We start from the raw sequence: 56988 nt of genomic DNA, 5'->3' as shown, positions 1-56988 counted from the left end.
GCCGCGGAGCGGCCGGCAGGGCATTGTCAAAGGCAATTCTGAATACTTCGTCTGGCGATGGGGTCGCGCTAAGCCGGCTTGGAAAACGTCCATAAATTCAGGGTCTGCGAGAACCGGTCCGAGCCTTCAACTCGAGTATTCGAGTTTCCTTTGACAGTGCCCCTCCCTGTCCTCACTACATTCCTCTGACAATGCCGTCTCAGCGCTTCGGAACACCGCCGAAGTCGCGCATCTGTCCGTGATCACCGGCCCCGTGGCCTCTCCGCCGCGGAAGGATGTCGACTGATGGGGATCGCGCGCTCCACCTACTACGATGGTCTCGCGCGAGCGGGCGACGACACCGCTTTGGTCGAGACGATGCACGGTATCAAGGATGAGTTCCATAAACGGGCCGCGGTGCGAGCCCGAGTGTGGCGCCGTCAGGGTTCCAGCGAAATCGTCGTCGTTTCATCTGGCGCTTCCCCGCGCCAGGAGATGATGGTCGCGTTGCGCTCACCGATATAGGCGAAGGCACCATCCTCTTCGATCAGCGGACGGTCGTGGCCCGGAACGATGATCGTGCCGGGCCGGGCGAGGGCCATCTCCCGGATCTTGCGGATCGTGGCGCGGCTGTCTTCCACCGACAGCGACATGTCCGCCTCGCCGGACAGGAACTCTGCCCGGTTTTTGGCGGCGTCGCTGGTGAAGATGACGTGCCAGTCGTTGTCTTCCAGCACGAAGATCAGATGTCCGGGCGTGTGGCCCGGGGCATGATGCGTGATCACGCCCGGCAGCACTTCGTCTCCCGGGCTGAGGCGCCGGGTGCGCTCGTGGCGATTGAGCGCCTCCACATGGAGCTCCGGCACCGGGGTGCGGCCCCAGGGTTCTCCGACCGCCCACTCGAGCTCGCCGCCGCCGATGAAGAAGCTCGCGCACGGGAACATCGTCCAGTTCACGATGTGGTCGAAATGGGCGTGGGTGAGGATGACGTCGGTCACGTCCTCCGGCGCGAGCCCGAAATCGGCGAGGCGTTGCAGAAGCACACCGCGCACGCCGTAGCCGCCGGTGTCGATGAGCGCGACACGGTCGTGACCGCGCAGAAGCGCGATCGTGCTCCAGCCGAGAGCCCCGTGGCAGACGGACTTGCCGGGGAAACCGGTGACGAGAATGTCGATGCGCCAGGACCCCGAGGTCACCAGCGGGTCGGCGGTCGGCTTGGCTTGCATCACATTTGCCTTGGCAGGAACGTCGCGAGGCCGGGGATCAGCGTGACGACGATGAGGGCGATGAGGAGGAGCAGGAAGAACGGGAAGGTTGCCCGCGAGACCACGCCGATATCGCGTCGGGTGATCGACTGTAGAACGTAGAGATTGAGCCCCACCGGCGGCGTGATCTGCGCCATCTCGCAGACGATGACGATATAGACGCCGAACCAGATGACGTCGAAACCCGCGGCCTGGATCATCGGCATCACGATCGGCGTCGTGAGCACGACGATGGAAATCCCGTCGAGGAAGCAGCCGAGCACGACGAAGAGCAGCGTGAGCCCGGCAAGGAGGAGGGCCGGGCTGAGATCGAGGCCGGCGACACCGGCGGCGAGACGCTGCGGGATGCCGGTAAAGCCCATCGCATTGGAAAGAAACGCGGCGCAGACCAGGATGAATGTCAGCATGCAGGACGTGCGCATCCCGCCGACGATGCTCTGAAGGAACGACGCGCGCGTCAGCCCGCCGGACGCGGCCGAGAGCACGAAAGCACCGAAGACGCCCACCGCGGCCGCCTCGGTCGCCGTCGCGATGCCGGCATAGATCGATCCGATGACGCCGCCGATGAGGAGCACGATGGGGATCAGCATCGTCGACCGGCGGAGCTTTTCGACGAAGGTGGTCTCCGCCTCCACCGTGACGTCGCGCGCGAGGTCCGGGTTCATCAGCGAGCGCACCACGACATAGCCCATGAAGAGCACCACGAGCAGGATGCCGGGCAGGATGCCCGCGATGAAGAGGCGTGCGATCGAGACCTCGGCGGCGATGCCGTAGACGATCATCATGATCGACGGCGGGATCATCAGGCCGAGCGTGCCCGACCCCGCGAGGGTGCCGATCGCCATCCCCTCATTGTAGCCGCGCGCCTTGAGGGCCGGCATCGAGATCCGCCCCACCGTCGCGCTCGTCGCGGCCGACGAGCCGCAGACCGCCGCGAAGATTGCGCAGCCCAGGATGTTGACGTGAAGGAGCCGGCCCGGAAGGCGGGTGGTCCACACGCTGAGGCCGGAGAAGAGGTCCTCCGACAGGCGCGAGCGGAAGAGGATCTCGCCCATCCAGATGAAGAGCGGCAGGGCGGTGAGGCTCCAGTTGGTCGACGCACTCCAGATCGTCGTCGCCATGACCTGACCGGCAGGGGCGCTGGTGAAAAGGCTCATGGCGATGAGCGCGGTGACGAGGAGCGTGGGCGCGATCCAGAACCCGGCCGCAAGGAACAGCAGCAGTGCTGCGAAGATAAGCGTGATGACGCCGCCGTCCATGAGACCGTCCGAGCGTTTGGAGTTTCTAGAGTGCAGAATCGGTGGCGGCGGCGCCGGTGAAGCGCGTGCCACCGCCGGAGAGGAGAAGCACCAGCTCTTCGAGGAGAACGATCGTCGCCATGCCGGAGCCGAGGACCAGCATGAGCTGCGGCATCCACAATGGCACGGGGACGAGGCCGATCGAGACGTCGTCGAACTGATAGGAGACCCAGGCCATGTCGCCCGTCATCACGGTCACGAAGCCGAAAAGGGCCGTGGCCGCTGCAACGTTCAGAACCTCGATCGCGCGCTGCGGCCGCTCCGGCAGCGCCTTCAGCGCCAAGAGCACGCGGATGTGCCCGCCGGCACGGAAAGTGCCGGCGAGCCCGAGGAAAGTGACGCCGGCCATCGCGAACGCCGCAAAGTCCACAGCCGACGGCACCATCGCGCCGAAGAGCCGCCCCACGATCTGGGCCAGGATGAACGCCGCGATGGCGAACAGGCCGATGCACGCGAGGACTTCCGAAATCCGGCAGCCGAAATCGATCGCAGCGCGCACCGCCCGCACGAGGGTCACTGCCCGGTCCATCCCATCGTCTCAGCGATGGTCTTGCCATCCTCGCCGGCCTGCTCGACCCAGGAGGAGATCATCTCGTTGCCGATCTTCTCCATCGCGGCAGCCACTTCGGGCGGCAGAGCATCGTGCGTCGTGATGCCGTTCGCCTGGAGCGTTTCCTTGGCTTCCACTTCCAGCGCCTTGGCCCGCTTCCAGCCGCGCTCCTCGGCCTGCTTGGCGACCTCGAGGATCGCGGTGCGCTGCTCTTCGCTGAGGCCGTCCCACGCCCGCTTGTTCACCGCCACGATGTTGCGCGGGGAGATGAAGGCGATGTCGTAGAAGTGGTTCAGATAGTCCCACGACTGAGTGTCGACGCCGGTCGTGCCGGAGGTGAACATCGCTTCGATGACGCCGGTCTGGAAGGCCTGTGGCACCTCGACGAACTGAACGTCGACGGGGCTCGCCCCCATCAGCTCGGCGAGGCGGGCGAGGATCGCGGTCTGTCCACGCATGCGCATGCCGCTGAAGTCGTCCATCGATTCCACGGCGTTCTTCGTATAGAGCCCGTTGCCCGGCCAGGGCACGGAGTAGAGCCCGACGAGGCCTTCCTTCTCGAGCCGCGCGTCGATCATGGGCTTTTGGGCCGCGTAGAGCTTCTTGGCCTCATCCTGACCGTTGGCGAAGAACGGCACGCTGTCGCCCTCGTAGATCGGATCCTCGTTGCCGTAGGCGGAGAGGAAGAACTCGGCGATCGGGATCTGGCCGGTCCTGAGGGCGCGCTTGATCTGCGCCATCGGGTACATCGATGCGCCGGAGTGAACGTCGATGGTGACGGCGCCGTCGGTCGCCTTTTCCACTTCGTCCGCGAACCAGTGCACGTTCTCGGTGTGGAAGTTTCCTTCCGGGTAGGGGGTTGCCATGGTCCAGGTCTCGGCCTGGGCGAGAGCCGGGGCAAGCGCCAGTGCACCGGCGCAGGCTGCCATCCTGAAGAGCTTCATTGTGTTCCTCCTTTTGTTTTTTCTGAAGGCTAAGAGCAGCCTCGTGAGATGGTCAACAATCCTGTCGTCAGGTTTCGTCACTCGATCGGTCGGCCGGATCGAAAGTAGAACGAGAAGCCCCGCTGCCGGCCATATTGGGGCATGACCCTGTCGAGTTTGCCGGATGTGCCGAGCCGCCTCCTTCCCTCGCTCATGCGGGTGGCCGACGGTTGGGCTCGTCGATCGACTGCACGCCAAGTTCCTCGGCCCATGTGACGAGCCCGGCGAGAACCTCGGCGCTGACCGGGACGCCCTTAGAGAGCGCAGCGCGCCGGTGGCCGGCGGCACTGTCGCCGGGCACCCGGACTTGGGTCACGCCGGGGCCGGGCGGCGTCGCGCGGCACGCCTCCGCCATGAAGGTCGACTGGCGCAGGAAGTTGTCGCGCCCGCCGAACGCCTCCGGATCGATGACCTGGACGAAGATGGACTGAGCCGTTCCGGTCGGCCGGTCGGCGCGGCCGAAACCGGAGAGCCCCTGGGTCAGCATCTCCACGATGATGGCGAGGCCATACCCCTTGTGCCCTTTGAGGTTTCCGCCCAGCGGGAGGAGCGAACCGCCCCGATGCACCACCTCTTGCGGGTCGTCGGTCGGATGGCCATCGGCCGTGAGCGCCCATGCTTCGGGGAAGCGCTCGCCGCGCCGCGCGAGGGTCTGAGTCATGGTGGTCGTGGTGATCGAGGCGGAGATGTCGATGATGACCGGGTCGCCATGTGTGGGAAAACCCGCGGCGAGCGGGTTGGGCGTGAAGAGTGGTACCGTGCCGCCGAAAGGCGCCATCCGTGACCCGGCCGGATTGGACGACTGAACGATGCCGACGAGCCCGTGCTCGGTGACACGACGCAGATACGCGGCCAGCGCGCCGGTGTGCTGACTGTTGAAGATCGCAACGGTCGCAACACCGTGCTCGGCCACGAACGCACACGCCTCCTCGAGCGCCCTGCGGATCAGCCAGTGGCCCGGCAGGCGCTTGCCGTCCCAGGTCGCGCAGGCACCGTGCCGGTGGATGATTTCAATATCGCCCCGCCCGGTCATTCGTCCGTCCCGCAGGTCCGAAAGATAGGTCGGAACCATGCTGACGCCGTGCGTGTGGTGGCCGATCAGGTCGCCTTCGACGATAACCTCGGCGACGATGTCCGCCTTCTCCGCCTCCATACCGGCGGCCTGCAACAGCGCCGAGGTGAAGGTCGTCAGTGCGTCCACCTCGATGAGGGCGGGCCCGTTTCGGGGGGCGGCTGCGGGATTGGTCATTGGCGGGTTTGCTCGGCCTCGGTCATGACGGGTGGACGCGAGCGTCGCTTCCGAACGAGGCGAATCAGCGGAAAGACGAGGACGAGGACGGTGAGGAGCACGATGACGAGCGAGATCGGCCGCTCGACAATGAACATGTAGTCGTTCTTGTGGATCAGCAGGCCGCGCCGCAGGTTCACCTCCGCCATCGGCCCCAGGATCACCGCGAGCACGGCCGGCGCGACGGGTATGTCCAGCTTCTCCATCGCGTAGCCGATGATGCCGAAAGCGAGACACATCCAGATGTCGAACACACTGTTCTGGATGGCGTAGGCACCGATGAACGTCATTGGGACAAGCATGGTCGTCAGCAGTACCGGCGGCACGCGCAGGACCTGGATGAAGAGCCGGGCGCCGAACCGGCCGAGGACGAACATGATCCCGGCCGTGAGCAGCATCTGAAGCATGAAGCCGTAGATCACGTCCGGATTTTCACGGAAGAGGCCCGGGCCCGGTTGCATGCCGTGGACGAGGAGACCGCCGAGGATAACGGCCGAGACGGCGTTGCCGGGCACGCCGAGGGTGAGCGCAGGAATCAGCGCGGTCGAGGAGTCGCCATTGTTGGCGCACTCGGCGGCGGCGAGACCGCGCGGCTCTCCCTTACCAAAGTCCTGCGGGTTGCGCGACGAGCGCTTCTCCTCGTTCCAGGCGAGGAAGGCAGCGATGTTGCCACCGGCGCCGGGAATGATGCCAACGATGCAGCCGATGATCGAGGCGCGCGTCCAGGTCTTCCAGAACATCAGCCAGTCTCGCAGCCGGATCCGGCTCCGGTTGAGGACGAGGAGGTCGCCGCTCGCACCGTGCTTCACCGCCTGCTCCGCCATGATGAGCGCGGGCGGGATTGCGTAGAGCCCTGTCAGCAGGACCACCATGTCGAATCCGCTCAGAAGGTGCATGCTGTCGAAAGTGTAGCGTTCGTGGCCGGACGTCGGGTCAATGCCGACGACGCCGATAAAGAGGCCGAAACAGGCGCTGAGCATCCCCTTGACGGGGTCGTCACCGAGGAGGACCGAGATGCTGGCAAGGCCGAAGACGGCAAGCATGAAGTATTCGGCCGGCCCGAAACTCAGCGCGAAGCGGGCCAGCGGCGGTGCGAGCGTCATGAGAACGAGCGCGCTGACGACGCCGCCGATCGACGAAGAGACCAGCGCAACGCGCAGCGCGTAGGCCGCCTCGCCGCGCTGCGCCATCGGGTATCCGTCGAACGTCGTCGCGATGGCGGCGGGCGTGCCGGGGATTCGCAGGAGCACGGCCGGAATCGCCCCGCCGTACATCGCGCCCTGGTAGATGCCGGCGATCATGCCGAGGCCCATCAGCGGTTCCAGCGAAAACGTCACCGGGATGAGCACGGCGATGCCCAGCGTCGCCGTCAGCCCCGGCAGGGCGCCGATGCAGATGCCGCCGGCGACCCCGATGACCATGGCAAAGATCACCGGAAAGGTAAGGACGTGCCCAAGCGCGGAGATGATCACATCGAACATGGCGTATGGGGCCCCTCGGCGATCGCTCGCGCCTAGTGGATCTGAAAGAATTCGGGCGGTAGAGGGCGTTCGAAGATCACGACGAACACCAGGTAGATGAAGAGGACGAACCCCGCGGCGGTGGCGATGACGACGAGCGGCCGCCGGTAGCCGAGGAGGAGGCTGGTGGCGATCACGAAGAGCCCCGACGCGGAGAAGTAGCCGATGAGATCGATGAGGGCCGCATAGGCGACCGCGCAGGCAAAGAAGATCGCGATGTTGGCTGGGTTCGCGATCAGCTTACGCGGCGCTTCCACCACCCCCCGCCGTGCGCGCGACACCCGTTTCACCTGCGCCGAGACACCCCAGATCACGGAGAGCACGGCCGCGAGGATGAGGATCATACGTGGAAACAGGGCGGCCCCGGCCGGCATCTCGTCGAGAAACGTCCACGCCCAGATCGAGAAGGCAAAGACTATCAGCGAACCAATGCTGTCCTTGTCGAGACGCGTCACGGCAGAACCCTGTTCATGGCGGTGAAGGGGAGGAGGCCGGAAGCGGTACGTGCCGCCACCGGCCGGCGAGGCGGACCTACTCTTTCCAGGGATCCTCGGCCCAGAGGTCCTTCATGTCTGCATCCATCCTCTGAAGGAGAACCAGGTATTCGTCGTGCGGCATGTAGCGGAGCGGAAGCTTCTGCTGCTTCGCTGCCGCCTGGAACTCCGGGTCGGCCATCGTCTTCTCGATCGACGTTCGCAGCTTCCCGAGAATGTCTTCGGGGACACCTTTTGGAGCCGCCATGCCACGATGGGCGGCGATCGCCACGTCGAAGCCCTGCTCCGCGAAGGTCGCGATGTCCGGCGCCTCTTCCCAGCGCTCGTCGCTCATGATCCCGAGCGTGCGTAGCTGGCCCTCGTTGACGAAGTCGACGGCCTCGCTGACGTTGAACGAGCCGATGTCGATGTGACCGCCGAGGACGGCGGCGCGGACCGGTCCGCCACTGTTATAGGGGACGTGCGTGAACTCGATCCCGGCCGCCTTCTCGAACATCAGCATCGCGAGGTGATCGTCACCGCCGACACCCGAGGTGCCCACAGTCAGCGTACCCGGGTTTTCCTTAGCGTAGGTGATGAGGTCGTCGAGTGTCTCGAACTCGCTATCCGCGCTAACGTTGAATGCGGCCGCGTCAGTGACGAGGTTTGCCAGCGGCTCGAAGCTCTCCAGCATGTGGAAGGCTGCCTTCCGCTCGATCGGTATGGCGATCATGTGCGGCAGGTTGATCATGCCGATCGTGTAGCCGTCGGGCTTGGCCTCCGCGAGAGTCGTCGCGCCAATCTCGGTACCGGCGCCGGGCTTGTTGATCACCGTGATCGATGCGCCGTCGCCCAGATACTTCTCCATGAACGGAACGATCGTGCGCGCCATGACGTCCGTCCCGCCGCCCGGCGACGCGGCGACGATCATGCTGATCGGCCGCTCCGGATACTCCGCGAGCGCGGCGCCTGCTGAGCCGAGCGTGACCGCGAGGGCCGCGCCCGCGCCCAGCAGGCCGCGGCGGTTTATGGTCTTGGTTATCATGATCTCCTCCCGACTTTTGTTGTTGTCGCAGCGTGCCTTGCCGATGGTCCGGCCACAGGCATACTTTTCAGCTAGGCCTCCTGCCAGGAAATGACCGCGAGGCGAGCGACGACGTCTTCGATGAAGTTGAAGCCGAGGCCCGGTTCTTCGGTCAGTAGAATGCGGCCGTCGCGAACTCTGACGTCCACGTCGATGAGCTGCTGGAGATTGACGATGCGCTGGTCTGGGAAATACTCGACGAAAAGGCCGTTGGGCGCGGACGCGATAAGCGGCATGTGGAACTCGTGCCAGGCATGGGTGCAGACCGGCAGGCCGAACGCCGAGGCGAGAGCCGCGATGCGCCGCCATTCGGTAATCCCGCCACAGGCGAATACGTCGGGCTGCAAAAATGCCGCCGCCTCGTTCTGGATGAGTTCACGGAACCTCCATCGCCCCGCCTCCACCTCACCGGTCGCTACCGGAACAGGGCTCACTCGTGCCAGCCGCGCATGGTTCTCTATATCGTCCGGACTGAAAGGCTCTTCGATCCAGTAAGGGTGGAGGTCGCCGACGCGGCTCAGAAACTGCATCGCCTCCGCCACGTCGGACCAAGAGTTGTTGGCGTCCATCATCAGGTGCCGGTCCGGCCCGATCGCCTCGCGCGCGGCAGCGACTCGGCGTTCGTCGATCGCCGGGCTCGCGCGGCCTACTTTCATCTTCATCGCCGAGAAGCCGGACTCGCAGTAGGCTTGCATCTCCTCGGCAAGCTGAACCTCATCGTCGGTCTCGCGGTAGTAGCCGCCGCTCGCGTACGCCGGCACAGAGCCTTCATGGTAGGCGCCTAGATATTTCCAGAGCGGTTGCTTCGCGGCTCTGGCGTTCCGGTCCCACAGGGCGATGTCGAGCGCCCCGAGCGCGCGCATCACCGAGCCGGTGCGGCCCTGAAGCAGCGCCTCCTTGTACATCGCCGTCCAGAGCGCCTCGGTCGCGTGGGGGTCGCGGCCGTTCAGGACCGGGGCAAGGAGCTGCTGCACGGCGATATGGCAGAGCTCGCCGCCGCGGTCGCCACAGTAGGTCGCGCCGATACCCTCCACCCCGTCGCTGCAACGGACGCGCACCAGCAAGTATTGACGCGACGCGACACGGCGCGTGGAAAACACCGCGGGGGAGTCGAGCGGACAGTCGACGAGTGCGCTGCGGATCGATTCAATTCTTGGCACCAGCGACCTTCTTCCTCTCGGTCCCGCGGCTACGAGCATGGCGTAACCGTCTGAAATGATTCGGCTCCAAAGCTCGCCGACGCACTCTTTTTCGCCACCTACTGTGATGCTAGTATACAAGCTTGTCAACGACCGAAGGGATCGGAGATGGATGGCGAATTTCGGTCAGGACATCGTTGTTGCAGAGGGAAGACAATTCCGGCGATGCTCACAGCATGAATGAGCGATCGACACCGACCGCCGACCCGCTGGGCTATGAGCCCGCGGAGCGCGTGCCTGAAGTCCGACCGAAGGACGGTGCAATCGAGCGCGGCCAGCCGACGCGAAGCCAGATCTACGACCGCATCCTCGACGATGTGGTGTCGCTGCGCCTGAAGCCCGGCCAGCCGGTCTCGGTGAAGGATATTGCGGCTGAGTTCGGCGTCAGCCGCTCACCGGTGCGCGAAGCGGTGATCCGCCTGACCGACGCGGGCTTCGTTGAGGTCTATCCGCAGTCGGGCACTCGGGTCGCGCCGATCCGGATGGACATTGTCCGCCGGGTCTATTTCGTGCGCACGGCGATCGAAATGGCGCTGGTCGAGGCGCTCGCCCGGGAGCACAAGCCTAGGCATATCGTGGCGCTGCGCAAGATCATCGGGCGGCAGGCCAAGAGCGCCGTGAACGAAAACGTCGAGCAGTTCTACAGGCTCGACGAACAATTCCATGAGGCGATTGCGGAATTTGTCGGTCATACTGGCCTCTGGTCTTCCGTCGAAAGTCAACGGCAGCATATCGACAGGCTTCGTCGGCTGATCCTTCCGCAGCCCGCGCGACTGCGCGAGATCATCGCCGAGCATGGCGCCATCGTCGACTGCATCGAGGCGTCCGACAGCGAGGGAGCGCGCCACGCCATGACAAATCACCTCTCCCAGGTTCTGAAGATCCAGAACGCGCTGAAGGAGAAGTATCGGGAGTATTTCTCGCCGTAATTCGCCTCCGGTTATCAGTTATCGGATAGTTCGGGGCTGCTGATCGGTCGGCTGGCGGCGACACTTCTGGGAGCTGATGCCTGGAAGGAGGGAAGCCATGAGCCGATGCGCCGCATTGGACCTGTCAATGGAGACGGCCCCGATCTGCGGCGGTGCCGATCGCATCGATGCCGTGATCGATGATGGCGGCCAGCACGTGGAAGCACCCACTTCTTCTGTCGTCCAGCCGAGGACGTTTCCGCCGAAAACGATCGGTGCGATGGGGAGGCCGGTCGCGCCAAGCCTGCCCCTGTGCATCGAAAATTTCCGGTCAGATCAGGGCGCCGCCGCCGTCGACATAGACTGTTGCGCCGGTCATGTAGGGGTTGGCCATGAAGGCGAGGGCATGCGCGGCGATATTCTCCGGCGTGCCGACCCGTCCGACGGGAAGCCGCTGGGCGGCGTTCTCGAACATCGCCTTGCGGCCGTCTCCCTCGAGGGTGTCGAGCATCTCGGTCTGGACGAGGCCGGGGGAGACGCAGTTGACGCGCACCGGCGCGAACTCGAGAGCGAGCCCGCGGGTGAGGCCCTCGAGCGCGGCGAATTCAACCAACAACCCGGCGAGCGCAGCGCTCCAAAGGGAAGACGCTACCGTCACAATCCCAAACCGCATCAGAAGTGAGTCAGGCCCTCTTTTGGACGCCTATCCGGGGTTTCCGTTAAATGCCGTTTGACAGAACGGCGTCCAGCACCAGCAGCGATCCAAATAGAGAAGGTTCGACTCCAGACCCGTCCCTTCCGCAACTCCCGCGCCAGAAATCTGCGGATGGTCCTGGGCATCGCGCCCGCCGAGGCTGATCGCAACACTCTTCGACGTTCCGCCGTATGCGGAGCGCGCGGATGAGAGCGCCCCGCGGGATCTTGCCGATCGTCGTCCGGCCGACCCCGCGGGGCCCGCACAGGATTAAGCCGGCCCGTCCGCGGCAAGGAAGAAGCGGATCATTGCGGCCGAAGCGTCGGGGCCGTCCGGGTCGGTGTAGGAACCGGCCTGCGATCCCCCCGCCCACGCGTGACCCATCCCCTCGACAATCCGCATCTCTGCGACGACGACGCCGTCCCGTTCGAGCCGATGCACGGTCTCCGATCGCCCGTTCGGCGGGCCGGCGATCCGCTCGACGCTGCGCCGGCCCACGGGCGACAGGTCTTCCATCGCGTCGAAGATCGACGCGGCGTTGCTGGGGACCACGGTCTTGTCGGCCGTGCCGTGGACGATGATCAGCCGCGGCTGCGCGTCCGTCGCCGGCCCGGCTCGGAGCGGGCCGCCGCTGCCATTCATTGCCGAGAACGCCGACATCACGTCGGATGCGGCACCGTAGCCGAGCCCGGAGTGGATCCCGACCGCAGCGTAGATCTCCGGATAGGTCGCCGCCACCACCGCCGCCATCGCACCGCCGGCTGACAGCCCGGCGACGAAGACCCGGCCGGAGGCGATGCCGAACTCGTCCCGCAGCGCCGTCGTAAGATCCGCAAGAATGGCGGGCTCGCCACTGCCGCGACGTTGATGGTTCGGGTCGAACCAGTTCCAGCACCCGGACATATTGGCCCGCCGCGACTGGCCCGGATACGCGACGAGGAGACCGTGCGCCGCCGCAAGGCGGTTCATGTCCGTTCCGGCGGCAAAGTCGTCCGGATCCTGGTTGCAGCCGTGCAGCATCACGATGAGGCCGTCCGGCATGCCCGACTTCGTTGCCGGGAGGTAGAGGCGGTAGTCACGGCTCCCCGAACGCCCTTGGAACGTGCGCGAGATGAACCGCGCGTCGGCGGGGGGTGTCCGTGGCGCAGCGGGGCCGTGGGGGGCAGAGCTTCGGGCACGTTGCGCCTTCAGCATCTTGACGACCTTGCCGAGCGGGTGGGTCGGCCGCCCGGTCGACTGCGGCTCGCCGCTCGGGACCCGCGCCGTCGCAAGCCGTGGCACGCCCGAGGGGTCACGCGGTGCGACGTGGCCGGGGGGCACTGGCGCGGCTTCTGCGTCGGGAGTGAACGCACTCGTGCCGCCGAGGTTGAGGGCGGACCGGATGATCGCCGTCGCCTGTTGAGGCTGTCCGTCGCGCACGGCCGCAGTCGCCTGACGCATGGCCGAGGCCAGATGTTTGTTCATGGAGATCCTTCGCCGGCGATGGCCGGCAGTACGAGTGTCCCGTCAGGCAATGCGGTCGGCGATTGCCGCCTTTACGTCCCGGCTCGCCTGGAGCGTACCGAGAACGGTGATCGAAGCGATCGTGGCCGCGGCGAGATCCGGCGTGACGTCGGCTGCGATCCGCATCAGCCCGACGACCTTGATGTGGAGCCGCTCGCCTGCCGCCCGCGCCGCTTCCAGCTCTTGCCTCGTGACGTCGCGCAGGCCGAGATCGAGCATGTGGCGATCGATCGCCCGCGAGACCTCACCAGCGTGCCCCGTGATCTGGTTGCGGATCGCCGTGCGAATGAAATCGGTGCGGTTCTGGTAGAACCCTTCCTGGACGAGCAGATCGATCCGGCCAAGGTCGACCGGACCAAGGTTGATCGTGATCTTTTCCGTCTCCATCCGCGCTCGACCAAAGGTCGCCTCTACCATCCGTGTGGATGGTATATGGATGGTTCTTGGAGGGTTGGCAAGTGCGGTGCGAGGCGCGTGCAAAGCTGGGACGGCCAAGCCGTACTGGGAGATCGACGCGGCTCGTCGCGAGGGGCTTCTGATCCTTACCGAGGCGGCGTCGAATGCGAGAGCCCTTGGCTTCCTGCGCACCTTTGTGGTGGCCCATGCCGACACCCTCGGCCGCATATCGGCAATCTCGGCAATCGCCTTCCGCACCCACACCCCGAACAAGGCCAGCTGCGCCGACGACCGACGCTGAAACGCTATCGATTGTTAGCGCGGGACGGATCAGAGAACGTTCGACCCCAGCGCCTCTCCGTCCGCCAAGCGGTTAGTCTAACCTCTTTATTGCTTGAATATTTTAGTCCCAAAGCGAGCGCGGTCCCACTACGGGTCCCACTTTGCCCGCTTGATCACTTCACTCGCAGATCGCTTCCGTCGATCACGAACGCGTGAGCGATGTGTCTCTCGACGCTCCGTTTCCGCGGATTTCACCATCTGGCAGGGCGATTCTCTCAGCTTTGGCTGACCATTTGATTTCTGACCGTAATGCAGAGAGGCCCTCAGGCCGGTGTGAGACAACCGTGTTCACAGCGAAACGCGGAGGCTCACATGGCCCCACTGGCATACTCTGTTTCGGACGCGGTTAAGGTGAGCGGCATTGGGCGCACGACGCTCTTCGCTGAGATCCGAGCCGGTCGCTTGCCGGCGAAGAAGCTCGGGGCGCGAACAATCGTGATCGCGGACGACCTTGCCGCCTATCTCGCGGCACTGCCCAGCGCCTGTCGGTCTCAAGGAACACAGCCGGGAACGGACTGGGGTTATCAGCGCCGACCGACGACATCAGTCGGCTAGATCCGGTGAGCGCGCCCGTCGAGCCAATGTTCCTGCTGCCGCGGGACCCCAACGAGCTGCCCACGGGGCCCGTCTGGGAGGAGTGGGTCAGGGACCCGCACTGGCTGGTCTGGGAGGCCCTCTGGGTTCCCCCTGCCGGCCCGGCTCAGCAAGGCAAGTGGACGAAGCCGCCCGTCGACCCGAGTGGCCGCAAGACCGACAGGGCCAGCGCCGCGAAGATGACGTTCGGGGAGGCGCTCGAATGCGCGAGCGACCTCAACCGCGGCGGACGGCGCTTCGGCATCGGATCGTGGCCTACCCCTGATGGTCCCGTGCGCTTCGGCGACATCAACCACGTCGACGACTGCCCGCTCCGGTTTGGCGTTCTGCAGCACATCCTGCGCGGTGACATGACGTATGTGGAGCGGTCGCCCTCGGGCAGCGGCGTGCGCGTCGTCTTCGCCGTCGACCCCTTCGAGCGCGACGATGACACGCCCCTCAGGGGCCGCGGCATCGAGTATTCGGGCAGCGGCGGCAACTTCTACAGTTTCACCGGTGCCCTCCTCAGCAAGCGCCGAACGATCGAGGTGGCGACCCGCGGCTACGACGTGATGATGGGCCTCATCGAGGCCGACCGTACCCAAAAACCGCCGAAGCAGCGCAAGCCCACGAAGGCGTTGGACCACGCATGGTTCGAGCGCCTCCACCTGGATGACAGGCTGGCGTGCGCGCGCGAGGCGGCCATCGCGATCTTCAAAGCGCGAGGGCCCCAGGCTGGCAGGAACCCCGGCGACCTCGACCCGTATGACGGGTGGATCGAGGTGGGCATGGCGCTGCACTGGTGCTTTGCCTACGAGGCCTCGGAGAGGGGGCTCGCGATCTGGCAAGAGGCCAGCAAGCCGGGGGCGAACTACGGCTGCGAGGCCGATTGCTACATGACGTCCGACGAGCGCTGCGCCGCTCTGCAGAAGTCGGGCACCTGCCGCTACTACTCGTGTTGCCGCCGTTGGAAAACTGACCCGGTCGCCGACTGAAAGCTGACCCACCCGATAGGCTTGGGCCCGACGCGATGCGGAGGGCCTGGATGATCGGAGTGGAGCTGTCGATGGAGATCCGGGTGTTGGCCAAGTATGGCAAAGGGGTGCGAGAGATCGCGCGGGAGGTGGGCGTGTCGCGCAACACCGTGCGGCGCTATCTGCGAGACGAAGAGGCGTCGCGCTACAAGGAGCGGCCGGCACGTCCGGCGAAGATCGATCCGTTCGAGGGCTATAACAGCGAGCGTCTGGCGTCCGCGGCGCCGGACCTGATCCCGGCGAAGGTGCTGTTCGACGAGATCCGCGATCGCGGCTATGGCGGCGGCTACACGATGGTGAAGGTGTTCGTGGCGACGCTCAAACCGGCGCCGAAGCCCGAGCCGGTCGTGCGCTTCGAGACGACGCCGGGTCAGCAAATGCAGGTCGACTGGGCGACGATCCGGAGGGGACGGAACCGACTGTCGGTCTTCGTCGCGACGCTCGGCTGGAGCCGGGCGGCCTACGTGGAGTTCGTCACCGACGAGCGCGTCGAGACGCTGATCGCCTGCCACGAGCGGGCCTTCCTGGCGCTCGGCGGCGTGCCGCGCGACGTGCTCTATGACAACGTGAAGACCGTCGTGATCGACCGGGATGCCTATGGACCGGGCCGGCACCGCTTCCACGCCGGCTTCCTCGACTTCGCCGGGCACTGAGGCTTCCGCCCACGCCTGTGCCGTCCCTATCGCGCGCAGACGAAGGGCAAGGTGGAGCGCTTCATCCGCTACGTGCGGGCGAGCTTCTATGTGCCGTTCGCGAGCCGCCTGGCGCAGGACGGAATCACCGTGGACGCCGCGGCAGCGAACGCCGCCGTGCGGCGCTGGCTGCGTGAGGTGGCCGATGCCAGGGTCCATGCCACCACCAAGGCCGTGCCGGCCGAGCGTCTGGCCGTCGAACGCGCGATGCTGCAGTCGATCCCGGCGCCCTATGGCGGGGAGATCGTTCGGTCTGATCCACGTCCGACACCGGTCCCGATCGTTGGCCTCCAGCACCCGCTGTCGATCTACGACGAGCTGATGCTGCCAGGAGCGGCGCGATGAACGCTCTGCAGCACGAGCGCATCGCCGACCTTTGTGCCGAGCTTCGGCTGAAGACGGTCGACACCGCCTGGACCGCGGCGGCGCAGGTTCAGGCCACGAAGGAGGGATCGGTCGGGGACTTCCTTGAGGACGTCCTGCGGGCCGAGGCCGAGGCTCGACGCGTGCGGGCTCGGGAGATGGCGGCACGCGTCGCCGGCTTCCCGGCGATCAAGACGCTGGAGAGCTACGACTTCGCGTTCGCCACCGGTGCACCGCGCAAGCAGCGCCTCGAACTCGCCAGCCTCGCCTTCGTCGAGCGGGCCGAAAACGTCGTGCTCCTGGGACCGTCCGGGGTCGGCAAGATGCACCTTGCGATCGCGCTCGGTCATCTGGCGACACAGAGGGCGATGAAGGTGCGCTTCACCACGGCGGCCGACCGCGTCCTGATGCTCGAGGCCGCCCAGCGCCAAGGCAGGCTGAAGGAGGCGATGCACCGCGCGGTCAACGTCTTACCTGCCGCTCGGCCGCGAGCAGGCCAACTTGTTCTTCCAGGTCGTCGCCAAACGCTACGAGCGCGGCTCGATGATCCTGACTTCGAACCCTACCTTCGGCTCCTGGGACCAGGCCTTCGCCGGCGAGACGGTGCTCACCGCGGCAATGCTCGACCGCATCCTGCACCACGCCGCGGTCGTCTCGATCCAGGGTGAGAGCTATCGCTTGAAGGATAAACGCAAGGCCGGCCTTATCGCCGCCACGGCTCCAAAGTGGGAGGCCGCCTGAACACGAGGGTGGGTCAGATTACGATCGGCGCGACCGCCGAAAGTGGGTCAGTTTTGGATCGGCGTTGACACTGGGAAGAGCTCACTAGATATCGTCGTCATCAATCAAATGATGGGGCTTCGCGAATCGCTCAAGCTCGTCTTGATCGTGAATGGTGATCAGCGTCCCATCAATTTCGATACCGCATTTTTGGAGGCTTTTGAACGCACGGCTCAAATTCTCGGCGGTCATGCCGAGCAGGGAAGCGAGGCGTTTCTTATCGCAAGGCAATTGAAACGCTGCACCAGCGCCGCTCTTCTGCTGCTCCCGAATCAGAAAATTGGCCACACGTTCAAGAGAATTTCGAAGCTTTAATTCCTTTGTGCTTTTGATGAGCGAGCGATATTGCTGCGCCAATTCGTCGACAACGGCGAATGCAAAATCACCATCAATACTGAAGGCAGCCCGAACGTCCTGGCTGGGTATCAGGGCGATCCGGCTTTTCGCGATTGTTCGGGCCGACATGAGATAAGGCGCATCTCGGATCGTTGCGGCCAGGATAAAGGTCGACACGGGCCTGACAATCGCCATGCTTGTCTCACGGTCATTCCAGCCCGAGAACAATTCCACCGACCCCGATAGCACGATGTGCAGGAAATCGCTCGGCTCGCCCTCTCCGATCAGATCGATCGACGGCGGAAAGTTCTGCACGTAGGCCCCACGCATAAGCAGCGCGAATTGCGCGTCATCCATCCCGCGGAACAGGTCGAGTTGGCGGACCTCTATCGGCTTGGGTTCGGTCATGGCGCGGCTGACGGCTCAATCATGACAAGATCGCCAGTTGTCACTGTTGGGCTTGATTAATGTCAAGATCTCACTTGATTCATATGAAATCGTCAATCTAGATTTTGCAGAAAGAAAGATGATAATTTTGAAGCCAGCAATTTTTTTAGTAATTTTCCGAAATATAATGACCTAGATCAAGTAATGTTCGCCGAAGGTGGCGCAACGGTGAGGGGCCCGGTTCGGGCGTCACTCAACGTTGCTCTCCGGAGGCACCGCCATCATGCTGACGCACGCCTTGCCCTCGCGCGCCGATCAGAAGCGCGCACTTGGGCTCAGCACCGTCTCTTTCACCGCATGCTTCGCCGTCTGGACGATTTTCTCGATCATCGGCGTCGCAATCAAGGACGAGCTCGGACTGACCGAGTCCCAGTTCGGCTTGCTCGTGGCGACGCCGATCCTCACCGGCTCCATCACCCGCCTCTTTCTCGGCGTCTGGACGGAGCGGTATGGGGGCCGGATCGTCTTCGCCACGCAGATGATCCTGACCGCACTGGCCACCTGGGCGCTGACGCTGGCGCACAGCTACACGATGTACCTGGTCGCGGCGCTGGGGATCGGTCTGGCCGGCGGCTCGTTCATCATCGGCGTCGCCTATGTCTCGCGCTGGTACGAGGCGGGCCGCCAGGGCACCGCGCTCGGCATCTTCGGCGCCGGCAATGTCGGCGCGGCGGTGACCAAGTTCGTCGCGCCGTTCGTCATGGTGGCGTTCGGCTGGCACGGTGTCGCCTACGTTTGGGCAGCCGGTCTCGCCCTGATGGGCATCGTTTTCTACCTGTTCGCCAAGGACGACCCGCAGATCGTCGAGCGGCGGGCGAAGGGCACAAGAGCTCCCTCCTTCGCAGAGCAGTTCGCTCCGCTGAAAAACCTCCAGGTGTGGCGCTTCTCGCTCTACTATTTCTTCGTCTTCGGTGCCTTCGTCGCGCTGGCGCTGTGGATGCCGCACTACCTGATCGACGTCTACGGGCTCGATGTCACGACGGCCGGCATGAGCGCCGCTGCCTTCTCGCTCTCGGCTTCGCTGTTCCGAGCCTATGGTGGCCATCTCAGCGACAAGTTCGGCGCGCGGTCTGTCATGTACTGGACCTTCGGCTTCAGCCTGGTGCTCCTGTTCATGTTGTCCTATCCGCCGACGGATTACGTGATCCACGGCGCCGAAGGCCCGATCGCCTTCTCCACCAGCATGGATCGCTGGCCCTTCGTCTTCATCCTGTTCGTGCTCGGCTTCTTCATGAGCCTGGGCAAGGCCGCGGTCTTCAAGCACATCCCGGTCTATTATCCCCAGCACGTCGGCGCGGTCGGTGGCCTCGTCGGAATGATCGGCGGGCTTGGCGGTTTCGTCCTGCCGATCGTGTTCGGCGCCGCGCTCGACCTCACCGGCATCTACACCTCGTGTTTCGCCATCCTCTTCGTTCTGGTCGCGGTCGCCCTCGCGTGGATGCATCTGTCGATCCGCGCAATGGAGCGCAGCGCGCACGGCGAGGCGCTCGACCGGCTCCCGGCCCTGCCGGAAATGCAGGAGATCCACGATCCCACGCGCACTGCCATGGCGCGCGTGCTGGATGACTGGCGCCCCGAAGACGCGACCTTCTGGCAGGAAAAGGGACGGCGGATCGCACGGCGCAATCTGTGGATCTCCATCCCGGCGCTGCTGCTGGCCTTCGCGGTCTGGATGGTCTGGTCGGTGGTGGTGGCGCGCCTGCCGGCGATCGGCTTCGAATTCTCGACCGCCCAGCTCTTCTGGCTCGCGGCGTTGCCGGGGCTGTCGGGCGCGACACTGCGCATCTTCTACAGCTTCATGGTGCCGATCTTCGGCGGCCGGTTGTGGACGACGCTGTCGACGGCATCGCTGCTCCTGCCCGCGATGGGCATCGGATACGCCGTCCAGAACCCTGACACGCCCTATCTGATCTTCCTGACGCTGGCGCTGCTGTGCGGCTTCGGGGGCGGCAACTTCGCCTCCTCGATGGCCAATATCGCCTTCTTCTTCCCCAAGGCGGAGAAGGGCAACGCGCTGGCCCTCAATGCCGGGCTCGGGAATCTCGGCGTCTCGGTCATGCAGTTCCTCGTCCCCATCGTCATCACCGCGGGCGTCTTCGGTGCCATGGGCGGCGCGCCGCAGACGTTGAGCGACGGGGGGCGGTTGTGGATGCAGAATGCGGGCTTCGTGTGGGTCCCGTTCATCATCCTCGCCACCGCCGCGGCGTGGGTCGGCATGAACGACATCGCCGATGCGCGGGCGAGCTTCCGCGAGCAGGCGATCATCTTCAGCCGCAAGCACAACTGGCTGATGTGCGTCCTCTACACCGGCACCTTCGGAAGCTTCATCGGCTACTCGGCCGGCTTCCCGCTGCTCACAAAGCTGGCCTTCCCGGAGGTGAACGCGTTGTCTTTCGTGTTCCTGGGGCCGCTCGTCGGTGCGCTCAGCCGCGCCGGGACCGGCTGGATCAGCGACCGCTTCGGCGGCGGGCGGGTCACGTTCTGGACCTTCGGTGGCATGATCCTGTCCGTCCTCGGCGTGATCGCCGCGCTGGGGGCAGGCAGCTTCGCCGGCTTCTTCGCCGGTTTCATGGCCCTCTTCTTCCTGACCGGCGTCGGCAACGCGTCGACCTTCCAGATGATCCCCGCGATCATGGGCAGGGAGGTGCCCCGTCTCATGCCGGAGCTCGGCGCCGCCGACGTCCGTCGCCAGACGGAGCGGGAAAGCGCCGCCATCATCGCATTCACGTCGGCGATCGCGGCCTACGGCGCCTTCTTCATCCCCAAGGCCTATGGCACGTCGATTTCGATGACCGGCGGGCCGGTGGCGGCGCTGTGGGGCTTCCTGGCGTTCTACGTCGCGTGCCTCGCCATCACCTGGGTCTTTTACACCCGGCCCGGCGGCCTCCTCCATGACATCGAGCGCGGCAGCGCCAAGCCGGTGCTCGCGAGCCAGCCCGCCCAGTGACATCCCGTCCGGGTGACGCCTGCCGCCGCCCGGAGACCGAACTCAAAAAGGAAAGTGCGATGAGCCATCTGCTCGACCGGCTGAACTTCCTGCAGGCCAACGGACGGGAGACGTTCGCGAATGGATATGGCGAGGTCACGCGCGAGAATCGCGACTGGGAGGAGACCTACAGAAACCGCTGGCGCCACGACAAGATCGTGCGTTCCACGCACGGGGTGAACTGCACCGGTTCCTGCTCGTGGAAGATCTACGTCAAGTCTGGGATCGTCACCTGGGAGACCCAGCAGACCGACTATCCACGGACCCGCCCCGACTTGCCGAACCACGAACCGCGCGGTTGTTCGCGCGGTGCTTCCTACAGCTGGTACCTCTACTCGGCCAATCGCGTGAAGCATCCGCTGGTGCGCGGTCGGCTGATGAAGGTCTGGCGGGAGTTGCGCGAGACGCAGGGGCCGATCGAGGCGTGGAGCGCCATCCAGAACGATCCCGCCCTTCGCGCGTCTTATGTGCAGACTCGCGGGAAGGGCGGCTTCGTGCGGGCGACCTGGGAAGAGGCGACCGAGATCGTCGCCGCCGCCAATGCCTACACCGCCAGGACCTACGGACCCGACCGCGTCTTCGGCTTCTCGCCCATCCCGGCGATGTCGATGATCTCCTACGCAGCAGGCTCACGCTATCTCAGCCTTATCGGCGGCGTCTGCATGAGCTTCTACGACTGGTATTGCGACCTGCCGCCGGCGTCGCCGATGACGTGGGGCGAGCAGACCGACGTGCCCGAAAGCGCCGACTGGTACAACGCCGGCTACCTGCTCCTCTGGGGCTCGAACGTTCCGCAGACCCGGACACCGGACGCCCACTTCTACACCGAGGTGCGCTACAAGGGCACGAAGTCCGCCGTGATCTGCCCGGACTACTCCGAGGCGGCCAAGTTCGGCGACGTCTGGCTCAACGTGAAGCAGGGCACAGACGCCGCGCTGGCGATGGCGTTCGGCCACGTCATCCTGCGCGAGTTCCACCTCGACCGGCAGGTCGACTATTTCGAGGACTATTGCCGCCGGTATTCCGACTTCCCCATGCTGGTGAAGCTGGAGGAAAAGGACGGCCGCCTCGCCCCGGGCCGCTTCCTGCGCGCCGGCGACCTCGGCGGAAAGCCGGGTGAGACCAACAATTCCGAGTGGAAGACGGTCGCGATCGACGAGACCACCGGCGATCTCGTCGTGCCCAACGGATCCATCGGCCACCGCTGGGGCGAACAGGGCGCATGGAACCTGGAAGAGCGGGCCGGCGGCGCCGAAACGCGGCTCAGGATGTCGCTCATTCTCGACACCGATCATGACGACGTCGTCGGCGTCGACTTTCCCTATTTCGGCGCGGACGCCACCGAGGCCTTCTCGACCGGTGACAAGCGGCCGAACGTTCTGACGCGGAACGTGCCGGTGAAGGTCGTCGAGATCGACGGCAGGCGCGAATGCGTCGCGACCGTGTTCGACCTCTTCTGCGCCAACTACGGTCTCGACCGCGGGCTCGGCGGCGACTGGGTCGCTACGTCCTACGAGGAGGACATGCCCGGCACGCCGGCCTGGGCCCAGAAGATCACCGGCGTGGCGGCCGACAAGATCATCCATGTCGCGCGGGAATTCGCGCAGAACGCTGAAAAGACCCGTGGCCGGTCCATGATCATCATCGGCGCGGCGATGAACCACTGGTACCACATGGACATGAACTATCGCGGCGTCATCAACATGCTGGTGATGTGCGGCTGCGTCGGCCAGTCCGGCGGTGGCTGGGCCCACTATGTCGGCCAGGAGAAGCTGCGTCCGCAGACCGGCTGGCAGCCGCTGGCCTTCGCGCTCGACTGGGCGCGCCCGCCACGGCACATGAACTCGACCTCGGCATGGTACGCCCACACCGACCAGTGGCGCTATGAGACGCTGACCGCCGGCGAGATCCTGTCGCCCACCGCTCCCGAGGGCGACTGGGACGCCAGCCTCATCGACTACAACATCCGCGCCGAGCGGATGGGCTGGCTGCCGTCGGCCCCGCAACTCAAGACGAACCCGCTGGAGGTGGCGAGGGCGGCGAAGGCGGCCGGCCAGGACGCTGCGTCCTACGTCGCCGCGCAGCTGAAGTCCGGCGCGCTGGAGATGGCCTGCGAGGACCCGGACGATCCGGCGAACTGGCCGCGCAATCTCTTCGTCTGGCGCTCGAACCTGCTCGGCTCCTCCGGCAAGGGGCACGAATACTTCCTCAAGCACCTCCTGGGCACCGACAACGGCGTCATGGGCAAGGACCTCGGCGAGGAAGGCCGACAACTGCCCAGGGAAGCGAAGTGGCATCCGGACGGTCCGCGCGGCAAGCTCGACCTCCTCGTGACCATCGACTTCCGCATGTCGACGACCTGCGTGTACTCCGACGTCGTCCTGCCGACGGCGAGCTGGTACGAGAAGGACGACCTCAACACCTCCGACATGCACCCCTTCATCCACCCGCTGCAGGCGGCCGTGGATCCGGCCTACGAATCAAAGTCCGACTGGGAGATTTTCAAGGCCATCGCCAAAACGTTCCAGGCGGTCGTGCCGGGCTATCTCGGACAGGAAACCGACATCGTCGCCCTGCCCATCCTGCACGACACCCCGGCCGAGATCGCCCAGGATCAGGTGAAGGACTGGAAGAAGGGCGAATGCGAGCTGATCCCCGGCAGGACGGCGCCGAACTACATCGCTGTCGAACGGGACTACGGCGCGATCTACGACCGGTTCACCGCGCTCGGGCCCCTGATGGACAAGCTCGGAAACGGCGGCAAGGGCATCACCTGGAACACCGAGGACGAGGTCGCCGCGCTCAAGGCGCTCAACGGCGAGCGGCACGACGGCGCGGCGAGGGGCCGGCCTGTCATCGACACAGCCATCGACGCGGCCGAGGTGATCCTGATGCTGGCGCCCGAGACGAACGGGGAAGTCGCCGTCAAGGCATGGGAAGCGCTCGGCAAGACGACGGGACGTGCTCATGCTCACCTCGCCGAAGGTGAACACCACAACAAGATCCGCTTTCGCGACATCGCCGCGCAGCCACGCAAGATCATCTCCTCGCCCACCTGGTCGGGCATCGAGAGCGAGAAGGTCAGCTACAATGCCGGCTACACCAACGTCCACGAGCTGATCCCCTGGCGCACACTGACCGGTCGCCAGCAGCTCTATCAGGACCATCTGTGGATGCGCGCGTTCGGCGAGGGCTTCGTGTCCTACCGCCCGCCGGTGGACCTCAAGACGATCACCGATGCCGTCCACACCGACAGGGACAAGCCGCATGTGGTGCTGAACTTCATCACGCCGCACCAGAAATGGGGCATCCACTCGACCTACACCGACAACCTCCTGATGCTGACGCTGAATCGCGGCGGTCCGGTGATCTGGATCTCCGAGCACGACGCGGCCAAGGCCGGCATCGTCGATAATGACTGGGTCGAGCTCTACAACACCAACGGCGCCCTGACGGCGCGGGCGGTCGTTTCGCAGCGCATGAAGGACGGAACGACCTTCATGTACCACGCGCAGGAAAAGATCGTGAACACGCCGGGCTCCGAGAAGACCGGCAAGCGCGGCGGCATCCACAATTCGGTCACCCGCGCCGTGCTGAAGCCGACGCACATGATCGGCGGCTACGCCCACCAGTCCTACGGCTTCAACTACTACGGCACCGTGGGGTCCAATCGCGACGAGTTCGTCGTTGTCCGGAAGATGCAGAGGGTCGACTGGCTCGACCGCGAAGCCGCGCACAAGGAGGCAGCGGAATGAAGGTTCGCGCGCAAATCGGCATGGTGCTCAACCTCGACAAGTGCATCGGCTGTCACACCTGCTCGGTCACCTGCAAGAACGTTTGGACGAGCCGCGACGGCGTCGAATACGCCTGGTTCAACAACGTCGAGACCAAGCCGGGCACCGGCTATCCGACGGACTGGGAGAACCAGGAGCGCTGGAACGGCGGCTGGGTCCGGACCCGCTCGGGCAAGCTTCAGCCCAAGCAGGGTTCGAAGTGGCGCATCCTGGCAAACATCTTCGCCAACCCGTCACTGCCGGAGATCGACGACTACTACGAGCCGTTCGATTTCGACTACGACCACCTGAAGTCGGCACCCGAAATGGAGGCCGTCCCGACGGCGCGCCCCCGTTCGAAGGTCACCGGCGAGCGAATGGAGAAGATCGAGAAGGGGCCGAACTGGGAGGAAATTCTCGGCGGTGAATTCTCCAAGCGTTCGCAGGACTACAACTTCGAGGGTATCCAGAAGCAGATCTACGGGGAATACGAGAACACCTTCATGATGTATCTCCCCCGGCTGTGCGAGCACTGTCTCAATCCGGCCTGCGCGGCGTCGTGCCCCTCCGGCGCGATCTACAAGCGGGAGGAGGACGGCATCGTCCTCATCGACCAGGAGAAATGCCGCGGCTGGCGCATGTGCGTGTCCGGCTGTCCGTACAAGAAAGTCTATTATAACTGGTCGACCGGCAAGTCGGAGAAGTGCACGCTCTGCTATCCGCGGATCGAGAGCGGTAACCCAACGGTCTGCTCGGAAACCTGCGTCGGGCGCATCCGCTATATCGGCGTGATCCTCTATGACGCCGACAGGATCGAGGAAGCCGCCAGCGCCGCCGAGACGATGGACCTTTACGACGCGCAGCTCGGCGTGTTCCTCGACCCGCGCGACCCCTCGGTCATCAAGGCGGCGCGCGAGGCGGGCATCTCGCAGGACTGGATCGAGGCGGCGCAGAACAGCCCGATCTGGAAGATGGCGATGGAGTGGAAAGTCGCCTTCCCGCTGCATCCCGAATACCGGACGCTGCCGATGGTCTGGTACATCCCGCCGCTGTCACCGATCCAGAACGCCGCTGCTGCGGGTGCGATCGGCATGGACGGCGCGATGCCCGACGTCAGGAACCTGCGCATCCCGCTGCGCTACCTCGCCAACATGCTCACGGCGGGCGACGAAAAACCCATCGCCCGCGCGCTGGAGCGGATGCTGGCGATGCGCGCCTACATGCGCTCCAAGTCCGTCGAGGGGGTGATCGACGAGGCCATCGCCACCCGCGTCGGCCTCTCCGGCGCGGTGATCGAGGACATGTACAAGATCATGGCCCTCGCCGACTACGAGGATCGCTTCGTGATCCCGACGACGCATCGCGAGCAGGTCGAGGACGCCTACGATCTGCGCGGCGGCTGCGGCTTCACCGACGGCAACGGCTGTTCCTCGGGCACCTCCCGGGGATCGCTCTTCGGCGGCGGCAAGCGCCCGCTGAAAATGCCCGAAGAGGTGCGGTGATGGACCGCTCACTCAAGGCGCTGTCGCTGGTCCTCAGCTATCCGACAGCCGAACTCAAGGACGCCATGCCCGAAATCGGCGCCGTCCTCGCCTCCGACACCCGCCTGACCGCCGCAGCGCGCAGAGCGCTTCGCCCACTCGTCGAGGCGCTCGCGGGCCGCGATATCTACGAGCTTCAGGAACGGTACGTCATGCTGTTCGACCGCTCGCGCACGCTGTCGCTCAACCTGTTCGAGCATGTTCACGGCGAAAGCCGGGACAGGGGGAGTGCGATGGTCTCGCTGCTGGAGACCTACCGAGCCGGTGGTTTCGAACCGGCGACCAGCGAGCTGCCGGATCACCTGCCGGTCCTTCTTGAGTTCCTTTCGATGCGCCCTTCAGCCGAGGTTCGTGGGATCCTCACCGACGCGGCGCACATCCTGGAAGCGCTCAACACCCGCCTCGCGCGGCGTGAGTGCGACTATGCGGCCGCGTTCGCCGCGCTCGTGCAACTGGCCGGCACGTCTGGCGACCGCGCGACGGTGGCCGAACTGCTGCAGGAACCTGATGTCGCCCCGGACGACCTGGAGGCGCTCGATGCGGTCTGGGAGGAAAGCGAGGTCCGCTTCGGGCCCGATCCCAATGCCGGCTGCCCCCAGATGCGCGACGTCCTCGCTCGAATGGACGGGCCGGCCGGCCCTGCTGCCGGCGCAGCCGCCGTGCCACGGAGGTAGAGATGAATAACGTCCTGTTCGGCATCTATCCCTACATCGCCCTCGCGGTGCTGTTCATCGGCTCGGTGGCCCGCTACGAGCGCGATCCCTTCACCTGGAAGTCGTCGTCCAGCCAGCTCCTGCGCCGCCGGCAGTTGATGGTCGGCTCGGTGCTGTTTCACGCCGGGGTTCTGTTCATCTTCCTGGGGCACCTCTTCGGTCTGCTCGTGCCCCACCAGATCTACGAAGCCATCGGCGTTCATGCCGAAGCCAAGCAGCTCCTCGCCGCGATCGCCGGCGGCATCGCGGGCGTCGTCGCCATCGTCGGCGGCCTGATGCTGGCGCACCGCCGGCTGAGCGACCCGCGTATCCGCGCGACGTCGAGCTTCTGGGACATCGCGATCCTGTTGATGCTGATCACCCAGCTCGGGCTCGGGCTCATCAGCGTGCCTTATTCCATCCTCACCGCCGAGCATGGCGAGGTGCTGAAGTTCATGGCGTGGGCGCAGGGCATCTTCACCTTCCAGTGGGACGCCGCCGAGCACATCGCCGACGTGCCGCTCATCTACAAGGCGCATATCGTGCTGGGGCTGACGATCTTTCTCGTCTTCCCCTTCACCCGCCTCGTGCACATCCTGTCGGGCTTTGCGGCGCCCTTCCGCTTCCTCTTCGCGCGAAAGGGCTACCAGATCGTGCGCTCGCGCCGTCAGGCGACGCGCTATCCGGCGGAGTAGATCGATGGCCGACCTGTTTCCCGATCTGGTGGTCAACGGCGAGGTCGTCCCCCGCCGGCTCGTCGCCGCGGAGGCCCAGCACCATCCGGCGCCGAAAGGCAAGCCGGGCCGTGCCTGGCGCAACGCGGCCAACGCGGTCGCCATGCGCACCCTGCTCCTGCAGGAGGCCCGGCGGCGCGGTCTGCGCCCCGACCCGGCCGAGGTCGGGCCGGGCCGCTTCGAGACGGAGGACGAGGCCCTCATTCGTGAGGTCCTCGAAGCCGCGGTGACGACGGCGACGCCCACCGAGGCGGAGGTTCGGGCGGAGTGGCAGCGGGATCCGGGGCGGTTCCGCTCGCCGCCGCTTTGGGAGGTTTCGCACATCCTGTGCGCCTGCGACCCCCGCGACGAGGCCGCGCGCACGGCTGCTCATGCCCGCGCGGCCGATCTTGCGCAGCGCGCCGTCGCCGACCCGGGCGGCTTTCCCCGTCTTGCGGCTGCGCACAGTGATTGTGGCTCGAAGACCGCCGGCGGGGCGCTCGGACAGCTCGGGCCGGGCGACACGGTGCCCGAGTTCGAGGCCGCGCTGCGCCCGCTCGGCGAGGGCGAAATCACACCAGCGCCGGTGCTGACGCGCCATGGTTGGCACGTGATCCGGCTCGATGCCCTGGCCGAGGGGGCGATGCTTCCGTTCGAGACGGTCCGCCCGAAGATAGCCGAGGCGATGGAGAAGGCGGCCTGGGCGCGCGCGGCGAAGACGTTCGTGGCGCAGCTCGTCGCGTCGGCCGAGATCACCGGAGCCGATATCGGTTCGGCCAAGGCGGACGAGTGAGATGAAGCGGGCGCTTCACAACCTCCGTTGCGGGAGCCCGGCGCGCGACCCCACGGATCTCAGGCTGCTGGAGAACCCGCTCGATTTCATCAAGGAAGGCCACATGCGCATGCGGGCAATGTGCGAGGTCGTGGAGATGGTCGCGGCCAGCGAGATGCCCGATCCTGTGGTCGTCAGCGACCTGTTGCGGTTTCTCGACCGCGAGGTCGGCCTCCTGATCCAGGACGAGGACGATGACCTGCGCGAGCTGCTCGCCGCGCGCTGCGAGCCGGAGGACGACATCGAGACCACGCTTCGCCGCGTGGAGGCCGAACATCGCGTGCTGAAGAAGATGATCCCCGCTCTGCTCGCCACGCTGCGTGCCATGCATGAGGAGCGGCGCCGTGCAACGCCCGGCGAAGCCGAGTTGCAACGGGTATTCGCGTCGCTGTTGCGCCGGCATCTGATCGTCGAGAACGCCATCGTGCTGCCGATGGCACGGGCAAGGTTGACCGAGAACGACCTCGCGGTCCTGCGGAGCAACATGATCCGCCGGCGCGAGGAGGACCTCTAGCGGATGACGGAGTGCGTCCGTCGCGGGTGACGGGGCACTCGGAATCAGGATTTTGGCCGATGAAGATTGCGTACACGATGGCCCGAGGCAGAGGCGATACCGATCTGCTCCTGTCCCGTCTTGCCGGGACGCTCGTCGCGCGAGGCTTTCGTCCATGCGGCACGGTTCAGATCAACACCGAGCGTGACGATCGACGGCCTTGCGACATGGACATCGCCGTGCTGCCCGACGGTCCGGTCCTGCGAATCTCCCAGGACCTCGGAGACGCGTCGAGAGGCTGCCGCCTCGACCCGAACGCGCTGGAGACAGCGGTCGCGCTGGTCGAAGCCCGTCTTGACGGCGAGGCCGACGCTCTTCTCATCAACAAGTTCGGCAAGCACGAAGCGCAGGGACGCGGCTTTCGCATGGCGATCGCAAAGGCATTGGAGGCGGACCTGCCGGTCCTCGTCGGCCTCAATGCCCTCAATCTCCCCGCGTTTGAAGAATTTACCGAAGGGGTGGCCGAAGCGATCCCGCCGGACGCATCGCTGTTGCTGGACTGGCTTGTCGAAGCGATCGGCGAACGGTCCCGGGATGCGGAGAGCGGCACGATGAGCCGGACGAGAGCGACGATGGACACCGCGCTTTAGGTGTCGCCCCAGCCGCCCGGCATTACTCGCTCTTTCGTGCGGACAGCAGCATCGGACCGTAGAGCAGCGCGAATCCGGCGAATGCCATCACCCACAGTCCGGCGGACAGCGACAGGAACGGGCCCATCAGCGCCGGGATGAAACTGGCGAGGACGCGCAGAAGCGCAGCCGCCGCGACCGCCAGGTAGAGAGCCACCGTCGAGGGCGGCGCGGTCAGCGCCTGACCTGTGTGGCCACGACTGGCGCGGGTCATGACGGCGAGGATCATCAGCCCGATGGCGCCGATCGTCCAGGCATGTACGGCGCCATGAGCGATATGGGGCTGGGCGGACAGGGAGCCGACCCCGGCGATCACGAAACCGGCCGCAATGAAGAGATAGCCGGCGTGCAGGACCGCAAGCAGCGGCTCGCGCAACGTGGCGAACGGCCGCCAGCGCGCCTGACGCGCGACCTGAAGCGCAGCGGCGAGGAGCAGCAGGACCCCGCTCCACCGGCCATCGACGGCTGGCTCGACCACCCAGGCGGTCACGCCCGCAGCGCCGAAAAGCAGCGCCAGTTTGTCGAACCGACCGAAAGGAGAGGGAAGCCGCGTCGCCCCCTGCTTCTTAAGCCAATTCGTGGTGAAGCTCGGCGTGATCCGTCCGCCGATCAGCATGACCAGCATCAGCGCCGCTCCGATGGCGATCCGCTGGCCGAACACGGGATAAGTGTGGGTCACGATCTCCAAAGCGAAGACGGCTTCGCCCGTGGCGAAGATGCCGAGGAACAGGACGACCACGAGATTGCGCATGTTGCCGGCGGCGACGATCTCGCGCACCGCGAGCACGATCATTGCCAGCGGAAACAGGAGCGCGATGCCAAGGGCGGGAGCGAGCCCGATGATAGCGGACACCGCCACGGCCAGCCGGCCAGTGACCCACAAGACGAAGAGGCCGACGAGCGGCCAGCCCGCAACCGGTAGCCGCCCGGTCCAGTTCGGGATCGCGGTCAGAAGGAAGCCCGCGATCACGGCAGCGATCATACCGAAAAGGAGCTCGTGGACGTGCCACGCAACCGGCGGCAACGCCGATGGGAGGATGAAAACGCCTTTGAACCAGGGCACCCAAAGCGCGACCATCAGCGCGCCCCAGAACGCGCCGCCCATGAAGAACGGCCGGAACCCGTAGGAGAAAAGCGCCGGCCCAGTCCAGGCGCGGCTTGCACTTGTCGTGGCCATGGTCAGTCCAGTGGCAGGAACCGAAGGGGCGTGCCGATCGATGCGACCTCAGCAGGAAGAACGATGCGCTCGCCCGCGTGCGAGGCGTGCGACGCGTGCCGACGATAGCGGCGAGGTCCCTATCGTGCAGTCGCTGTGCGCGCGTTCGGCCCGTCGCCAGCACGCGACATCGTGGGCATGGCGGCGATCCAGACAGAGTGAATCGAAACAGTTCGGAGCCAGCTTCGTGGCGAGGCACGAGGGCGACGGATGGTGGCTTTGAAACCGGCCGGCCACGTTCATGCGGTTCCTTTCTCGACGTTCCGCACCGAACGACGTTGCGCGAGCAGTGTCGCGGCTTCGTCGGCAATCCGGTTCAGACGGACCGCGGCGGGCACCACCTCACCGATTCGTCCGGCGCCCTGCCCGGCGTAGAGCGCCATCTCTTCGAGGTTGCCCGTTGTCGTGCGCAAGGGCGAATCCGTGCTGAAGCGCAGTCTCGGAACGCCTTCGTCCCAGGCGATAGGCTCGCACGGCAGGGCATCGGGATCGTGGCCGAGCAGGTGCTCGCCGAGTGCGTCGGTCACGCTATTGCGCAAGACGCGCACCGCTGCGCCACGGGGCCAGTTCAAGACGAACGCGTCGGTGAGGAGCGTATCCGACCCATCGGATTTCACGATTCTCATCTTGTGATAATCGTGTGCAAAGGCCTCGACGGTCGCGAGGAACGCCGTGCCGCACTGCACGCCGGCCGCGCCCAGGTCGAGCGCGTCGGCGAGGCCCTCACCGTCTGCGATGCCGCCGGAAATGACAACGGGCAGCCGCGTTTCCGCCAGAACTCGGGCGGCGAGCGCGAAAGCGGCCGTCCGACCATGCACATGGCCGCCGGCCTCCAGCCCCTGCGCGATCAGCACATCGGCTCCCTCCGCCACGGCTGCCCGTGCGGCCTCGATCGTTCCGACCTGATGGATGAGCCGACATCCGGCTGACTTGACCCTCCCGACCGCTTCCGGGACGACGTCCCAGAAGAAGGAGAAGGCGCGGACGCCGAGATCGAGACAGCGCTCGATCTGTGCATCGAGCAAGTCGGGGTCGGTGGCCGCCGGGATCAGGTTCACGGCGAACGCGCAATCCGTTGCCGCACGGAGGGCTTTGATTTCGGTCTCGATCAGATCGGGCGCTTCCCGCACCATGCCGAGCGTGGGAAAGCCGCCCCCCTTTGCCACGGCCGCCGCGAGCTCCGCGCGAGCCACGCCACCCATGCCCGCCAGCAATATCGGCAGATCGCACTCGAGCAAGTCGCATAGCGGCGTGTGCAGGACGGATCGGTCCGGGTTCATGAAACCCCCGTTTTCGTCTGATCGCTCAAATACTCCCGCAGGACGACGGCCTGATTGTGCTCGCGGTCCTTGGCGGCGAACAGCAGCGTCACCGGCCCCTTGCGGCACCACTCGAGGCAGCGCGATACGCCACCGGGGTTGCTGCCGAGTTCGGCGAGATAGCGCTCGCGGAACTCTGTCCACTTCTTCGGGTCGTGGTCGAACCATTGGCGCAGCGTCTTCGACGGCGCCACGTCGCGGATCCACTCATCGTGGTCAAGCTCGGCCTTCTTCACCCCGCGCGGCCATTCGCGATCCACGAGAAGGCGGGCTCCGGTCGTGTCCTTCGGGGCGTCGTAGACCCGCGCGATGTCGATGGTTTTCGCGCAAGCCATGTGCGCAGCCTCCCTATGTCGGCTCGGGTGATTTCAGCAAGTGCGCAGGACGCACCGGCACGTATTCCGGCGACGATCCGGATCGCCTCCATGATCTGCTCCCTGGCCGCAGCGCCTCTCTTCGCGGCTTTTCTCTTGCCGGGTGAACCGATCGGAGAAGCGGATGCGCCTATGCATCGCGACCATCTTTTGAGAGCGGAGGGACGGAGGGCGCGGCGTCGGTGTGAGCCTTGTTGAGCTCCACAGCGATGAGAAGTGACCGCGCGATGCGTTCGGCACGCTCGACGAGATGATGCGCGCCAGCCGACGTGCAGACTTCGCGCGCGGTCTCGCGAAACAGGTCGAGCCAGCGATTGAAGTGTGATGCGTCCACGGGGAGGGGCGTATGCGCAGGCACGGGTTGGCCGTGATAGCGGCCGGTCATGAGCGCCACCGACGACCAGAAATGCACCATCCGCTCCAGGTGCCGGTCCCAGTCAGCGACACGCGCGTCGAAGATCGGACCAAGAAGCGGATCGGTGTGTACCTTGCCGTAGAACCGTTCGACGAGTTCGCGCAGGACGCCCTCGTCAAGCGCTGTCTGCTCCATGATGGTGGCTGTCATCTGCGGCCGCGCCGAGCTGATTTGCGGCTTCACCTCGTGCCCGATCATGTCCACTCCCGAACGTAAGCTTGCAATGAAACTAGAACTTCGAATAGGTATTGTAAATACCGATTAGCGGGAGCCGGCGACAGATGCGCCTCACATCCTTCACCGACTACGGGCTGCGCATGCTCATGCGCATGGCGAGTGATCCCGATCGGGCCTTCTCCACGGCCGAACTGGCGAACGAGTTTCGGATCTCGCGCAATCATCTCGCGAAGATCATGCAGCGTCTCGCGCGGGGCGGTTTGATCGAGACCCGCCGCGGCGGGGGTGGTGGTGCGTCGCTCGCGGTCCCGGCGGGAGAGATCCGCCTCGGCGCGATCGTCCGGCTCCTGGAAGAGGGTCAGCCGCTGGTCGAATGCTTCGCCCCCAACGGCGGGAACGAATGCACGATCGAAGGCCAGTGCCGGCTGAAGGTCCGTCTCCGGCGTGCCGAGGCGGCATTCATCGCAGACCTAGACCGCTCGACGCTCGCCGACATCGCGCTACCCCGGCGCGTCCCGGCCTGAACCAGCGGAAGGAGGACGATGAGATGACAACGAGACTGTTACCTCGAAGTGCTGGCCCTAAAGGGCCGCGGATCGCAGCCATCGAGCGTGATGGTGATGGTTTCGTTGTCCCCGCCGAACTTCTCGGAGAGGCGTTCGGCTTACCGGTTTCACAGGTTCAAGACGCCATGCGCGCTGGGAGCATCACGTCACGGTTCGAGATCGGAACGGGCGCCGACAGTGGGCGCTGGCGATTGACGTTCTACTACGGCGGCCGTGCCTACCGGCTCATCGTCGACGAGAACGGTCTGGTGATCTCCCGATCCGCCTGAGACCTCCTGCGTCATATGACGTGGGTCCCCCACGAAAGATGAATTGCGTGCGAGGCCTCCCTCCACGCACTTCATTGCCTGGCCGATACCAAGCATTACTTGCAAGCCGGGCAGGATTCACATGAGAGGGGGTGGATGCCGCTCTCACCCTCCGCCGGCATCGCAATTGCCAGGCTGCGATGTCGAAGCACAGTCCCAGGGGAGACGGCATCCATGAACGAAGCGGTCATCATCGGCGTCGATCTGGCGAGGAACGTTTACCAGCTGCATGGCGCCGCGGCGAACGGGTCGATCGTGTTCCGCAAGAAGCTGTCGCGCATGCGGTTCGCACGGTTCATGGCGGAGCATCGGCCCTGCATGGCCGCGATGGAGGCGTGTGCCGGCGCGCACAACTGGGCGCGGGACATGGCGCGGCACGGTCATCAAGTCCGGCTTATCGCGCCGCACTACGTGAAGCCGTTCATCAAGCGGCAGAAGAATGATGCGGCGGACGCCGAGGCGATCGTCGAGGCCGCACAGCGTCCGACCATGCGCTTCGTCACGCCGAAATCGGCGGATCAGCACGCGCGGGCGATCGCATTCCGCACCCGCGAGCAGCTCGTGAAACAACGAACTGAGGCCGTGAATACGCTTAGATCGCATCTCTACGAGTTCGGACTCGTCGCCCCCGAAGGGATCGGCTACGTGTCGCGTCTTGCCGAAGTCATCGAAAATCCCGACGCTGGCATTCCTGATCTGGGTCGATCCATCTGCCGTATGCTCCTTGAGCAGATCGCGCACTTGACGAGCCAGATCAACGCGTTGAAACCGAAGATTGCCGAGATGTCGAAGTCGGCCGAGGCGCCGCGCCGCCTGCAGACGATGCCGAGTGTCGGGCCGATCACCGCGGCACGCATCGGCCTCATTCATCACAGCGATCGCGGCGTCCAATACACTGCCGAGGCCTACCGAGAGGTCCTTGCCGCGTCGGCATAACCCCATCCACTTTTTCGGGGCAGGATCAGCAGCTGCCCCGCGGAAAATCGACATCCTGCGCGAAGCGCTATATCCAAAAACGACGAGGGCTTGGGAGGGTGCCGTGGGGCGGCAGGTCGAGCGCGTGGCGGTGATCGGCACCGGTCTGATCGGGGCGAGCTGGGCCAGCGCGTTTCTCGCCGCAGGGCTCGATGTCACCGCAAGCGATCCGGGCGATGGGGCGGCCGAGCGGTTGCGCGCGAGCGTCGCGGCGCACTGGCCCTCGCTGGAAGCCATCGGCCTTCGCCCCGCTGCCGATCCGGGCCGGCTGACATTTGCCTCGAACGCCGCGGAGGCCGTCGAGCACGCCGACTTCGTGCAGGAGAGCGGGCCGGAAGATCGCGCCATCAAGCGGGACCTCTTCGCCGTCCTCGACGCGGCGGCTCCGCCCCATGCCGTCATCGCCTCCAGCTCGTCGACCATCATGGTCAGCGAATTCCAGGATGCATGCGCACACCATCCGGAGCGGATCGTCCTCGCGCACCCGTTCAACCCGCCCCACCTCATCCCCTTGGTGGAGGTCGCAGGCGGGGTGAGGACCTCGGCGGCCGCGATCGACACGGCGATGGCGTTCTTTCGGACCATCGGCAAGCATCCGATCCACCTCAAGAAGGAGGTTCGGGGCCACGTGGCGAACCGCTTGCAGGCGGCGCTGTGGCGTGAAGCGTTCCATCTGGCGGAGCAGGGGGTCGCGAGCGTTGCCGACATCGACGCGGCCATCGCCCACGGGCCGGGACTGCGTTGGGCGCTTCTCGGCCCGTTCATGAACCTCGATCTGTCGGGTGGCAGCGCGGGGATTCGCGGGCTTCTCAACAGCCCGCTCGGCGCCGCGACGCGCGCCATGTGGGACGATCTCGGCGCGCCGTCCGACGATCCGGGCCTGACGGAGGCGATCGCGGCGGGCGTCGCGGACGCGCGGGGCGGGCGCGAGCGGGCCGAGATCGTCGCCGCGCGCGACGCGGTGTTGATCGAGCTTTTGCGCCGCAAGGCGGACGCTGCGGTGCTGCCGTGAGCCGCGGCGCGGGTCGGGGGCCCGGCGTATGAGTGGGCTTCCCGCCTCCCTAAAGCTGGAAATCGACGGCGATGTCGCCATCCTCACCCTCGCGCGCCCGCAAAAGCGCAACGCGCTCGACCTGTCGACGGTGCGAGCGCTCGGCGGGTTCTTCGCGGACCCGCCCGAAGGCGTGAAGGCCGGGGTCCTGTGCGCCGAAGGCCCGCACTTTTGTGCCGGGCTCGACCTTTCCGAGTTGATCGAGCCGATGACGCCCATGGAGCAGGTCGCCCATTCGCGCACCTGGCACGCGGCGTTCCACTCGATCGAATATGGCGCCATTCCTGTCGTCAGCGTGCTGCAAGGGGCCGCCATTGGCGGTGGGGTCGAGCTTGCCGCCGCCACCCATGTGCGCGTTGCCGAGGCGAGCGCCTATTATGGTCTGCCGGAGGGGCAGCGCGGGCTCTTCGTCGGCGGCGGTGGATCGGTGCGGATCAGCCGGCTCATCGGCGCGCACCGGGTGATGGATCTGATGCTCACCGGCCGCACGCTGGGGGCCGAGGAGGGGCAGGCGGTCGGCCTCACCCACTATCTCGTCGGCGAGGGGGAAGGCCGCGCGCGCGGTCTGGACCTTGCCCGCCGCATCGCGCGCAACGCGCCGGAGAGCAACTTCGCGATCATTCAGGCCTTGCCACGCATCGCCGCCAGCGCCGCCGATGCCGGGCTCTTCACCGAGTCGCTCACGGCCGCCTTCGCCGCCGCCGCGCCGGACACGCAAGCGCGCCTGCGCGACTTCCTCAAGGAGGGCAAGGGCAAGGTCACGCGCGAGGGAGGGGACAGTTGAAGACGGAAGACCTGATCGCCATCGACGTCCACACCCACGCGGAGCGCTCGTGCCGCCAGCCGGTCGACGCATTCTGGGAACCGTACGAGGAGGCGGCCAACCGTTACTTCAAGTCGGAGGGCCGGCCGACGATCGCGGACACGATCGCGCGCTACCGCGAGAAGAAGATCGGCCTCGTGATGTTCTGCGTCGATTCGGAGGCCGAGATTGGCAACCGCCGTATCTCCAACGACGAGGTGGCGCAGGCGGCGGCGGACAATGCCGACATCATGATCGCCTTCGCCTCGATCGATCCGCACAAGGGCATGATGGGCGTGCGCGAGGCGCGCGATCTCATCGAGGGCGGGATCATCAAGGGCTTCAAATTCCATCCGACGCTGCAAGGGTTCTTCCCGAACGACAGGATGGCCTACCGGCTCTACGAGGTGATCGCCGAGCACAAGCTGCCGGCGCTGTTCCACAGCGGTCATTCGGGGATCGGCACCGGGATGCCGGGCGGCGGCGGGTTGCGGCTCAAATATTCGAACCCCATGCATCTCGATGATGTCGCCGCCGACTTTCCGGACATGACGGTGATCATCGCGCATCCGTCGTGGCCGTGGCAGGACGAGGCGTTGTCGGTGTGCCTCCACAAGCCGAACGTCTACATCGACCTGTCGGGGTGGCGGCCCAAATATTTCCCGCCGCAGCTCGTCCAGTTCGCCAACACGCAGCTGAAGCGCAAAATGCTGTTCGGGTCGGACTTTCCGCTGATCGACCCCGAGGTGTGGATCGCCGACTTCAAGGAGGCCGGCTTTCGTGAGGAGGTGCACGACCTCATCCTGAAGGAGAACGCGATCCGCGCGCTGGGGCTCGGCAGCTGACGACTGCTTCGCAAACGGCCGGGGTGCGTCCGGGGCCGGAACGTCTGGAGCACGGCGGCGATCGCTATAGCACCTCGTAGATGTGCATGCGCACGGCAGTGGCCTCACGCGCGCCGGTGCCGATGCAGATCATCCGGTTGAGGTGCCGATAGGCCGGCGCGCCCGTTTCGAACCGCGGATGGGTGCGCATGTAGTAGAGCGCCGGGTCGACATCCTCGCCCGCGGCGAGGCGGGCCAGCACCTCCGGCGGGCCGTGGCGATATCCGAAATTGCGGATCTCGATCAGCGCCCCGTCCTCGGTTTCGATGGCGTATCGCGTGTCGATCTCGGCGAGGCCGTCGGCGAAGACGGTCTGCCAGTCGGCGCCGTGGTCGATGATGCGGCCGCGGAAGCGACCGCTCACCGTGCCGCCGACGATGGGGATGATGCGGCGCCGGCCGGCCCGGCCGTCGGAAAGCTCCATCGGCGGCCCGAGCTCGACCCTCAGGTCGACGAGATGCGCGAGGCGCGGCGGTTCGGGTGTCATCACATGGTCCGTGGCAGGAACAGAATGAGGGCCGGGAAGGCGATGTAGAGAAGGAGGCGCAGGATGTCGGCCACGACGAACGGCAGGATGCCGCGGAAGATCGTCTGCAGCGGCACCTCGCGCGCGATGGAGTTGATGACGAACACGTTCATCCCGACTGGCGGGGTGATGAGGCCCAACTCGACCGTGACGACGATGATGATGCCGAACCAGATCGGGTCGAACCCCAGCGACTGGATGACGGGGAAGACGATGGGCACCATCAGGATGATCATCGCCATCGCGTCGAGGACGCAGCCGGCGACGAGGAACAAGCCGAGGATCGCCGCAAGCGTGCCGTAGGCGCCAAGATCGAGGTCGGTGAGATAGGCCGTGATCTTTTGCGGCGTGCGCGTGATCGCGAGGAAATAGCCGAACAGGATGGCGCCGATCAGGATCGTGTAGATCGCCACCGACGTGCGCAGCGCCTCGGTGAGGCTCTCCATGATGGTGCGCCGGTCGAGCCGGCCGCGGGCGATCCCGATCACCATCGTCAGCAGCGCGCCGACGGCAGACGCTTCGGTCGGTGTGACGACGCCGAAATAGATGGCGCCGATGACGGCGATGAACAGGAGAAGCACCGCCCAGATCCCCGAGAGGGACGCGATGCCTTCGGAGAGTTCGAAGGGCGTGCCCTCCGGCAGGCTGCGCCGGTAGGCGATGCGCACCGCTCCCATATAGAAAAGGATCGCCACGATGCCGGGGATGATCCCGGCGATGAAGAGCTGCCCGACGTCCTGTTCGGTGATGTAGGCGTAGACCGCGAGCACCACCGACGGCGGGATGAGGATGCCGAGCGTGCCACCGGCGGCGATCACGCCGGTGGAGACCGTTTCGGGATAGCCGAAGCGGCGCATTTCCGGCAGCGCGATCTTCGTCATCGTCGCGGCCGTCGCCACGGATGAGCCGCAGATCGCAGCGAACCCGGCGCAGGCGGCGATGGTGGAGAGCGCGAGGCCACCGCGGAACCCGCCTAGCCAGGCCTGGCCGGCGCGGAACATCTCCCGGCTCATGCCGGAGTTGGTGGCGAAGACGCCCATCAGGATGAAGAACGGAATGAGCGTGAGGTTGAAGTCGGCGATGACCCGGATCGGTGACGTGGTCAGCAGGTTCAGCGCCGGGCCGAACCCGCGGATCGCGGCAAAGCCGAACACGCCGACGAGGCCCATGGCGACGCCGACCGGGACCCGGATCGCCATCATCGCGAACAGCGCGATGAACCCGGCGAGCGCGACGCCATCGCTCCCCATCAGCGGGAAGCCTCGTCGCTCGCGAGGACCGCATCGGGATCGTCGAGCGTTCCGCGCCCCGTGATGATGAGCGCGAGGCGGGCAGCGACGGTGAGGACCGAGGCAGCCGTTCCGGCCCAGATGAGCCCGATCAGCGGCCAGACGACGATGCGGAGGTCGAACGTCGACTCGCCGCTGGCGTAGGCGCTCGTCACCCGCCCGAGCATCTTCCACGCGAGGAGGATGACGAACACGAGAACGATCGTCCACGCGACGGCGTCCATCACGCGCCGGCCGCGGGCGGGAAGCGCCGTCGCCAGGATCTCCACCTTGATGTGCGTGCCGCGATAGCCGAGCGCGGCGAAGCCCCACATCACGGCGGCGCCGATCAGGAGCCGCGACAGGTCGAACGAATCCGGGAGCGGCATCGTGAAGAGATATCGGCCGACCGCCGAGGCGACGATCAGCACCGTGACGAGCGCCAGGAGGAGGCCGGCGACGGCCTCCGTCGCGGCGCAGAAGCGATCAAGCAAGCGTGCCACATTCATCCGGGCGCGCAGCCCGCTCCCAATGATCTTGACCGAGGGTCACGGCCACGCCGCCGCCGTCCCGAGACGCGGCGGCGTGCCCGCTCCGGCCCGCAGTGCCGGGATCAGTTCTCGCCCATCAGCGCGCCCGCCTCACGCAGGCTCGCCACATATGCATCGTACGCGGCCTGCGCATCGATGCCGCGCTTGTTGACGCTCGCCATCCACTCCTCGGTGAGCGGGGCGGCGGACTCGCGCCACGCCGCGAGGTCCTCGGCGGTGGGCTTATAGAGGGTGTGTCCCTCATCGATCATCCGCTGGCGGCCGGCGGCCTCGGCGTCGACCCAGCCGGAGACGACCTTCTCCGTCCATTCCGGCGTGCAGTGGTCATCGATCACCTTGCGCAGATCGTCCGGCAGACCCTCGACCATGTCCTTGTTCATGACGATCGCCTGGCTCGAGACGTAGAGCGGCGTGTCGAGGTGATGCTTCACCTCCTTGTCGATGCCGAAGATGAAGATCGAGCCCCAGGGGAACGTGATCATGTCGGCCGCGCCCTTGGCGATGGCCTCGCGCGCCTCGGGCGCCGGCACCTGCACCGATGCGCCGCCCATCAGCGACACCCACCGCGCCATCGTGGCGTGGGCCGGGCGCACGTTCTTGCCCGCGATGTCGGCCGGCGTCCGCACCGGCTCCTTGGAGTGGAAGGTGCCGGGGTCGTGGCTGTGCGTCATGCAGTAGTAGACGTCGCTCATCTCCTCGGGCGCATAGGTGCGATACCAGGCGTCGAACGCGCGCGAGCCGGACTTGGCGTCCGACATCATGAGCGGCAGCTCGCCGATGGCGTGGAGCGGGAATCGGCCGGGCTGGTAGCCGGGGTTGATCCAGGCGATGTCGGCGATGCCGTCGCGGGCCATGTCGTAGTGGTCGGCGGCCGCGCCGAGCTGCTGCGCCGGGTAGATGTCGATCGCGATGCGCCCGCCGGATGCCTCCTTGATCGACTCGATCCACGGCTCGAAGCCGGTCGGCTGGAGCGGATGGGTCGGCGGCAGCCAGTGGGCGAACGAGAGCGTCACCTCCTGCGCGCAGGCGACGCCCGGAAGCGCGGCGACAAGAGCCGTGGCGATGAGAGATCGCATCTTCATTGCGGTTCCTTCCCCTTCGTCCGGCGCTCTTCGGCGCCGGTTATTGTGTTTGAACGTCGTGCGTTGGCGGGTTGCGGCGCAGATTGCCTTTGTCCTGACGGTCGCGCAACTATCACCCCGCGACAAGGTCGACGAGCGCGAAGGAGAGGGGCGGGACGAGGACAAGGATCGTCACGCGGCAGATCTCCATGCCGACGAAGGGCAGCGCTCCCAGCATGATGTCCCGGCTTTCGATCTGCGGCGCGACCATCTTGATGATGAAGAGGTTGAGGCCGACCGGCGGCGTGATCATGCCGAGCTCGACGACGATCAGCGTCAGCACGCCGAACCAGAGCGCCTGGTGCTGCGCGGTAAGGCCGAAATCGAGTGCCATGAAGGCGGGAAAGATGATCGGCACGGTGAGGAGGATCATGGACAGCGAATCCATGAGGCAACCGAGCACGAGATAGATGAGGAGGATCGCGCCGAGGATCACGATGGGGGCGACGTCCGCCCCGCCGATGAACGCGGCCATCTCGTCCGGAAGGCGCGACAGGGCGAGTGCCACGTTGAAGAGGTCCGCGCCGAAGAGGATCGCGAAGATCATGGCCGTCGTGCCGGCGGTCTCGGCCGCCGCGCTGGCAAAGCCCCGCCACCTGAGCCCCCCGGCCACCACCGCCACCGCCCCGGTCAGAACGGCGCCGACGGCCGCGCCCTCCGTCGGCGTGAAGGCGCCGAGGTAGATGCCGCCCAGCACGACGAGGAAGATGACGACGATGTGCCAGACGCGCCCCAGCGCCGCGAGCCGTGCACGCCAGGGCAGACGATCGGCCCGCGCGGCATCGCCGGAGCGGCGGCTGAGGAGGAAGACCGTCGCCATGAAGCCGGCGACGGCGAGGAGGCCCGGCACCGTCGCGGCGAGGAAGAGGTGGACGATGTTCTGCTCGGTGAGGATCGCGTAGATGATGAGGACCACCGACGGCGGTATCAGGATCCCGAGCGTGCCGCCGGCGGCGAGCGTTCCGGCGGCCAGTCGGTCGGAGTAGCCGAAGCGCTTCATCTGCGGCAAAGCAACCGTCGCCATCGTCGATGCGGTGGCGAGCGACGAGCCGCAGATGGCGCCGAACGCGCCGCACCCGAGAATCGCCGAGTGCGCCAGCCCGCCCCGCTTGTGGCCGACGAAGGCGTTGGCGGCGGTGAAGAGAGCCTCGGTCATCCGCGCCCGCGAGGCGAACGCGCCCATCAACAGGAACAGCGGCACCACCGAGAGTTCGTAGGACACGAACAGCGAGACGATGTTGCCCCGCAGATAGGCGAGCAGCGGATAGGAGCCGATCTGCAGCACGTATCCGGCGGCGCCGACCAGCGCCATCGCGAGGAAGATCGGCATCCTCAGCACCATCAGCACGATGAGCGCCGCGATCATCGAAAGGCCGATCTCGATGGGGCTCATGCGGCCGGTCCGTCCGCCTCGTCCGGCAGATTGGCCCCGAGTGCCAGAACGTCGACGAGCGCGAGGAGCGAGGTCGACGCGACGCCGAGGATCGCAGGCGCGAAGGCGACCGCCATCGGGATGCGCAGGAGCGTCGTGCGGTTGTTGTACTGGAACTGCTCCTGAAGACCCTCGACCAACTGCACCGCGACCACGGCCGCGGCCAGCCCCAGGACGAGCGCCCAGCACGCATCGATCGCCCGCGTCACCCGCGGCGGAAGCCAGCTTGTGAAGATCGTCACTGTGACGTGCGCCCGTCGCGCCTGCGCATAGGGCAGGAACAGGAAGATCGCGATGGCGCTCCCCATCGAGATCAGCTCGAAGTCACCGATGAGCTGCCGTCCGGTCGCGCCACGCAGGACGATGGAGGCGACCATCACGATCGCCGACCCCAAAAGACAGAGCGCGCCCGCGGAGGCGGTGAGCCGCGCGAGCCAAGTCAACCGGCGATGGAGCGCCGCCGCGCTCGCCCGCATCGCGGTCACGCGGCCCTGTCAGCCGGCGCCATGGCTTTCGACAAGGCTGTCGACCTCGTTCACCACGGCAGCGCCGTCGAAGCCCCGGCTGGTGAGTTCCGCGGCATAGGCGTCGAAGATCGGCTGGGCGATCTCGTGCCAGCGATCCATCTCCGCCGCGGGGATGGTGTGGAACGCCGCGCCCGAATCCACCGCCATCTTGCGGCCGAACGCGTCGTTCTCCTGAAAGATCGCGGCGAACTTGTTGCTGAGATCCAGGCCCGCATTGGCGTCGATCACCGCGCGCAGATCGTCGGGCAGGGCCTCATATCGCCGCCGGTTCATCAGGAACAGCATGGGCAGCGTGTAGAAGCCGCGGCCGCCTTCCTCAGGCTCGGAGAAGTTGTCGACGAGCTCGTGGAAGCGGAAGGCGGGCACGATCTCGTAGGGCAGCGCGACCCCGTCTATCGCGCCGGTCGCAAGGTTCTGCGGCGCTTCGGGGACGGGGAAGAACACCCCGTTGGCACCGAGTTCGGTGAGCGTGCGGGTGATGATCTCGGTGCCGCCGCGGATGCGCTTGTTGGCGAGGTCCGCCGCCGAGGTGATGCCGAAGCCCTTGGTCATGAAGATGCCGGGCGTCTGCAGCCACCAGGCGAGCGGCACGACTTCGGAGAACTCGTCGCCGGCTGTGGTGGTCATGAATTCATGGAACGCCGGGGTCGTCTCCACCGTGGTGGTGATCTGGAACGGCAGCGTCCACGTTTCCATCAGGGGATAGCGGCCGGGCTGGTAGTGCGGCAGCGCCCAGCCGAGATCCGCGATCCCATTGCGCACCTGGTCGACCAACTCGGGCGGCCGGCCGCCGAGCTGCATGGACGGAAAGATCTGGACGTCGATCCGGCCGCCGGAATCGGCCGTCACCTTCTCGGCCCATGGCTGGAACATCGTGCGATGCGCGGCCGAGACGGGTGGAAGGAAATGACTGAGCCGCAAGGTGATTTCGGCAGCATGTGCGCGTCGCAGCACCGCGGGCATCGCCACTGTGCCGGACAGGCCGAACACGACGGCACGGCGTGTTGCCTCCACCATCGGATCCTCCCAAAAAATTTCTTGTTCTATGCTCAGGCGTACCAGCCGGCCGGACATTTGAGAAGCCGGGCCGACCAACCCGAGGTGGTGGGCGGGATGCCGGATGGGCCAACGGGGAGGGCGCGCCATGGCGCGATTGAAGCCGGTCAGGACGTGGACGCCGAAGGTCCGCCACGAGACCAGGGCGGACGGGACGATACTCGTCTGGCGCGACGACCCGCTCGGCCCTTATCCCGACACCATCACCGAGCGCCTCGTCCACTGGGCTTGCGTCGCGCCCGACCGTCCCTGGATGGCCGAGCGCGAGGGGGACGGGTGGCGCACCGTCACCTATGGCGAGTGTCTGGCCACGGTGCGGCGGCTGGGGCAGGCGTTCCTCGATCTCGAACTCTCGCCGGAGCGACCGCTCCTCATCCTCTCCGGCAACGATATCGAACACGCGCTGATGGCGCTGGGGGCCCAGTTCGTGGGCGTGCCCTCCGCGGCCGTCTCGCCGGCCTATTCGCTGATCTCCGAAGACTTCATCAAGCTTTCGGACATCAAGGCGCAGCTCACCCCCGGCCTCGTCTTCGCCGCGGAGGGCGAGCCCTTCGGCCGCGCCCTCGATGCCGTCTTCGCCGACACCCCGGTCGCACTCACCCGCGGCCGCCTGCCCGGACGCGATACGCTGAGTTTCGCCGAACTCGCCGCGCACCAACCCACCGACGCCGTGGATGCCGCCTACCGGGCGGTGGGGCCGGACACCGTGGCGAAATTCCTCTTCACGTCGGGGACGACGGGTTCGCCCAAGGCCTCGATCCAGACCCACCGCGTGATCGCGTCGAACCAGGAGATGGTCGCCGATTGCTACGCCTTCATGCGCGAGGAGCCGCCGGTCATCGTCGACTGGGCTCCGTGGCACCACACGGCGGCCGGCAACAAGGACTTCTACCTCGTTCTCTATAATGGCGGCACCTACTACATCGACAACGGCAAGCCGACGCCCGAGCGGATCGGCGAGACGATCCGCAACCTGCGCGACATTTCTCCGACCTGGTATTTCAACGTGCCGGCCGGGTACGAGCTGCTCGTCGACGCGATGGAGACGGACGAGACGCTGCGGCGGACCTTCTTCGCCCGGCTGCACATGATGATGTACGCCGCCGCCGCGATGGCGCAGCACACGTGGGACAGGCTGAATGCGATCGCGGAGGCGACGCTCGGCGAGCAGCTTCTCCTGTGTGCCGGTTACGGTGCGACCGAGACGGGACCGTTCGCCCTGTCCTGGATGGAGCCGGAGGCGCACGCCGGCCATATCGGTATCCCCGCCCAGGGCGTGACGGTGAAGCTCGTCCCCTTTGGCGACAAGCTCGAGGCGCGGCTGAAGGGGCCCAACATTTCGCCCGGCTACTGGCGCAACGATGCGCTGACCGAGGCGGCATTCGATGAGGAGGGCTTCTACAAGGTCGGCGATGCGTTCCGCTTCGCCGTGCCCGGCGATCCCGCGCGGGGGTTCCTGTTCGACGGCCGCATCGCCGAGAACTTCAAGATGGCGACCGGCACCTACGTCAACGTGGGCGCGCTGCGCGGCGCGCTGGTGAATGCCATGGGGGGGCTCGCGCGCGACGCGGTGATCGCCGGAGAAAACCGGTCCGAACTCGCCGCGCTTATCGTCCCGTACCTGCCGGCGATGCGCGACCTCGTTGCGGGTGGTGCGGGCCTGACGAGGGCCGAGCTCGCTGCCCATCCGGCCGTGCGTCAGGCGATCACGCAGCGCCTCGCGGTCTTTGCCGCTGCGGCGTCCGGGTCGGCCTCCCGCGTGACGCGGGTGATGATCCTGGAGGATGAGCTGTCGCTCGATCGCGGCGAGGTCACCGACAAGGGCTCGATCAACCAGCGCGGCGTGCTGCGCCGCCACGCCGACCTCGTCGAGGCGCTCTACACCGACGATCCGCGCGTGATGACCGCCGCGACAGGGCAAAGCCTCGATTGATCTCGTGTATGCTTCGCGTCATCGCGCCGGTGGCGCGGCACAAGAAACGTCGATCGCGGAGGACCGCGAAGGAGGGGGAGCGATGACCGCCGATAAGGTTTTGATCGCCGGTGGCGGCATCGCGGGGCTGGCGATGGCGTTGACGCTCGATCAGATCGGGGTCGACTGCGTCGTCTTCGAAAGCTCGCGCGAGATGAAGCCGCTCGGCGTGGGCGTCAACCTGCAGCCGAACGCCGTGCGCGAGCTCTACGATCTCGGCATCGGCGCCGCCGATCTCGACGCCGTCGGCCTGCCGGCTCTGGAATGGGTTCTCGTCGGCCTCAACGGGCGCGAAGTCTATGCCGAGCCGCGGGGCCTCAAAGCCGGGTACGACTGGCCGCAATATGCGGTGCATCGCGGCGCGTTTCACATGCTCCTCTACCGCACGCTGATTGCGCGGATGGGGGAGGGCGCGGTGCGGCTCGGCACGCGCGTCACCCGATACGCGCGCGATGGCGAAGGGGTCGTCGCCACCGTCCGGAACGCCGACGGGACGAGCGAGGAGGTGCGCGGCTCCCTCCTCATCGGCGCCGACGGCATCCACTCCGCCGTTCGTGCCCAGATGCACCCCGATCAGCCGCCGATCCATTGGGGCGGCGCGGTGATGTGGCGCGGCACGGTGCGGACGAAACCGCTCCGCACCGGGTCCTCGTTCATCGGCCTTGGAACGCACCGCCAGCGGATGGTGATGTATCCGATCTCGCATCCGGCGGCGGACGGGACGGCGCTCATCAACTGGATCGCCGAGGTCACGATCGACAACGAGAAGGGCTGGCCGCACGAAGGCTGGTTCCGGCCGGTCGAGGTCGACGAGTTCATCACCCACTTCGAGCGGTTTCGCTACGATTGGCTGGATGTGCCGGCGATGCTGCGCGACGCGGACTGCGCGTACGAGAACCCGATGATCGACCGCGATCCGATCCCGACATGGGTGGACGGACCCGTCGGGCTGATCGGCGATGCGGCCCACCCCATGTATCCCACCGGCTCCAACGGGGCGAGCCAGGCGATCGTCGACGCGCGGGTCCTCGGCGCGAAGATGCTGGCTCATGGCGTGACGTCGGCGGCGCTGGCGGCCTATGACGAGGAGCTCTGCGCGCCGATCTCGGCCGTTGTCCTGCGCAACCGTGGGGCGGGTCCCTTCGGCCTCCTCAACCTGCTGGACGAGCGCTGCGGTGGTGAATTCGTCGACATCGAAGACGTCATTCCCGCCGCCGAGCGCGCCGAGTTCATGTCCACCTACAAGAAGGCCGCGGGTTTCGCGATCGAACGCCTCAACGCCGCCGGACCGACCATTCCCGAGGCAAGCCGCGCTTCGCGTCGCGCCGATCCCGCCTCCGGATAACGGGCCACTCGTCCAGGCACGCACCGCGCTCGCGGCGAGCCGGGCACACCGACCTGAAGACGATCAGCGTGCCGACGCTGGTGATGCACGGTGACGACGATCAGGTCGTCTCGATCGCAGATAGCGGGCCCGTGTTGGCCAAGCTTCCGCAAAATGCGACGCTGAAGGGCTCGGCGCTGAAGCCGCGGTCGCATCTGACCGAGGGTGCCATGTCATATGTCGGCCGGCGCCAGCGGGGGAGCGGGGGTGGCCTCGCGGGCAAGGCAGGACACGAAATCGGCGAGGCAGGCGGGGCGGGAACGATTGTTCTTCCATACCGCGTAGACATCACCCTTGATCGGCGCGCCATCGTCGTGGAGGGCGATCGTGCGGGCGGCGTTCCGAACCGGGCGCGCGGAGGTGGAGACGACCGCGATGCCGTGCCCGTCGTCGGCGAGGCAGGCGAGTGTGTCGGCACTGTCGCTTTCCAGGAGGATGTTCGGCCGCAGTCCGGAACTCGCGCACGTCAGGTCGAAGAGCTGCCGCGTCAGGAACCCGCGCCGCAGAAGCATCAGATGCTCGTCCGCGATGTCCGCGATGGTTGCCACCGAGGCGCCTTCCAGCCGGTGGCCCGGGGGAACGATGAGCCGCAGCGCCGCCTCGAAGAGTTTGGTGCCCGCGAGCCCACGCGCGTTGCTGAACGCGGCGACGGCGACATGGACGACGCCCGTGTCCACCATCTCGAGGAGGCTGTCATTGTCGCCTTCGCTGAGGATGATGTCGACCAGAGGATAGCTCTTGCGGAAGCGCACCATCGTCGGCGACACCAGCCGCGCGATCGTCTGCGATGTGGCACCCACCCGCAGCAGCCCGACACTGCCGCTCTTCAACTTCTGCGACCGGTCCACGAGGTGCTGCGCCTGGTCGATGAGCGCGACGGCGCCGCGTAGCAGATCCTCTCCGTCCGCGGTGAGGACGAGGCGATTGCCGACCCGCTCGAACAATGTGAGCCCGAGGCGCTTCTCCAAAGCCTGCATCTGGCGCGACAGCGCCGGCTGGCTGAGGTGCACCACCTCCGCCGCCCGCGTGATGTTGAGGCGTTCGGCGACGGCGACAAAGTTCTGGATCTGCCTGAAATCGAGCACTGCATTCCCCTGACGCTGATGTCAGCGGCGATCGAGGCGGCCAGAACGGTGAACCCTCGACGTGCGCGGACCATGTGGAAAATGCATGGCCGGTGCCAGAAGGAATGCATTAGACGAAGGCTGCGTTTCTCCATACCGCACGACTCGCTCGAAGACGTACCCAGCGGGAGGAATGTCCGGACGTGCGCATCAACATCAATGCCGATATCGGCGAGAGCTTCGGCCACTATCAGATCGGCAACGACAGCGTGATCATGGCCGGGATCGGCTCAGCCAACATCGCCTGCGGCATGCATGCCGGCGATCCGACGATCATGACGGAGACGGTCCGCCTCGCAATCGAGAACGGTGTGTCGATCGGTGCGCACCCGGGCTTCAATGACCTTTGGGGCTTCGGGCGCCGCCAGATCCGCATGCGGGCGATCGATCTGCAGCACCTCGTCACCTATCAGATCGGAGCGCTGATGGCGTTGGCGGGGGCGCAGGGCGCGCGCGTGACGCACGTGAAGCCGCATGGCGCGCTCAACAATATGGCGCACACGCAGGACGATGTGGCGCTCGCCATTGCCCGCGGCATCAAGGCGGCGGACGCGGAGCTCATATTCGTCGCCAACGCCAATTCGGCGATGACCCGTGCGGGCGAAAGCGTTGGCCTGAAGGTCGCCAACGAGGCCTACATAGACCGTCGCTACGATGAAACCGGCTACATGCTCTCACGCGAGCGGGACGACGCGGTGATCCATGACCCGCAGGAAGCCGCCGAGCAGGTCGTCCGATTCCTCGAGGAAGGGGCGCTGATCTCGACCACCGGCAAGCGGGTCAAGGCCGAGATCCATACGTTCTGCCTCCATGGAGACGAGCCGACCGCCGGTGTGGTGCTCGACGCGGTGCGCAAGCGGCTCGCGGCGGCGTCCATCGAGGTCGTCACCCTGCCGGAGCTCTTCGGCTGACCCGACCGGACCGCACCCCGTTGGGGAGACGGCCAGCGGCCCTTCCTCTGTCGCAACCATGTGCTGAGCACATGAGGGGCCGATGCATGAATGCATTGGACAGAGGGAAGGGCGGCTGGTTGGCTAAGCCGTTGCCACACTTACGGAGGACGATCGAGAATGCGTTTGCGCTTCTTCCTGGCACTTGCCGCTGCAACCTCAGTCGCGTTCGCGGGTCTTTCGGCTCAGGATCGTGCGCTGGCCGACTTCCCCGAGAAGTCGGTCACGATCAATGTCGGTTTCGGCGCTGGCGGCGGCGTCGACACGATCACACGGGCCATCGCCCCGGTATTGTCCGAAGCGCTCGGTGAGACTGTCATCGTCGTCAACCAGCCGGGCGCCGGCGGCGCGGTCGCGACCACGCGGCTGAAAGCGACCCCTGCCGACGGCTACACCCTCGTCGCCACCACGTCGACGACGCTGACCTTCGACCCGCACACCGGCGCGGTCGCCTTCGACGTCGGCGAGTTCGACTACATCGCCGCTTTCGGCACCTTCCCCGAGGCGCTCATCGCGCTGCCGTCGCGCGGCTGGGCCGACGTCAACGCGATGCTGGAAGAGGCCAAGGCAAACGGTTCGGCGCTGACCTATGCGTCGAACACCGCGATCGACAAGATGGTCACCGCAGCCCTTTCCAAGGCAAGCGGCGTCACCATCAATCCGGTCCCGGTCGAGAGCGGCGCGGAGTCGGTCTCGCAGACTCTCGGCGGGCATGTCGACTTCGCCTACAGCTCCGGCACCTACTACCCGCAGGCCGTTTCAGGCGACGTGATGATCCTCGCCGGTCTCGGCGACGATCCCGTTCCCGGCTTCGAGTCGCGGCCGACGCTGCGCGGTCTCGGCTACGACATCTCGAGCGTCAACATGATCCTCTACCTCGCCCCGAAGGGGCTGCCGGACGATGCCAAGGCCAAGCTGGCTGAGGCCTTCGAGGCGGCGGCGAAGAGCGAGGCGCTGCTGAGCGTCCTCGACAAGCGCAACATGGGCAGCTTCACCGTTACGGGCGATGCGCTGACGGCGCTGGTCGAGAAGCAGTACAAGCAGTTCGGCACGCTGGCGAAGGGGCCGAACTGAGCCGAAGGTCGATCATGCGGGCCGCTCCCGTCATCGAGTTCGCGATCGTGGGCGGCCTCTGCGCGGTCGCCTACTTCGTCGTGATCCCGGCGCAGATCTCCGCGCAGGGCGCCGTCGGCCTGCGGGCCGACGTTGTCCCGCGCGTTGCCGTGGTCGCGATCGCCCTCTTCGCGCTCCTCCATATGGTGACACGATTGGCCGTCGCCGCCCCACCGGCCGAGACGGCCGCAGCTGAGGAGACGGCTCCGCCGTGGCGCTACGTCGCCCTGCTGCTCGCCGCCATCGCCGCCGGCTATGCGGGTATCATCTGGTTCGGTCTCGTGGCGGGCGGCGCACTCACCGTCGGCCTCATCACGCTGGCGCTCGGCGAGCGGCGGCCGCTGCCCCTGACGCTTCACGTTCTCGGTGGGGCAGCCGTTGCTGGCCTCATCCCCCTTCTCGGACTTTGACCGTCGACATGTCCATTCCTTGGAAGGCGCGCACGCGCCGATCCCTTCGCCGGACCCGCGCATCGTGGACATGATCATAGACGGCTTCGGCGCGGCCCTCGCACCGTCCTCGCTCGTCTCCATCGTGCTCGGTGTTCTGTTCGGATATTTCGTAGGCGTCGTGCCGGGTCTCAGCCGCCCGGCGGCGCTCTCGATCGCCGTGCCATTGACCTACACGATGAGCCCGATTTCGGCGATCGCCTTCCTCATCGGCATCGCCAAGGCGAGTGCGGCCGGCGGGGCGACCGGGGCGATCTTGCTCAACACGCCCGGCGAGCCGAGCTCGGCGGCGACCTGCTTCGAGGGATACCCGCTCGCCAAGGCCGGGCAGGCCACCAAGGCGCTCAAGGTCGCGCTCTACGCGTCCGTGTTCGGCGACATCTGCGCGACCATCGTGCTCATCGCGCTCGCCCGCCCTCTCGCCGCCTTCGCGCTGCAGATGGGGCCGGTGGAAATGACCGCCGTTATGCTCTTCGCACTCACATTCATCGCCGGCCTCTCCGGAACCGCCCTGTCGCGGGGGCTCATTTCCGGGACTCTCGGCCTGCTGCTTGCGACTGTCGGCCTCGATCCGGAGACGGCGACGCCGCGACTGACCTTCGGCATCGTCGACCTTTTTGACGGCGTGCCGCTGCTGGCCGTCACCGTCGGCATGCTCGCCTTCACCGAGATGCTTGTGCAGGCCGAGCAATATCTCATGAAGATGCGGGCCGGTGCCCATGTCGAACCCGCGCCGCACCGTCACGACCAGAGCCTCTCCTTTGCTGAGCTGAAGCGCATTGCGCCGACCGCGGTGCAATCGACCGGCGTCGGCATTGCCGCCGGCATCATCCCCGGCCTCGGCCCCACGATCGGGGCCTTCCTGGCCTACTCCATCGCGCGGCGGACCGGGCGGCCGGGCGACAAATGGGGCGAAGGCGAAATCAAGGGCGTCGCTGCCACCGAAGCCGCGGACAACGCGGTGCTCCCCGCGAGCTTCATTCCCCTGTTCGCCATCGGGTTGCCGGGCAGCGTCTCCGCGGCGATCCTCGTCGCCGCATTCATGCTTCATGGCGTCGCGCCGGGCCCTCTGATCTTCGAGCAGCACCCGGACCTGATGTACGGGATCTACGCGGCGATGCTGGTGGCGAGCGTCGCGATGCTGCTGATTGGCCGGGTGGGCCTGCACCTTTTTGCCCGCATCGGCGACGTGCCGCTGACAACAATCGTGCCCTTCGTCGTCCTGTTCTGCTTCCTTGGATCCTACCTCGAGACCCACACGCTGTTCTCGATCACCGTCATGCTGGCGCTTGGCGCCCTCGGATACGTGATGCAGCGCTTTGGATATTCGGTGGTCACCTTCCTGATCGGATTCGTCGTGGGACCGCTGTTTGAGATTTCGCTGCGGCAGAGCCTCGTGATCGCCAAGACGCACGGGCTCAGCCCGACGGACCACCCGATCGCGATTGTCTTCCTCGTCCTGACGATCGGTGCCGTCATCATTTTCGCGCGGGAAAGCCTTGCGAACCGTCCCGGCCGGGTGATGGAGAGCGAGTAGGATGCCGGTCAGGAATCCGCCGGGTCCAGCCCGCACCATTCGGCGGTGGCCAGCGTGACGGCACCGGTGATGCGGTCCACGGAGGACAGGCCAACCTGCTCGTCGAACCGGTGGATTGATTCTGACATCGGGGCTCTAATCACCGCACCCCGACGCAGCGATATCAGTCGCTTGCCCGGTGCGCGGCCGTTGCGAGCTTCTTGCGGTCAGCCTCGGACAATTGCGGCCGGTCGACCTTGATCGTCAGCTTGTCGAGCTTGGCGGTCAGTTTGAATGGCGGCGTATAGTCGGCGTCGTTCACGCCAGTGAGCGTGTCGGAGCCGATGTCGAAACTCTCGTCCCACTGGAGGATGATGGGGATGGTCTTGTCCATCTTCCTGGAGTCCACGACCTTGCCGTCGACCTTGAGCGTGCCGGTGCCGGACCGGCCCACACCGCTCATGTCGTTGAAAGCGAGCGTTTCGGCGCCGAGACCATCATAGACGAAATCGAACTCAACGGTGTGCTTGCCACGGCCAAGAGCGTCTTTGCCCTCCCACTTGATCCGCTCAAGGTCGACGAGGTTCCAAAGGAACACCGGCCTGCCACCCAGAAGGTAGAAGCCGTAGCCCGCGAAGCGGCCGCCCGAGGTGAGGATCATCCCTTCGGCGCCACCTTCGGGCACGTCGATCTCGGCGGTGATCGTGTAGGAGGAGTTGAGGAGCATCGGCGAGTCGCCTTGGGGAAGGCCGACCATCGGGCGGGTGTAGACGAACTCGTCGCGGCCTGCGGTGATGTTCGGCCGAGGCGCTGCAACGCGTTCACCCACGGATGCATCGAGCGGGAACACCTGATACCGCGTCGCCTCCATGATGAACATTTCCCGCAGCTTCTGGACCATGTCCGGGTGCGCGGCTGCGATGTCGTTTGCCTGAGTGGGATCGTCCTTGAGGTTGTAGAGCTCGAAGGTCTGATTGTTCAGTGGATCTTGGTTGGTGGGGCCGAAGGCGATCCACGGGGGACGGTTGACCTTGGTGGCGAGGAACCAGTCATCATGCCAGAGGCCCCATTGGCCCATCATTTCGAAATATTGGGTATCGCGCGGCGGGGCGGCATCGGCGTTGGCGGGGTCGAAGAGGTAGGCGAAGCTCTTGCCGTCCATGGGCGCCTGGGTGATCCCATCGACGCTCTGCGGTGCGGAGATGCCGGTCACTTCCAGGATGGTCGGCACCACGTCGATAACGTGTAGGAACTGGTCGCGTCTGCCGCCCTTGTCGGTGATCTTTGCGGGCCAGGTGACGGTCATGTTCTGCCGGATGCCGCCAAGCTGCGAAGCGATCTGCTTCATCCAGGGGAAGGGGGTGTCGAAGGCCCACGTCCAGCCGACGGCCATGTGGTTATAGGTCTCCTCGGTGCCCCATACATCGTACCATTTCATCTGCTCTTCGACCGGGATGGCGTTGATCCCGTTGAAATAGGCGACCTCGTTGGGTGTGCCGAGCAAGCCCCCCTCGGCGCTGGTCCCGTTGTCGCCATTGATGTAAATGATGAGCGTATTGTCGTACTCGCCGATGTCTTTCAAAAACTGAATAATTCGGCCGATCTCGTGGTCGGAATAGGCGGAATAGGCTGCGAAGACATTCACCTGCTTGATAAAAAGCTTCTTTTCGTCATCGGTGAGGCTGTCCCAATCCTTGATGTAATCGGTGGGCCACGGGGTTATTTTTGCGTCCTGCGAGAAGTACCCGAGATTCTTTTGGTTTTGAAAGATAGTCTCCTGCAGCTTGTTCCACCCGTCGTCGAAGAGGTGCATCGCCTCGATCTTCTCCACCCACTCCTTCGTTGGATGGTGGGGGGCGTGGGTCGCCCCCGGTGCGTACTTGATGAAGAACGGGTTCGAGGGGTTGGTCTGGTGCATCCGCGTGATCCAGTCGATGGCGTCGTCGGCCATCGCCGTGATCAAGTTCCACTCGCCCTTGGCATTGTCGAAGGGATAGATCTGGGTGGTGTTGCGGAAAAGATTCGGCTGCCACTGGTTGGCGTCGCCGCCGACGAAGCCGTAGAAATACTCAAACCCCATTCCGGTCGGCCACTGGTCGAACGGACCGGCCTGGCTCGCCTCGAAGGCGGGCGTGTTGTGGTCCTTGCCGAACCAGGACGTGTTGTATCCGTTGTCCAGCAGGATCCTGCCGACGGTCGCCTTGTCTTCAGAAATAATGCTGTTGTAGCCGGGGAACCCCGTCGACTGCTCTGAAATCACGCCGAAACCCACGTTGTGGTGGTTGCGGCCGGTGATGAGGGCGGCGCGTGTGGGCGAGCAGAGCGACGTTGAATGCATGCTCGTGAAGCGCAGTCCGTCGGCGGCGAGCCCGTCCATGGTGGGCGTGGGAATGACGCCGCCGAAGGTGGACGGAATGCCCCAGCCGGAATCGTCGGTTATGATGAGGAGGACGTTGGGCGCCTCCTCGGGCGGGACGACGCGGGGTGGCCACCACTGTGTCGATTCCGCAGTGTTCGTGCCGATCTCGCCGCCGAACGGAACCGGTGGCGGCGGCAGCTGGAGGCCGTTGAGCGTGGTCGTGGCGTTGGGAGCTCCGGTGTTTTCTTGCGCGTCAGCCGGACCGCTCAAGACCAAAGCCATCCCAAGCGCAGCAATGATGGCACCAAGAAGCTTTGACATCTTCGTTTCCTTGTTCACGAGGATGCCGCGCCAAAACCACCGCACTTCTTAGACACGGCCCAGTGTTCAGCATGCACCGCGCAGGCGCCTGGTGCTTTGACCTATGGCAATCCGCTTCATCGCTTCTCGTAGTGAGGGGCACTGCAGATCGTGCCAGCGCTCGAATCGCGTTGGCCGGATGGGACTTGTCGACGTCCAGACCGTCTCCCGTCGCCTGTTGCGCACCTGAAAACGCTCTCCCGCCGCCCGCGGCCGGCGTTCGTTCTTCTCCAAGATTGTGGCGCTCCGTACCGGCGCCGGCGCCAGACCATGCGGAAATGGCCACCCGGGTTCCGCGGGCCGTGCGCTGGTGCTCGTGCGGGCCATTGGCAGGCCGCGCAAAGTCTCGATTGACGTGGCGGTCGTTCCGCGAGACGATACAGAAAGTTCCGCTATAAGGAACAGTTGATGGGAGGGATGCGGTCGGGTCGCCGATCGCGCCGTGTCTGCCGGCCCCGCGGGGCCCCGTGTGCATGGTCGTGATCGCATCGCACTGCGCCCGAAGGAGGACGACATGTCGCCAGGGATCGCGACCCCGGGCACCAACCTCGACGTGCGCCATTTTCTGGAGTGTCACCGCACAATGCTGCGGATCCGGGCGTTCGAAGAGGCCGCCATCCGCTCGTTGGACGAGAAGCTCGTCCTCGGTGCGATCCATCCGTCCATCGGTCAGGAGGCGATCGCCGCTGGCGTGTGCGGGCGGCTGAACCGGGACGACGTCATTCTGTCCACCCACCGCGGCCACGGCCACACCATGGCCAAAGGTGGCGAGCCGCTGCCCATGATGCGCGAGCTGTTCGGCCGCGCCGGCGGTTTCTGCAGGGGCAAAGGTGGCTCCATGCACATTGCCGACTTCGACATCGGCATGCTGGGTGCGAACGGCGTCGTCGCCGCCAACATCAACATCGCGGCCGGCGCGGCGCACGCCATCAAGCTGACCGGGGGCAACCGCGTCGTCGTCTGCTTCTTCGGCGACGGGGCGATCAATCGCGGGCCGTTCCTCGAGGGCCTCAACTGGGCCGGCGTGTTCGGCCTGCCGATCCTCTTCGTGTGCGAGGATAACGGCTTCGCGGCGACCACGCGCACCGCGTCCATGACCTCCGGTCCCGGCCCCGCCGCGCGCGCCGAATCGATCGGCATCCCCGCGAGCGAGGTGGACGGGAACGACATCGTCGCCGTCTCCGAGATCGCCGGCGATCTCGTCGAGAGGGCGCGTTCGGGCCAGCCGCAGATGCTCGTGGCGCGGACCTATCGCCTCACCGGCCACACCGCGACGGACACCGCCCCGTACCGCACGCAGGACGAAGTCAGCGCGCGCTGGAAGGACGATCCGATCGCCAAGAGCCGTACGATGCTGGAGCGCCTCGGCGTGTCCGCGGACGATCTCGACGCGATGGCGAACGCGGCGACGGACGAGATGGCCGAGGCCTACGACACCGCGCGCGACACCCCCTGGCCGGAAACCGATCTCGCCTTCGCCGACGTGCAGGACATCGGCGACCCGCGCGCGGTCCCTTACTGATGATTCCCGACATGACGATGACCTATCTCGAAGCCGGCAAAGTAGCGCTCGCCGAGGAGATGCGCCGCGACCCGGCCGTATGGGCGGTGGGCGAGGATCTCGGCCGCGGCGGCGTGTTCGGCCAGTATCGCGGCCTCTCCGAGGAATTCGGCAGCGAGCGTATTTCCGACGCGCCGATCTCCGAAGCCTGCATCATGGGCGCCGCGGTCGGCGCGGCGATGATGGGCACGCGGCCGGTGGTGGAG

General features: G+C 66.0%; 52 protein-coding genes and 3 pseudogenes (1 of these 55 only partly in view). 29 read left to right on the top strand and 26 right to left on the bottom strand.

Translation table 11 applies throughout. The features are described 5' to 3' along the window. Positions 1-419 precede the first annotated feature (419 nt). From DBV35_RS28470 to DBV35_RS28430, 9 genes are all read right to left on the bottom strand, one after another. A complete protein-coding gene (locus DBV35_RS28470) occupies positions 420-1205 on the bottom strand; it encodes an MBL fold metallo-hydrolase (RefSeq protein ID WP_108663807.1) in 786 nt (261 codons plus the stop codon). After that, a complete protein-coding gene (locus DBV35_RS28465; RefSeq protein ID WP_108663806.1) occupies positions 1205-2503 on the bottom strand; it encodes a TRAP transporter large permease in 1299 nt (432 codons plus the stop codon). Before DBV35_RS28465 ends, DBV35_RS28470 begins: the two co-directional genes overlap by 1 nt. Before the next feature lie 25 nt (positions 2504-2528). Further along, on the bottom strand, positions 2529-3071 hold the full coding sequence (locus tag DBV35_RS28460) for a TRAP transporter small permease (RefSeq protein WP_108663805.1): 543 nt from the start codon (positions 3069-3071) through the stop codon (positions 2529-2531). Further along, complete coding sequence (locus DBV35_RS28455) at positions 3056-4036, bottom strand: TRAP transporter substrate-binding protein (RefSeq protein WP_108663804.1); 981 nt, start codon at positions 4034-4036, stop codon at positions 3056-3058. Before DBV35_RS28455 ends, DBV35_RS28460 begins: the two co-directional genes overlap by 16 nt. A gap of 190 nt (positions 4037-4226) precedes the next feature. Next, complete coding sequence (locus DBV35_RS28450) at positions 4227-5324, bottom strand: Ldh family oxidoreductase (protein ID WP_108663803.1); 1098 nt, start codon at positions 5322-5324, stop codon at positions 4227-4229. Continuing rightward, positions 5321-6844: a tripartite tricarboxylate transporter permease gene (locus tag DBV35_RS28445; protein WP_108663802.1), complete on the bottom strand. Its 1524-nt coding sequence runs from the start codon at positions 6842-6844 to the stop codon at positions 5321-5323. The genes DBV35_RS28450 and DBV35_RS28445 overlap by 4 nt, the downstream gene beginning before the upstream one ends. A 32-nt stretch (positions 6845-6876) precedes the next feature. After that, positions 6877-7338: a tripartite tricarboxylate transporter TctB family protein gene (locus DBV35_RS28440; protein WP_157962044.1), complete on the bottom strand. Its 462-nt coding sequence runs from the start codon at positions 7336-7338 to the stop codon at positions 6877-6879. 76 nt (positions 7339-7414) lie between these two features. Next, complete coding sequence (locus tag DBV35_RS28435; protein WP_108663800.1) at positions 7415-8401, bottom strand: tripartite tricarboxylate transporter substrate binding protein; 987 nt, start codon at positions 8399-8401, stop codon at positions 7415-7417. Between the two features lie 71 nt (positions 8402-8472). Then, positions 8473-9600, bottom strand: a complete 1128-nt coding sequence (locus DBV35_RS28430; protein WP_108663799.1) for a mandelate racemase/muconate lactonizing enzyme family protein — start codon at positions 9598-9600, stop codon at positions 8473-8475. A gap of 179 nt (positions 9601-9779) precedes the next feature. Here DBV35_RS28430 and DBV35_RS28425 point away from each other — a divergent pair, with 179 nt between their 5' ends. After that, positions 9780-10568 carry a GntR family transcriptional regulator gene (locus DBV35_RS28425; RefSeq protein ID WP_157962043.1) on the top strand — a complete coding sequence of 263 codons (789 nt, stop codon included), beginning with the start codon at positions 9780-9782 and terminating at the stop codon, positions 10566-10568. Positions 10569-10878: 310 nt separating this feature from the next. On the opposite strand, the gene DBV35_RS28420 is transcribed toward DBV35_RS28425, so the two are convergent. From DBV35_RS28420 to DBV35_RS28410, 3 genes are all read right to left on the bottom strand, one after another. Beyond that, on the bottom strand, positions 10879-11160 hold the full coding sequence (locus DBV35_RS28420; RefSeq protein WP_205648924.1) for an SDR family oxidoreductase: 282 nt from the start codon (positions 11158-11160) through the stop codon (positions 10879-10881). A gap of 351 nt (positions 11161-11511) precedes the next feature. Next, a complete protein-coding gene (locus DBV35_RS28415) occupies positions 11512-12705 on the bottom strand; it encodes an extracellular catalytic domain type 1 short-chain-length polyhydroxyalkanoate depolymerase (RefSeq protein WP_108663796.1) in 1194 nt (397 codons plus the stop codon). A 42-nt stretch (positions 12706-12747) separates the two neighbouring features. Then, positions 12748-13161: a CopG family transcriptional regulator gene (locus DBV35_RS28410; protein WP_108663795.1), complete on the bottom strand. Its 414-nt coding sequence runs from the start codon at positions 13159-13161 to the stop codon at positions 12748-12750. A gap of 19 nt (positions 13162-13180) precedes the next feature. Here DBV35_RS28410 and DBV35_RS28405 point away from each other — a divergent pair, with 19 nt between their 5' ends. The 5 genes and pseudogenes from DBV35_RS28405 (at position 13181) to istB (ending at position 16885) form a co-directional block, all read left to right on the top strand. Further along, positions 13181-13441 (top strand): hypothetical protein, encoded by a 261-nt coding sequence (locus DBV35_RS28405; RefSeq protein WP_108663794.1) that lies wholly within the window; start codon positions 13181-13183, stop codon positions 13439-13441. A gap of 290 nt (positions 13442-13731) precedes the next feature. Further along, the gene (locus DBV35_RS31410) at positions 13732-14037 is read left to right on the top strand and encodes a helix-turn-helix domain-containing protein (protein WP_342752404.1); all 306 of its coding nucleotides are present in this window, start codon (positions 13732-13734) and stop codon (positions 14035-14037) included. Positions 14038-14042: 5 nt separating this feature from the next. Beyond that, a complete protein-coding gene (locus DBV35_RS28395) occupies positions 14043-15050 on the top strand; it encodes a PriCT-2 domain-containing protein (protein ID WP_157962042.1) in 1008 nt (335 codons plus the stop codon). Positions 15051-15100: 50 nt separating this feature from the next. After that, a pseudogene (istA, locus tag DBV35_RS28390) lies at positions 15101-16126 on the top strand (IS21 family transposase). Then, positions 16123-16885: pseudogene (istB, locus tag DBV35_RS28385) on the top strand (IS21-like element helper ATPase IstB). Before istA ends, istB begins: the two co-directional pseudogenes overlap by 4 nt. An 84-nt stretch (positions 16886-16969) precedes the next feature. Here the strand turns inward: istB and DBV35_RS28380 are convergent. Beyond that, positions 16970-17668: a helix-turn-helix domain-containing protein gene (locus DBV35_RS28380; RefSeq protein ID WP_108663792.1), complete on the bottom strand. Its 699-nt coding sequence runs from the start codon at positions 17666-17668 to the stop codon at positions 16970-16972. Positions 17669-17930: 262 nt separating this feature from the next. Between DBV35_RS28380 and DBV35_RS28375 the strand changes: the two genes are divergently transcribed. From DBV35_RS28375 to DBV35_RS28340, 8 genes are read left to right on the top strand one after another with little or no spacing between them, the layout of a single operon-like run. Next, a complete protein-coding gene (locus tag DBV35_RS28375; RefSeq protein WP_108663872.1) occupies positions 17931-20654 on the top strand; it encodes a nitrate/nitrite transporter in 2724 nt (907 codons plus the stop codon). 59 nt (positions 20655-20713) lie between these two features. Beyond that, entirely contained in the window at positions 20714-24448 is a 3735-nt protein-coding gene (locus DBV35_RS28370; protein ID WP_108663791.1) for a nitrate reductase subunit alpha, read from the top strand. Next, positions 24445-25968 (top strand): nitrate reductase subunit beta, encoded by a 1524-nt coding sequence (narH, locus tag DBV35_RS28365; RefSeq protein WP_108663790.1) that lies wholly within the window; start codon positions 24445-24447, stop codon positions 25966-25968. Before DBV35_RS28370 ends, narH begins: the two co-directional genes overlap by 4 nt. Then, entirely contained in the window at positions 25968-26681 is a 714-nt protein-coding gene (gene narJ, locus DBV35_RS28360) for a nitrate reductase molybdenum cofactor assembly chaperone (protein WP_108663789.1), read from the top strand. Before narH ends, narJ begins: the two co-directional genes overlap by 1 nt. Positions 26682-26683: 2 nt before the next feature. Continuing rightward, positions 26684-27394, top strand: coding sequence for a respiratory nitrate reductase subunit gamma (gene narI, locus DBV35_RS28355; protein ID WP_108663788.1), 711 nt, complete (start codon positions 26684-26686; stop codon positions 27392-27394). A 4-nt stretch (positions 27395-27398) separates the two neighbouring features. Beyond that, positions 27399-28205 carry a peptidylprolyl isomerase gene (locus DBV35_RS28350; RefSeq protein WP_108663787.1) on the top strand — a complete coding sequence of 269 codons (807 nt, stop codon included), beginning with the start codon at positions 27399-27401 and terminating at the stop codon, positions 28203-28205. A 1-nt stretch (position 28206) separates the two neighbouring features. Beyond that, a complete protein-coding gene (locus tag DBV35_RS28345; protein ID WP_108663786.1) occupies positions 28207-28758 on the top strand; it encodes a hemerythrin domain-containing protein in 552 nt (183 codons plus the stop codon). Positions 28759-28817: 59 nt separating this feature from the next. Further along, positions 28818-29387 (top strand): DUF2478 domain-containing protein, encoded by a 570-nt coding sequence (locus DBV35_RS28340; protein WP_108663785.1) that lies wholly within the window; start codon positions 28818-28820, stop codon positions 29385-29387. 22 nt (positions 29388-29409) lie between these two features. Here DBV35_RS28340 and DBV35_RS28335 read toward each other — a convergent pair whose 3' ends face one another. The 4 genes from DBV35_RS28335 to DBV35_RS28320 form a co-directional block, all read right to left on the bottom strand. Beyond that, positions 29410-30603, bottom strand: a complete 1194-nt coding sequence (locus tag DBV35_RS28335; RefSeq protein WP_108663784.1) for an NnrS family protein — start codon at positions 30601-30603, stop codon at positions 29410-29412. Positions 30604-30881: 278 nt separating this feature from the next. Next, positions 30882-31922 carry an NAD(P)H-dependent flavin oxidoreductase gene (locus DBV35_RS28330; protein WP_108663783.1) on the bottom strand — a complete coding sequence of 347 codons (1041 nt, stop codon included), beginning with the start codon at positions 31920-31922 and terminating at the stop codon, positions 30882-30884. Continuing rightward, the gene (locus DBV35_RS28325; RefSeq protein WP_108663782.1) at positions 31919-32296 is read right to left on the bottom strand and encodes a DUF488 domain-containing protein; all 378 of its coding nucleotides are present in this window, start codon (positions 32294-32296) and stop codon (positions 31919-31921) included. The genes DBV35_RS28330 and DBV35_RS28325 overlap by 4 nt, the downstream gene beginning before the upstream one ends. Positions 32297-32465: 169 nt before the next feature. Beyond that, a complete protein-coding gene (locus DBV35_RS28320; RefSeq protein ID WP_205648923.1) occupies positions 32466-32948 on the bottom strand; it encodes a group III truncated hemoglobin in 483 nt (160 codons plus the stop codon). Between the two features lie 83 nt (positions 32949-33031). On the opposite strand from DBV35_RS28320, the gene DBV35_RS28315 reads away from it, so the two are divergent. From DBV35_RS28315 to DBV35_RS28290, 6 genes are all read left to right on the top strand, one after another. Then, positions 33032-33451, top strand: coding sequence for an RrF2 family transcriptional regulator (locus DBV35_RS28315; protein WP_108663781.1), 420 nt, complete (start codon positions 33032-33034; stop codon positions 33449-33451). Between the two features lie 23 nt (positions 33452-33474). Next, positions 33475-33762, top strand: a complete 288-nt coding sequence (locus DBV35_RS28310) for a DUF6522 family protein (RefSeq protein WP_211100067.1) — start codon at positions 33475-33477, stop codon at positions 33760-33762. 213 nt (positions 33763-33975) lie between these two features. Next, on the top strand, positions 33976-34737 hold the full coding sequence (locus tag DBV35_RS28305; protein WP_157962041.1) for an IS110 family RNA-guided transposase: 762 nt from the start codon (positions 33976-33978) through the stop codon (positions 34735-34737). Between the two features lie 103 nt (positions 34738-34840). Next, a complete protein-coding gene (locus DBV35_RS28300) occupies positions 34841-35788 on the top strand; it encodes a 3-hydroxyacyl-CoA dehydrogenase NAD-binding domain-containing protein (RefSeq protein ID WP_205648922.1) in 948 nt (315 codons plus the stop codon). A 28-nt stretch (positions 35789-35816) separates the two neighbouring features. Further along, entirely contained in the window at positions 35817-36611 is a 795-nt protein-coding gene (locus DBV35_RS28295) for a crotonase/enoyl-CoA hydratase family protein (protein ID WP_108663779.1), read from the top strand. Further along, a complete protein-coding gene (locus DBV35_RS28290) occupies positions 36608-37474 on the top strand; it encodes an amidohydrolase family protein (protein ID WP_108663778.1) in 867 nt (288 codons plus the stop codon). Before DBV35_RS28295 ends, DBV35_RS28290 begins: the two co-directional genes overlap by 4 nt. A gap of 64 nt (positions 37475-37538) precedes the next feature. Here the strand turns inward: DBV35_RS28290 and DBV35_RS28285 are convergent, their stop codons facing one another. From DBV35_RS28285 to DBV35_RS28255, 7 genes are all read right to left on the bottom strand, one after another. Continuing rightward, the gene (locus DBV35_RS28285) at positions 37539-38000 is read right to left on the bottom strand and encodes a DUF3237 domain-containing protein (RefSeq protein WP_108663777.1); all 462 of its coding nucleotides are present in this window, start codon (positions 37998-38000) and stop codon (positions 37539-37541) included. Next, complete coding sequence (locus DBV35_RS28280) at positions 38000-39289, bottom strand: TRAP transporter large permease (protein ID WP_108663776.1); 1290 nt, start codon at positions 39287-39289, stop codon at positions 38000-38002. The genes DBV35_RS28285 and DBV35_RS28280 overlap by 1 nt, the downstream gene beginning before the upstream one ends. Beyond that, complete coding sequence (locus DBV35_RS28275) at positions 39289-39816, bottom strand: TRAP transporter small permease (RefSeq protein WP_211100066.1); 528 nt, start codon at positions 39814-39816, stop codon at positions 39289-39291. The genes DBV35_RS28280 and DBV35_RS28275 overlap by 1 nt, the downstream gene beginning before the upstream one ends. A gap of 104 nt (positions 39817-39920) precedes the next feature. Further along, positions 39921-40940: a TRAP transporter substrate-binding protein gene (locus tag DBV35_RS28270; protein WP_108663775.1), complete on the bottom strand. Its 1020-nt coding sequence runs from the start codon at positions 40938-40940 to the stop codon at positions 39921-39923. Between the two features lie 112 nt (positions 40941-41052). Then, positions 41053-42372, bottom strand: coding sequence for a TRAP transporter large permease (locus DBV35_RS28265; RefSeq protein WP_108663774.1), 1320 nt, complete (start codon positions 42370-42372; stop codon positions 41053-41055). Further along, positions 42369-42887 carry a TRAP transporter small permease gene (locus DBV35_RS28260; RefSeq protein WP_245944141.1) on the bottom strand — a complete coding sequence of 173 codons (519 nt, stop codon included), beginning with the start codon at positions 42885-42887 and terminating at the stop codon, positions 42369-42371. Before DBV35_RS28260 ends, DBV35_RS28265 begins: the two co-directional genes overlap by 4 nt. Before the next feature lie 18 nt (positions 42888-42905). Next, a complete protein-coding gene (locus DBV35_RS28255; RefSeq protein ID WP_157962040.1) occupies positions 42906-44012 on the bottom strand; it encodes a TRAP transporter substrate-binding protein in 1107 nt (368 codons plus the stop codon). Positions 44013-44082: 70 nt separating this feature from the next. Between DBV35_RS28255 and DBV35_RS28250 the strand changes: the two genes are divergently transcribed. The 3 genes and pseudogenes from DBV35_RS28250 to DBV35_RS31225 all read left to right on the top strand — a co-directional run. Further along, a complete protein-coding gene (locus DBV35_RS28250; protein WP_108663771.1) occupies positions 44083-45927 on the top strand; it encodes a feruloyl-CoA synthase in 1845 nt (614 codons plus the stop codon). A gap of 82 nt (positions 45928-46009) precedes the next feature. After that, entirely contained in the window at positions 46010-47311 is a 1302-nt protein-coding gene (locus DBV35_RS28245) for a flavin-dependent oxidoreductase (RefSeq protein ID WP_108663770.1), read from the top strand. Between the two features lie 50 nt (positions 47312-47361). Then, positions 47362-47478: pseudogene (locus tag DBV35_RS31225) on the top strand (alpha/beta fold hydrolase); the annotation flags it as partial. Between the two features lie 45 nt (positions 47479-47523). On the opposite strand, the gene DBV35_RS28235 reads toward DBV35_RS31225, so the two are convergent. After that, positions 47524-48435 carry a LysR family transcriptional regulator gene (locus tag DBV35_RS28235; protein ID WP_108663769.1) on the bottom strand — a complete coding sequence of 304 codons (912 nt, stop codon included), beginning with the start codon at positions 48433-48435 and terminating at the stop codon, positions 47524-47526. Positions 48436-48617: 182 nt separating this feature from the next. Between DBV35_RS28235 and DBV35_RS28230 the strand changes: the two genes are divergently transcribed. The 4 genes from DBV35_RS28230 to DBV35_RS28215 all read left to right on the top strand — a co-directional run bounded on the left by DBV35_RS28230 (position 48618) and on the right by DBV35_RS28215 (position 52523). Then, positions 48618-49385, top strand: a complete 768-nt coding sequence (locus DBV35_RS28230) for a LamB/YcsF family protein (protein ID WP_108663768.1) — start codon at positions 48618-48620, stop codon at positions 49383-49385. Between the two features lie 159 nt (positions 49386-49544). Beyond that, entirely contained in the window at positions 49545-50498 is a 954-nt protein-coding gene (locus DBV35_RS28225; protein ID WP_157962039.1) for a Bug family tripartite tricarboxylate transporter substrate binding protein, read from the top strand. 14 nt (positions 50499-50512) lie between these two features. Next, positions 50513-50947, top strand: a complete 435-nt coding sequence (locus tag DBV35_RS28220; protein ID WP_108663766.1) for a hypothetical protein — start codon at positions 50513-50515, stop codon at positions 50945-50947. Positions 50948-51017: 70 nt separating this feature from the next. Further along, positions 51018-52523 carry a tripartite tricarboxylate transporter permease gene (locus tag DBV35_RS28215; RefSeq protein ID WP_245944140.1) on the top strand — a complete coding sequence of 502 codons (1506 nt, stop codon included), beginning with the start codon at positions 51018-51020 and terminating at the stop codon, positions 52521-52523. Between the two features lie 163 nt (positions 52524-52686). On the opposite strand, the gene DBV35_RS28210 is transcribed toward DBV35_RS28215, so the two are convergent. Further along, a complete protein-coding gene (locus DBV35_RS28210; RefSeq protein WP_108663866.1) occupies positions 52687-55182 on the bottom strand; it encodes an arylsulfatase in 2496 nt (831 codons plus the stop codon). 553 nt (positions 55183-55735) lie between these two features. On the opposite strand from DBV35_RS28210, the gene DBV35_RS28205 reads away from it, so the two are divergent. Beyond that, a complete protein-coding gene (locus tag DBV35_RS28205; RefSeq protein WP_108663765.1) occupies positions 55736-56743 on the top strand; it encodes a thiamine pyrophosphate-dependent dehydrogenase E1 component subunit alpha in 1008 nt (335 codons plus the stop codon). An 11-nt stretch (positions 56744-56754) separates the two neighbouring features. Further along, on the top strand, positions 56755-56988 hold the beginning of the coding sequence (locus DBV35_RS28200; RefSeq protein ID WP_205648921.1) for an alpha-ketoacid dehydrogenase subunit beta. 750 nt of this gene lie beyond the right edge of the window; only the first 234 of its 984 coding nucleotides appear in the window; its start codon is at positions 56755-56757; its stop codon lies beyond the right edge, outside the window.

Source organism: Acuticoccus kandeliae, from assembly GCF_003073115.1.
The sequence above is the reverse complement of the archived record's forward strand: the minus strand, read 5'-3'. Positions and strand labels throughout refer to the sequence as shown.

Bases quoted from the DNA above. Each gene is read 5' to 3' on its own strand.
- DBV35_RS28330 (WP_108663783.1), bottom strand. From the start codon at position 31,922: ATGAACCCGGACCGATCCGTCCTGCACACGCCGCTATGCGACTTGCTC.
- DBV35_RS28250 (WP_108663771.1), top strand. From the start codon at position 44,083: ATGGCGCGATTGAAGCCGGTCAGGACGTGGACGCCGAAGGTCCGCCAC.
- DBV35_RS28350 (WP_108663787.1), top strand. From the start codon at position 27,399: ATGGCCGACCTGTTTCCCGATCTGGTGGTCAACGGCGAGGTCGTCCCC.
- DBV35_RS28275 (WP_211100066.1), bottom strand. From the start codon at position 39,816: ATGAATGTGGCACGCTTGCTTGATCGCTTCTGCGCCGCGACGGAGGCC.
- DBV35_RS28345 (WP_108663786.1), top strand. From the start codon at position 28,207: ATGAAGCGGGCGCTTCACAACCTCCGTTGCGGGAGCCCGGCGCGCGAC.
- DBV35_RS28310 (WP_211100067.1), top strand. From the start codon at position 33,475: ATGACAACGAGACTGTTACCTCGAAGTGCTGGCCCTAAAGGGCCGCGG.
- DBV35_RS28280 (WP_108663776.1), bottom strand. From the start codon at position 39,289: ATGGGGAGCGATGGCGTCGCGCTCGCCGGGTTCATCGCGCTGTTCGCG.
- DBV35_RS28210 (WP_108663866.1), bottom strand. From the start codon at position 55,182: ATGTCAAAGCTTCTTGGTGCCATCATTGCTGCGCTTGGGATGGCTTTG.
- DBV35_RS28460 (WP_108663805.1), bottom strand. From the start codon at position 3,071: ATGGACCGGGCAGTGACCCTCGTGCGGGCGGTGCGCGCTGCGATCGAT.
- DBV35_RS28470 (WP_108663807.1), bottom strand. From the start codon at position 1,205: ATGCAAGCCAAGCCGACCGCCGACCCGCTGGTGACCTCGGGGTCCTGG.
- DBV35_RS28325 (WP_108663782.1), bottom strand. From the start codon at position 32,296: ATGGCTTGCGCGAAAACCATCGACATCGCGCGGGTCTACGACGCCCCG.
- DBV35_RS28455 (WP_108663804.1), bottom strand. From the start codon at position 4,036: ATGAAGCTCTTCAGGATGGCAGCCTGCGCCGGTGCACTGGCGCTTGCC.
- DBV35_RS28340 (WP_108663785.1), top strand. From the start codon at position 28,818: ATGAAGATTGCGTACACGATGGCCCGAGGCAGAGGCGATACCGATCTG.
- DBV35_RS28465 (WP_108663806.1), bottom strand. From the start codon at position 2,503: ATGGACGGCGGCGTCATCACGCTTATCTTCGCAGCACTGCTGCTGTTC.
- DBV35_RS28435 (WP_108663800.1), bottom strand. From the start codon at position 8,401: ATGATAACCAAGACCATAAACCGCCGCGGCCTGCTGGGCGCGGGCGCG.
- DBV35_RS28270 (WP_108663775.1), bottom strand. From the start codon at position 40,940: ATGAAGATGCGATCTCTCATCGCCACGGCTCTTGTCGCCGCGCTTCCG.
- narJ (WP_108663789.1), top strand. From the start codon at position 25,968: ATGGACCGCTCACTCAAGGCGCTGTCGCTGGTCCTCAGCTATCCGACA.
- narH (WP_108663790.1), top strand. From the start codon at position 24,445: ATGAAGGTTCGCGCGCAAATCGGCATGGTGCTCAACCTCGACAAGTGC.
- DBV35_RS28265 (WP_108663774.1), bottom strand. From the start codon at position 42,372: ATGAGCCCCATCGAGATCGGCCTTTCGATGATCGCGGCGCTCATCGTG.
- DBV35_RS31410 (WP_342752404.1), top strand. From the start codon at position 13,732: ATGCAGAGAGGCCCTCAGGCCGGTGTGAGACAACCGTGTTCACAGCGA.
- DBV35_RS28405 (WP_108663794.1), top strand. From the start codon at position 13,181: ATGGTTCTTGGAGGGTTGGCAAGTGCGGTGCGAGGCGCGTGCAAAGCT.
- DBV35_RS28315 (WP_108663781.1), top strand. From the start codon at position 33,032: ATGCGCCTCACATCCTTCACCGACTACGGGCTGCGCATGCTCATGCGC.
- DBV35_RS28375 (WP_108663872.1), top strand. From the start codon at position 17,931: ATGCTGACGCACGCCTTGCCCTCGCGCGCCGATCAGAAGCGCGCACTT.
- DBV35_RS28320 (WP_205648923.1), bottom strand. From the start codon at position 32,948: ATGATCGGGCACGAGGTGAAGCCGCAAATCAGCTCGGCGCGGCCGCAG.
- DBV35_RS28255 (WP_157962040.1), bottom strand. From the start codon at position 44,012: ATGTCCGGCCGGCTGGTACGCCTGAGCATAGAACAAGAAATTTTTTGG.
- DBV35_RS28415 (WP_108663796.1), bottom strand. From the start codon at position 12,705: ATGAACAAACATCTGGCCTCGGCCATGCGTCAGGCGACTGCGGCCGTG.
- DBV35_RS28335 (WP_108663784.1), bottom strand. From the start codon at position 30,603: ATGGCCACGACAAGTGCAAGCCGCGCCTGGACTGGGCCGGCGCTTTTC.
- DBV35_RS28450 (WP_108663803.1), bottom strand. From the start codon at position 5,324: ATGACCAATCCCGCAGCCGCCCCCCGAAACGGGCCCGCCCTCATCGAG.
- DBV35_RS28295 (WP_108663779.1), top strand. From the start codon at position 35,817: ATGAGTGGGCTTCCCGCCTCCCTAAAGCTGGAAATCGACGGCGATGTC.
- DBV35_RS28205 (WP_108663765.1), top strand. From the start codon at position 55,736: ATGTCGCCAGGGATCGCGACCCCGGGCACCAACCTCGACGTGCGCCAT.
- DBV35_RS28370 (WP_108663791.1), top strand. From the start codon at position 20,714: ATGAGCCATCTGCTCGACCGGCTGAACTTCCTGCAGGCCAACGGACGG.
- DBV35_RS28410 (WP_108663795.1), bottom strand. From the start codon at position 13,161: ATGGTAGAGGCGACCTTTGGTCGAGCGCGGATGGAGACGGAAAAGATC.
- DBV35_RS28220 (WP_108663766.1), top strand. From the start codon at position 50,513: ATGCGGGCCGCTCCCGTCATCGAGTTCGCGATCGTGGGCGGCCTCTGC.
- DBV35_RS28215 (WP_245944140.1), top strand. From the start codon at position 51,018: ATGATCATAGACGGCTTCGGCGCGGCCCTCGCACCGTCCTCGCTCGTC.
- DBV35_RS28380 (WP_108663792.1), bottom strand. From the start codon at position 17,668: ATGACCGAACCCAAGCCGATAGAGGTCCGCCAACTCGACCTGTTCCGC.
- DBV35_RS28305 (WP_157962041.1), top strand. From the start codon at position 33,976: ATGAACGAAGCGGTCATCATCGGCGTCGATCTGGCGAGGAACGTTTAC.
- narI (WP_108663788.1), top strand. From the start codon at position 26,684: ATGAATAACGTCCTGTTCGGCATCTATCCCTACATCGCCCTCGCGGTG.
- DBV35_RS28260 (WP_245944141.1), bottom strand. From the start codon at position 42,887: ATGCGGGCGAGCGCGGCGGCGCTCCATCGCCGGTTGACTTGGCTCGCG.
- DBV35_RS28245 (WP_108663770.1), top strand. From the start codon at position 46,010: ATGACCGCCGATAAGGTTTTGATCGCCGGTGGCGGCATCGCGGGGCTG.
- DBV35_RS28445 (WP_108663802.1), bottom strand. From the start codon at position 6,844: ATGTTCGATGTGATCATCTCCGCGCTTGGGCACGTCCTTACCTTTCCG.
- DBV35_RS28225 (WP_157962039.1), top strand. From the start codon at position 49,545: ATGCGTTTGCGCTTCTTCCTGGCACTTGCCGCTGCAACCTCAGTCGCG.
- DBV35_RS28285 (WP_108663777.1), bottom strand. From the start codon at position 38,000: ATGACACCCGAACCGCCGCGCCTCGCGCATCTCGTCGACCTGAGGGTC.